This window comes from Mammaliicoccus sp. K-M42 (assembly GCF_022386375.1).
GTDB lineage: Bacteria > Bacillota > Bacilli > Staphylococcales > Staphylococcaceae > Mammaliicoccus > Mammaliicoccus fleurettii.
The window spans coordinates 230,687-271,120 of record NZ_JAJNIS010000002.1; the positions used below are offsets into that span (position 1 = coordinate 230,687).

The 40,434-nt window shown below is 31.4% G+C and carries 39 protein-coding genes (1 of these 39 running past the window's edge); 3 read left to right on the plus strand and 36 right to left on the minus strand.

Annotated elements, in window-relative coordinates:
- Positions 1-2,360, plus strand: partial view of a YfhO family protein gene (locus tag LQ668_RS02485; protein WP_239775890.1) — the 3' portion only. Its footprint begins 208 nt before the window's first position; only the last 2,360 of its 2,568 coding nucleotides appear in the window; its start codon lies off the left edge, out of view; it ends in the stop codon at positions 2,358-2,360.
- A 922-nt stretch (positions 2,361-3,282) separates the two neighbouring features.
- Here LQ668_RS02485 and rplS read toward each other — a convergent pair.
- The 22 genes from rplS to LQ668_RS02595 form a co-directional block, all read right to left on the minus strand.
- A complete protein-coding gene (gene rplS / locus LQ668_RS02490) occupies positions 3,283-3,633 on the minus strand; it encodes a 50S ribosomal protein L19 (protein ID WP_078356130.1) in 351 nt (116 codons plus the stop codon).
- Between the two features lie 128 nt (positions 3,634-3,761).
- Positions 3,762-4,484 carry a tRNA (guanosine(37)-N1)-methyltransferase TrmD gene (gene trmD / locus LQ668_RS02495; protein WP_115337541.1) on the minus strand — a complete coding sequence of 241 codons (723 nt, stop codon included), beginning with the start codon at positions 4,482-4,484 and terminating at the stop codon, positions 3,762-3,764.
- Positions 4,484-4,984, minus strand: coding sequence for a ribosome maturation factor RimM (gene rimM / locus LQ668_RS02500; protein WP_115337542.1), 501 nt, complete (start codon positions 4,982-4,984; stop codon positions 4,484-4,486). Before rimM ends, trmD begins: the two co-directional genes overlap by 1 nt.
- 62 nt (positions 4,985-5,046) lie before the next feature.
- Positions 5,047-5,274, minus strand: coding sequence for a KH domain-containing protein (locus tag LQ668_RS02505; RefSeq protein WP_016910740.1), 228 nt, complete (start codon positions 5,272-5,274; stop codon positions 5,047-5,049).
- A 13-nt stretch (positions 5,275-5,287) separates the two neighbouring features.
- Entirely contained in the window at positions 5,288-5,563 is a 276-nt protein-coding gene (gene rpsP, locus LQ668_RS02510; RefSeq protein WP_078356127.1) for a 30S ribosomal protein S16, read from the minus strand.
- A 170-nt stretch (positions 5,564-5,733) separates the two neighbouring features.
- A complete protein-coding gene (gene ffh / locus LQ668_RS02515; RefSeq protein ID WP_078356126.1) occupies positions 5,734-7,098 on the minus strand; it encodes a signal recognition particle protein in 1,365 nt (454 codons plus the stop codon).
- Positions 7,099-7,110: 12 nt separating this feature from the next.
- A complete protein-coding gene (locus tag LQ668_RS02520) occupies positions 7,111-7,446 on the minus strand; it encodes a putative DNA-binding protein (protein WP_078356125.1) in 336 nt (111 codons plus the stop codon).
- Positions 7,433-8,605: a signal recognition particle-docking protein FtsY gene (gene ftsY, locus LQ668_RS02525; protein WP_115337543.1), complete on the minus strand. Its 1,173-nt coding sequence runs from the start codon at positions 8,603-8,605 to the stop codon at positions 7,433-7,435. Before ftsY ends, LQ668_RS02520 begins: the two co-directional genes overlap by 14 nt.
- Positions 8,602-12,168: a chromosome segregation protein SMC gene (gene smc, locus LQ668_RS02530; RefSeq protein ID WP_208143942.1), complete on the minus strand. Its 3,567-nt coding sequence runs from the start codon at positions 12,166-12,168 to the stop codon at positions 8,602-8,604. Before smc ends, ftsY begins: the two co-directional genes overlap by 4 nt.
- 13 nt (positions 12,169-12,181) lie before the next feature.
- Positions 12,182-12,898 carry a ribonuclease III gene (rnc, locus tag LQ668_RS02535; RefSeq protein ID WP_078356122.1) on the minus strand — a complete coding sequence of 239 codons (717 nt, stop codon included), beginning with the start codon at positions 12,896-12,898 and terminating at the stop codon, positions 12,182-12,184.
- Positions 12,899-13,113: 215 nt separating this feature from the next.
- Positions 13,114-13,737: a CHAP domain-containing protein gene (locus LQ668_RS02540; RefSeq protein WP_208143943.1), complete on the minus strand. Its 624-nt coding sequence runs from the start codon at positions 13,735-13,737 to the stop codon at positions 13,114-13,116.
- Positions 13,738-14,336: 599 nt separating this feature from the next.
- Positions 14,337-14,570 carry an acyl carrier protein gene (locus tag LQ668_RS02545; protein WP_078356120.1) on the minus strand — a complete coding sequence of 78 codons (234 nt, stop codon included), beginning with the start codon at positions 14,568-14,570 and terminating at the stop codon, positions 14,337-14,339.
- A gap of 87 nt (positions 14,571-14,657) precedes the next feature.
- Complete coding sequence (gene fabG, locus LQ668_RS02550) at positions 14,658-15,395, minus strand: 3-oxoacyl-[acyl-carrier-protein] reductase (protein ID WP_239700376.1); 738 nt, start codon at positions 15,393-15,395, stop codon at positions 14,658-14,660.
- A complete protein-coding gene (gene fabD / locus LQ668_RS02555) occupies positions 15,395-16,315 on the minus strand; it encodes an ACP S-malonyltransferase (RefSeq protein ID WP_078356118.1) in 921 nt (306 codons plus the stop codon). The genes fabG and fabD overlap by 1 nt, the downstream gene beginning before the upstream one ends.
- Positions 16,308-17,294, minus strand: a complete 987-nt coding sequence (plsX, locus tag LQ668_RS02560; RefSeq protein WP_107509151.1) for a phosphate acyltransferase PlsX — start codon at positions 17,292-17,294, stop codon at positions 16,308-16,310. Before plsX ends, fabD begins: the two co-directional genes overlap by 8 nt.
- The gene (fapR, locus tag LQ668_RS02565) at positions 17,287-17,856 is read right to left on the minus strand and encodes a transcription factor FapR (protein ID WP_078356372.1); all 570 of its coding nucleotides are present in this window, start codon (positions 17,854-17,856) and stop codon (positions 17,287-17,289) included. Before fapR ends, plsX begins: the two co-directional genes overlap by 8 nt.
- Before the next feature lie 154 nt (positions 17,857-18,010).
- On the minus strand, positions 18,011-18,631 hold the full coding sequence (locus LQ668_RS02570) for a class A sortase (protein WP_078356116.1): 621 nt from the start codon (positions 18,629-18,631) through the stop codon (positions 18,011-18,013).
- A 58-nt stretch (positions 18,632-18,689) separates the two neighbouring features.
- Positions 18,690-20,729: an ATP-dependent DNA helicase RecG gene (gene recG / locus LQ668_RS02575; protein ID WP_078356115.1), complete on the minus strand. Its 2,040-nt coding sequence runs from the start codon at positions 20,727-20,729 to the stop codon at positions 18,690-18,692.
- Positions 20,730-20,891: 162 nt separating this feature from the next.
- Positions 20,892-21,761 carry an L-serine ammonia-lyase, iron-sulfur-dependent, subunit alpha gene (gene sdaAA, locus LQ668_RS02580; protein ID WP_078356114.1) on the minus strand — a complete coding sequence of 290 codons (870 nt, stop codon included), beginning with the start codon at positions 21,759-21,761 and terminating at the stop codon, positions 20,892-20,894.
- Positions 21,762-21,777: 16 nt separating this feature from the next.
- Positions 21,778-22,440: an L-serine ammonia-lyase, iron-sulfur-dependent subunit beta gene (gene sdaAB / locus LQ668_RS02585; protein ID WP_239775891.1), complete on the minus strand. Its 663-nt coding sequence runs from the start codon at positions 22,438-22,440 to the stop codon at positions 21,778-21,780.
- Between the two features lie 131 nt (positions 22,441-22,571).
- Complete coding sequence (gene fakA, locus LQ668_RS02590; protein WP_078356112.1) at positions 22,572-24,224, minus strand: fatty acid kinase catalytic subunit FakA; 1,653 nt, start codon at positions 24,222-24,224, stop codon at positions 22,572-22,574.
- 15 nt (positions 24,225-24,239) lie between these two features.
- Positions 24,240-24,614, minus strand: coding sequence for an Asp23/Gls24 family envelope stress response protein (locus LQ668_RS02595; RefSeq protein WP_016911554.1), 375 nt, complete (start codon positions 24,612-24,614; stop codon positions 24,240-24,242).
- Between the two features lie 311 nt (positions 24,615-24,925).
- On the opposite strand from LQ668_RS02595, the gene rpmB reads away from it, so the two are divergent.
- Positions 24,926-25,114, plus strand: a complete 189-nt coding sequence (gene rpmB / locus LQ668_RS02600) for a 50S ribosomal protein L28 (RefSeq protein WP_078356111.1) — start codon at positions 24,926-24,928, stop codon at positions 25,112-25,114.
- 54 nt (positions 25,115-25,168) lie between these two features.
- On the opposite strand, the gene LQ668_RS02605 is transcribed toward rpmB, so the two are convergent.
- The 14 genes from LQ668_RS02605 to LQ668_RS12455 all read right to left on the minus strand — a co-directional run bounded on the left by LQ668_RS02605 (position 25,169) and on the right by LQ668_RS12455 (position 39,087).
- Complete coding sequence (locus LQ668_RS02605) at positions 25,169-25,810, minus strand: thiamine diphosphokinase (protein ID WP_218702757.1); 642 nt, start codon at positions 25,808-25,810, stop codon at positions 25,169-25,171.
- A 2-nt stretch (positions 25,811-25,812) separates the two neighbouring features.
- Positions 25,813-26,460, minus strand: a complete 648-nt coding sequence (gene rpe / locus LQ668_RS02610) for a ribulose-phosphate 3-epimerase (RefSeq protein WP_078356109.1) — start codon at positions 26,458-26,460, stop codon at positions 25,813-25,815.
- Positions 26,460-27,335, minus strand: a complete 876-nt coding sequence (gene rsgA, locus LQ668_RS02615) for a ribosome small subunit-dependent GTPase A (RefSeq protein WP_078356108.1) — start codon at positions 27,333-27,335, stop codon at positions 26,460-26,462. Before rsgA ends, rpe begins: the two co-directional genes overlap by 1 nt.
- A 57-nt stretch (positions 27,336-27,392) precedes the next feature.
- Positions 27,393-28,778 (minus strand): sensor histidine kinase, encoded by a 1,386-nt coding sequence (locus LQ668_RS02620; RefSeq protein WP_218702756.1) that lies wholly within the window; start codon positions 28,776-28,778, stop codon positions 27,393-27,395.
- Positions 28,768-29,448 (minus strand): response regulator transcription factor, encoded by a 681-nt coding sequence (locus LQ668_RS02625; RefSeq protein ID WP_078356106.1) that lies wholly within the window; start codon positions 29,446-29,448, stop codon positions 28,768-28,770. Before LQ668_RS02625 ends, LQ668_RS02620 begins: the two co-directional genes overlap by 11 nt.
- A gap of 155 nt (positions 29,449-29,603) precedes the next feature.
- Positions 29,604-30,893, minus strand: a complete 1,290-nt coding sequence (locus LQ668_RS02630; RefSeq protein ID WP_078356105.1) for a cytochrome P450 — start codon at positions 30,891-30,893, stop codon at positions 29,604-29,606.
- A gap of 76 nt (positions 30,894-30,969) precedes the next feature.
- Positions 30,970-32,166: a hypothetical protein gene (locus LQ668_RS02635; protein ID WP_218702755.1), complete on the minus strand. Its 1,197-nt coding sequence runs from the start codon at positions 32,164-32,166 to the stop codon at positions 30,970-30,972.
- Positions 32,167-32,325: 159 nt separating this feature from the next.
- Positions 32,326-34,311, minus strand: coding sequence for a Stk1 family PASTA domain-containing Ser/Thr kinase (gene pknB, locus LQ668_RS02640; RefSeq protein ID WP_208143948.1), 1,986 nt, complete (start codon positions 34,309-34,311; stop codon positions 32,326-32,328).
- Positions 34,308-35,054 (minus strand): Stp1/IreP family PP2C-type Ser/Thr phosphatase, encoded by a 747-nt coding sequence (locus tag LQ668_RS02645; protein WP_107509144.1) that lies wholly within the window; start codon positions 35,052-35,054, stop codon positions 34,308-34,310. The genes pknB and LQ668_RS02645 overlap by 4 nt, the downstream gene beginning before the upstream one ends.
- Before the next feature lie 3 nt (positions 35,055-35,057).
- Positions 35,058-36,149, minus strand: coding sequence for a dual-specificity RNA methyltransferase RlmN (rlmN, locus tag LQ668_RS02650; RefSeq protein ID WP_078356101.1), 1,092 nt, complete (start codon positions 36,147-36,149; stop codon positions 35,058-35,060).
- A 1-nt stretch (position 36,150) separates the two neighbouring features.
- Positions 36,151-37,461, minus strand: coding sequence for a 16S rRNA (cytosine(967)-C(5))-methyltransferase RsmB (rsmB, locus tag LQ668_RS02655; RefSeq protein WP_078356100.1), 1,311 nt, complete (start codon positions 37,459-37,461; stop codon positions 36,151-36,153).
- The gene (fmt, locus tag LQ668_RS02660) at positions 37,458-38,390 is read right to left on the minus strand and encodes a methionyl-tRNA formyltransferase (RefSeq protein WP_218702753.1); all 933 of its coding nucleotides are present in this window, start codon (positions 38,388-38,390) and stop codon (positions 37,458-37,460) included. The genes rsmB and fmt overlap by 4 nt, the downstream gene beginning before the upstream one ends.
- On the minus strand, positions 38,383-38,871 hold the full coding sequence (gene def / locus LQ668_RS02665) for a peptide deformylase (RefSeq protein WP_078356098.1): 489 nt from the start codon (positions 38,869-38,871) through the stop codon (positions 38,383-38,385). The genes fmt and def overlap by 8 nt, the downstream gene beginning before the upstream one ends.
- A 99-nt stretch (positions 38,872-38,970) precedes the next feature.
- Positions 38,971-39,087, minus strand: a complete 117-nt coding sequence (locus tag LQ668_RS12455) for an LPXTG cell wall anchor domain-containing protein (protein WP_078356097.1) — start codon at positions 39,085-39,087, stop codon at positions 38,971-38,973.
- Between the two features lie 278 nt (positions 39,088-39,365).
- On the opposite strand from LQ668_RS12455, the gene LQ668_RS02670 reads away from it, so the two are divergent.
- A complete protein-coding gene (locus tag LQ668_RS02670) occupies positions 39,366-40,259 on the plus strand; it encodes a nuclease-related domain-containing protein (RefSeq protein WP_208143950.1) in 894 nt (297 codons plus the stop codon).
- Positions 40,260-40,434 lie beyond the last annotated feature (175 nt).

The window sequence follows — 40,434 nt, forward strand, 5'->3', positions numbered from 1 at the left end:
GTCTTGGTGGAGATTATTTTTCTAATTTAAGTTATTATTATTCAACTTCTCCTTTTGCTTGGATCAGTATTTGTTTTGTATTAATATATCAATTTTTTGCAAACTACGAACACTTAGTCTATATTGTTATTGCAAATCAAATAGCCATAGCAATCTTTAAATGTGCGTGTATCATAGTTGTAACTTATTTCTTATTTTTAAAGTACAACATACGTAAAATTTATGCCTTTATAGGTAGCATACTTTACGCTTGCTCAACAGTTTATTATTATTTTACATTCACTTGGTCGTTCTTTAGCGATGTTATGTTCTACCTACCACTCGCTTTATTAGGTATTGAACTACTCTTTAGACAAAAGAAAATTACGATACTTACACTTGCAGTAGCGGTAACGATTACGTCTAATTTTTACTTTACATATTATGAATTTATTATTTTAGCTTGTTATGCAATATATAGAATTATTTTTAAATATAAAGAAGACATTTTGACAGTTAAACAAAAATTATTGTATCTCATTTTATGTATTACGATTGGTTTTTTAATTGGCAATTTTGGTTTTGTACAAGGTGTTCTATCTTATATCAATAACGATAGAAGCTTGATTAACAATCATGTTGATGCAATTATTCCATTTAAAAAGCAATATAATATGCTATATGGTGGATTTTATATTACGATTTCATTCCTATCTATTACAGCTTTATTTTTAAAACCATTATATAAGAAATATTATTTTAAATTATTAGCGACATTCACCATTTTATCTTTAATTGGATCATTTTCACCTTATTTTGATTCGTTTTTCAACGGCTTTTCAATGCCTGAAAGAAGATGGGTTTATGCATTAGCTCTATCTACAGCTGGCCTTACTGCAATGCTTGTTCAACATATCCAAATGATCACAGTAAAACAATTTCTTTTAGCATCTGTACCACCTATTTTATTCATTACTATTTCAGCATTTTGGCAACAATCTTTTTATAGTTGGCTCATTTTCATACCAATAATGCTCGTTCTATTATTATTTAAAATAAAACATCCGTTTAAATATTTGAATATAGCTATTTGCTGTGTACTTATTGCATACCAATTTACGCTTATACAAAACTACCAAGATAAAGTTATTAAAAAGTATACACCAAATATTAAAACTGTCAGTAAATCAAATATATATTCACAACAAACATCCTCAAAAATTCAAAAACTAAAAGAAAATCAAATTGATGATTTAAGACGTATTGATATGTTAAGACCACTTTCTATCAATTCAGCAATGTATTATAATTTTAATGGGACTAAACTTTATAGTAGCATTTACGACGCAGAAATACTTAAATTTTATGAAAAAGATTTATTAGTCAGTATGCCAAGAAATAGTAATAGTTATTACGCTAGCTTTTCTGAAAGAACTAACTTAAACAGTTTATTTAATGTTGATTATACTATTAAAGCAAAAGATGATTTACATTATCCAGCACTTTCAAAAAGAATTGACTCCTTTAAAGACCAAGATGAGTATTTCCACATATATGAAAATACAGAAAAATTGCCTAGCGCAAGAGTTGTTAATAACATTTATAATGACACACATTTAGACAGTCCTTTAGAAAAAGAACATGCCATGTTAAACGGCATAATTACAAATGATAAAAAATCAAACAAACAAATTAAACCACCTAATGACTTACTTAAATCAGCAAACATTTCATACAATAACGCAAGTTATAATGGTAAACGTTTAACTGTAAATAAAAATGGTGGTGGCTTAACGATTGATTTACCAAAAAATACTGCTGAAAAATATAAAACATTATATTTAATGATGGACGCTAAAATAATAAAACCTAGAGATATGAACTATTATATTTCAACTAATGAAAATAAAATATTTAGATATAGATTAAACTATCGTTATATTAGACCACATCACACTACAACAGCAAATATAAAATCAACAAATACCGTTCATATAAAATTTAAAAAAGGAACATATCATTTCAATTTAAAAAACATACAAGGTGAAGATTATTCAACATTAAAAAATGCTACTAAAGATGCTCAATCTCAAAATATTAAATTTCATAACAAACACACACATTATGAAATAGATTTAAACAAAAATCCTTCAGGAAATCTCGTTATGCCAATTATTTATAATAAAGGATTAAAAGCATCAATTGATGGAAAACCAGTTAAAATAAATAAAGTGAACTATTTAATGTCTAACATCAAAGTCGATAAAAATGATAAAAAAGTAAAAATAACATATGAAACACCATTTTTCAAAACGAGTATTTGCGGAATGTTGATAGGACTGATATTGCTAGTATGGTTAAGAAAAAAGTATAAATTATAAAAGCATAGATGAATAATCGTTGGAAGAGGCTGAGACAAATTAATTGTCTCAGCCTTTCATTGTGCGGTGTTGATTTTGAGGATGTCTTCGATTAACTTTCGACTTAATCTACAACTTGGTCAATCTCTTAGATTAACTTCCGACTTAATCTACAACTTGATCGATTTCTTCGATTAACTACTGACTTAATCTACAACTTAGTCGATCTCTTCGATTAACTCCTGACTTAATCTACAACTTAGCCGAACTCTTCGCTTAACTTCCGATTTAATCTACAACTTGGTCAATCTCTTCGTTTAACTTCCGAATTAATCTACAACTTGGTCAATCTCTTCGATTAACTACTGACTTAATCTACAACTTGGTCGATCTCTTCGATTAACTACTGACTTAATCTACAACTTGGTCAATCTCTTCGATTAACTACTGACTTAATCTACAACTTGGCTGAACTCTTCTATTAACTACTGACTTAATCTACAACTTGGTCGATCTCTTAGATTAACTGCCTTATAAATTACATCTTATCCAATTTTTCAAAAAAAATTTATTTTTATCCCACTATCTTCATTGTATAAGGGACATAATTCTGAGAAATGTCCGTAAGAGGTGCTGTTAGGGACATAATTCTGAGTAATGTCCGTAAGATGTGTTGTTAGGGACATTATTCCGAGTAATGTCCGTAAGAAATAGTGTCTAATGATCACAATCCAGAATTCTGCCACTAAGAACAATCTAACGTGCACAATCCAGAAATCTGCCAGTTAGCACACACTTAGCACACGACCTATAATCAATGCCTTCAAGTTCCACAATCAATCCTATCTTCACAATCCCATTTTCTCTACACAAAAAAGAGCTTAGAATAATATATTCTAAGCTCTTTTCTTTAAGTACAAAGGTCAATGACCTAAGTCTTAATTTATCTAATTTCTTTAATACGAGCAGCTTTACCACGTAAGCTACGTAAGTAGTAAAGTTTCGCACGACGTACTTTACCGCGACGTTTAACTTCGATTTTCTCGATTTTTGGAGTGTGTACAGGGAATGTACGTTCAACACCAACACCGTAAGAAATTTTACGAACTGTAAACGTTTCAGAAATACCGCCACCACGACGTTTAATAACTACACCTTCGAATAGTTGGATACGTTCGCGACTTCCTTCAACGATACGTACGTGTACAGTTAAAGTGTCACCAGCACGGAATGTAGGAATGTCCGTACGTAATTGGTCTTTAGTTACTGCTTCGATTAACTTATGATTACTCATTATTTTCTCTCCTTCTGACTATGTTCTTGCCCAATGTATATAATTCAATTAAATGCTAGCAGCGGATCATAGTGATATTGTGCTCACACACTTATATTAATATATCACATCGGGTAATTTGATTCAATCTATTTTTTATTGCTATTTAAGAATTTTTGATCTTTTTCAGTTAAAGGATATTGCTCTAATAAATCTGGTCTTCTCTGTTGTGTTCTCAATAAGGATTGTTGATGTCTCCAATTTTCTACGTTTGCATGATTACCTGATAACAATACATCTGGAACCTTTAATCCTTCATAATCTGCCGGTCTTGTATACTGAGGATGCTCTAATAATCCAGATGAAAATGAATCATCTTCATGAGAAACTTGATTGCCAAGTACTCCTGGTATGAGCCTCACAATAGCATCTGTCATAGTCATACTTGCAAGCTCGCCACCAGTTAATACATAATCGCCAATTGAGATTTCATCCGTTACACAATGCTCTCTTATACGTTCATCATAACCTTCGTAATGACCACATATAAAGATGATATGCTCACTTTCTGATAATGACTCTGCTTTTTGTTGAGTAAATGGTTCACCTTGAGGACACATTAAAATAACACGTGTCTTTTCAGTTTTATCCAAAGCTTCTAGGGCATTAAATATAGGCTCTGGCTTAAGCACCATACCTTGGCCGCCTCCATAAGGATAGTCATCAACTTGTGAATGCTTATTATTTGCATAGTCTCTAAAATTAACAGTGTTAAACTGAACAATTTCTTTGTCTTGTGCTCTTTTCATTATGGAATGATTAAGCACACCTTCATACATTTCTGGAAATAAAGTTAAATAATCTATTTTCATTAATCTAACAAACCTTCTAATGGTTCGATTTTAATTGTTTTGCGATCAACATCAACTAATTTAACAACATCTTCAATATAAGGTATTAAATATTCTTTATCACCTTTAACGACCCATACATCGTTTGCACCAGTTTCCATAATATCAACGACTCTACCTAAAGCTTCGTCTTGAACAAACACAGTACATCCTATAATTTGATAATAATAGTATTCATTTTCTTCTAGTTCAATCGATTCATTTTCTTGATCTTGAAAAATTTTGCAACCTTTTAAATGTTCAATATCATTAATATTATGAATACCTTCAAATGTTAATAAATGAAAGTTCTTGTGTATTCTATGTGATGCAATTGTAAAAGGAATTTCTTCGTTTTTATTTTTCACTTTTATAAGTTGACCTTTTTTAAAACGTTCATCTGTAAAATCTGAATCGGTTAATATTTTAAGTTCACCTTTAATGCCATGTGTATTTACAATTTTACCTATTTCAACATTCATTGAGCCAAGCCTCCTCAACTGTTTCTTAATTAACAATAAAAAAGAGCACCGAATAGGCACTCTTAATTAACTTCTACAAACACTTTCTTGCCATACTCGTTCATTGAACCAGACACAATTGTACGAATGGCTTTAATCATTCTGCCCTTCTTACCAATAATTCTGCCAATGTCTTCTTCATGAACGTCTATATTGAACGTAATGCTAGAATCTTGTTCATCTTTAGATATATTGATGTTCTCCGGATAATCTACGAGCGGTACTATAATTGTTTGTATTAATTTTTCCAATATAATCTACGCTTTACTTAGAAAGTTTAGAATTATGGAATTTCTCCATGATACCTTGAGTTGATAAGATATCACGAACTGTATCAGTAGGTTTTGCTCCATCAGCTAACCATTTTAAAGCTAATTCTTCATTAACTTTGATTTCTGCTTCAGGTTTAGCAACTGGATTGTAAGTACCGATTGGTTCGATAATACGACCATCACGTGGAGAACGTGCATCTGCTACTACTATACGATAAAATGGGTTTCTTTTTGAACCCTTACGTGTTAAACGAATTTTAACTGCCATGTTTAAAAAACTCCTTACTCATTTATAATTTATCTTCTACAAGTAAATACTATAACAGGATATAAATAGTTTGTAAAGTGTTTTCTCTTTACCAATTTAAATTTTACTAAAAAAGAAGAACGATGATGATTATTAAAGTCGTTAATCATACACCGTTCATCGTAATCACATTAAAACGGTAAGTTCATACCTTGGAATGGATTACTAGCTCTTTTGCCCTTTTTACCTTTTTTATTACTACCTGTAAATTGTTTCATCATTTTTTTCATATCGCCAAATTGTTTTATTAATCTATTAACTTCTTGTAAAGATCGTCCAGAACCTTTTGCTATACGACGCTTTCTAGAGACGTTTAAGATTTCTGGATTATTTCTTTCTTCTAAAGTCATAGAACGAATAATTGCTTGTACATTATCAATTTGTTTAGGGTCCATGTTAGCATTCTTCATGCCTTTCATTTTGTTTGCCCCAGGAATCATATTCATTAGATCATCTATTGAACCTAATCCTTTTACTTGTTCCAATTGTTCTAAGAAATCATCAAAAGTAAATGAAGAAGTTCTCATTTTCTTTTCTAATTCTTTAGCTTTCGTTTCATCTACACCTTCTTGGGCTTTTTCAATTAAACTTAAGACATCACCCATACCTAAAATTCTAGATGCCATACGTTCTGGATGGAATAACTCAAGTCCATCAAGTTTCTCACTCATACCTATAAACTTAATTGGTTTATTCGTTACGGAACGAATTGAAAGCGCAGCACCACCACGTGTATCACCATCTAATTTCGTTAATGTTACTCCGGAAACGTCTAATGTTTTATCAAACGATTCAGCAACATTTACTGCGTCTTGACCTGTCATGGAGTCTACTACAAGCATAATTTCATCAGGTGTAGATACTTCTTTAACATCTACAAGTTCATTCATTAACGCTTCATCAATGTGCAAACGACCTGCTGTATCAATGATTACGAAATCTAAATGCTCTTCTCTTGCATATTTCAAAGCATTTTCTGTAATTTCTTTTGGACTAACTTGATCACCTTCTGTATAGACAGGTATATCAATTTGTTTACCAACAGTTTGTAATTGTTGAATAGCAGCTGGTCTATAAACATCACACGCTACAAGCAATGGCTTTTTGTTATATTGCTTTCTCATTAACAATGCTAACTTACCTGCAGTTGTCGTTTTACCAGCACCTTGTAAACCAACCATCATAACAACAGTTGGTGGTTTACTGCTCATATTAATTTTACTATTTTCTCCACCCATTAACGAAGTTAATTCATCTTGTACAATTTTGATAACTTGTTGACCTGGTGTTAAAGATTGCATTACATCTGCACCTAATGCGCGTTCAGATACTGTGTTAACAAAAGATTTAACAACTTTAAAGTTAACATCCGCTTCTAACAATGCTAATCGTACTTCACGCATCATTGCTTTAATGTCTTGTTCTGTAACTTTACCTTTACCTTTGATGCGTTGCATCGTGGCTTGAAGTCTTTCTGATAACCCTTCAAATGCCATAAATTTCTCCTCCTATTCAAGAATTTCTAAGCGTTCTATTGCTTGCTTAAGTTCTTGATTATCTCCTGACAATCTTTTTAATTCGTCTATAATTGTTTGTCGTTCTTTAAATTTGTTAAAGAGTTGTAATTTAGTTTCATACTCTTCTAGTAATTCATCTGTTCGCTTTATATTATCATATACAGCTTGTCGACTCACATGAAAAGTCTCTGCTATTTCACTTAAAGCATAATCTTGTAAATAATATAATTCTAAATAATTACGTTGTTTTTCTGTTAATAAACCTTGATAAAAATCAAATAAGTAATTCATTCTCATCGTTTTAACGAGGTCATTACTTTCCTTCATTATGATCAACTTCTTCAGTAGTATTTTCAATATCTTCATTTGAATCAATCATGTCAGCGAATAGTCCATATACATAACTTTCCGCATCAAACGGTTGTAAATCGTCTAATTTTTCACCTAATCCAACATATTTAACTGGGATTTGTAATTCATTACGTATTGCTAATACAATACCACCTTTTGCAGTACCGTCAAGTTTAGTTAATACGATACCTGTAACTTGAGTGACTTCTTTGAATGATTTTGCTTGAGACAATGCATTTTGTCCAGTTGTAGCATCTAAAGCTAGTAATACTTCATGCGGTGCACCAGGAATGTTACGATCAATAACTTTTCTAACTTTTTGTAACTCATTCATTAAGTTAGCTTTATTTTGTAATCTTCCTGCAGTATCACAAATAAGAATATCTGCACCTCTATTTTTTGCAGCATTTACAGCATCATACATAACAGCTGCAGGGTCAGAACCTTCTTTTTGACTTATTACTTCAACACCAACTCTTTCACCCCATACTTTCAATTGTTCAATTGCTCCAGCACGGAATGTGTCACCAGCTGCTAAGACTACTTTTTTACCTTCTTGTTTATAACGGTGTGCTAATTTACCGATAGTTGTTGTTTTTCCAACGCCATTAACACCAACCATTAATATAACATTTAATCGGTCATCTTCAATGTTCATACGATCAATTTCTTCATCATCTTGTACATATATATCCACAATCTTTTCAACGATAACTTCTCTTAATTCAGATGTTTCAGTTATGTTTTGACGTTTCGCTTCCATACGTAGTTCATCTACTAATTCCATAACCGTGTTGAAACCAACATCAGCTTGAATTAACATTTCTTCTAATGCTTCAAAGAAATCTTCGTCTACTTTTCTATAAACTGCTAATAAATCATTTAGTTTATTTTGGAAATTCTCTCTAGATTTTTCAAGTCCTTGTTTAAATTTCGCACCAAGTTGTTCAGATTCCCATTCCTCAAATTCATCCAATGACATAAGTCCGTCATCAAATTGTACCGCTTCAGGATTTTCTTTTTCATTGGATTCAGGTGGTAAGTCTTGAACTGGTTTTTCTTCTTGAGTCTCTAATTCTTTATTCGTTTCTTCTGAAGGAGAAAATTTACTTTTTAATCTTTTAAAAAAACTCATGATTGTAATGCCTCCAATTCTTCTTCTTTAATTGATTTTAAGTTAACACTCACAAGTTTAGAAATGCCTGCTTCTTGCATAGTCACACCATATAAACTATCAGCGTAAGACATGGTACCTTTTCTATGTGTTATCACGATAAATTGCGTTTCTGCTTTTAATTTATCCAAGTATTCAGCGTATCTGATTACATTTTGTTCATCAAGTGCTGCTTCTACTTCATCAAGTATAACAAATGGAGCTGTTCTCGACTTCAATATCGCAAATAGCAAACTGATAGCAGATAATGCTCGTTCTCCACCACTTAACAATGATAAATATTGTCTATTTTTACCAGGAGGTTGCACAACAATTTCAACTCCCGCATTTAGAATGTCTTTATCAGTAAGCTGCAATTCTGCTCTCCCACCATTAAATAGTGATTTAAACACATTGCCAAAATGATGATTAACTTCATCAAATGTTTCTTTAAATCTTGTTGATACTTCACTATCCATTTCTAAAATAACTTGTTCTAAAGTTTCTTTAGCTTCTAATAAATCAGTTCTTTGATCGCTTAAGAAAGTATATCTTTCATTCACTTCTTTAAATTGATCAATAGCATTTATGTTTACATGACCTAATTCATCTATAGACATCTTAGTTAATTTCACAGTTTTTCGAGCTTCTGAAATATCTTCTGGCATTTCATAAAGTGACTGTGCTTTTTCAAATGTAAGTTGATAGGTTTCATTCAGATGTGACAATTGATGTTCTATCATAATATCAATTTTAGAATGTTTACTTACCATATCTTGAAGTCCGGTTTCTAAACCAGAAATATTTTGATGTAATGTTTGAGTATCTTGTTCTATTTTCCCAATTTCTTCTTGAATCAATTTATACTTATCTTGTTGATCCATCATTTTAGTTTCAATTTCTTGTTTTAAGACAGTAAAATGCTGAATTTGACCTTCTACTTTTTCAAACTGTCCACTGCCTGTATATTCATCAGAATTAATTAATTCTAATTGATCATTTATTTTACTTAGTGTATGTTCTTGTTCATTTAAATCTTCTTTTAATCTTTTCTTATCTCGTTCTTTCAAACGGTTACGTTCTTTTTCGACTGCAAGGTTTGAACGTTTTTCATTCAATTCATTTTGGATAGTCTTTTCACTGTCTTTATTATTAGATAAAGAGGCATTGAGTTGATTAATATTTAAATCAATTTTTTCTAACTCATTTTTTATAGTAACAAGTTTATTTTTCTTTTCTTGTAATGTTTCTTGCCCTTTTACAAAATTATATCCATCATTTTTTTCAAACTCAAAAGTCTCATTTTCTTCTTTCAAACGTTTTTCTTTAGCTAAAACTGCATCTAGTTGTAATGTTACTTCGTGTTCACTTGCTCTAAGTTCTGTACCTCTTTCTTGAGTTGTTGAAAGAGATTCTTCTAATTGCTGAATGTCTGCTTTTAATGATTTTACTTTTGATTCAATTTGCGTAGTTTGTTGCATGAAGTTTTGATATTTATCTTCAGTCGTTTTCAGTTCATCTTTTTGAGATAGCAAACTTGCTTTCTTCTCTTTACCGCCACCTGTCATAGCGCCACCAGGTGTAATAACATCACCTTCAAGGGTAACAATTCTATGCTTAAATTGAATTGTTCTAGCGATTTGATTCGCAGTTTCTAAGTCTTTGGCAATGATTGTGCTACCAAGTAAGTGTTCTACAATATTGCGGTATTTCGGATCAAATTGAACACCTTCAGATGCTACTGTTATAAACCCATTATCTCCACTTATTTGATCGACAATATTTTGCGGTACAAAACGTTTTTTCACAACATTCATCGGTAAAAATGTTGCTCTGCCTAACTTTTTATCTTTTAAATATTTTATTGCAAGTCGAGCATCTTTTTCTTCTTGCACAATAATATGTTGAAGTGAAGCTCCTAATGCTATTTCTATTGCAGTAGTTAATTTTGATGGTGTATCGATTATTTCTGCTACTGCACCTTCTATACCTTTTAAAGATTTTTCTTTTAAAACATGTTTAACTCCAGAATAAAAACCAGAATACTCATCTTGCATACTTTTCAGAGTATTAATACGTGTCTTCATTTGTTCTGTATATCGATAAGCTTGATACAGTTTAGACTCAGCATCTTTATATTCTTGTTCTTTATTTTTCAATAGTGCGTGGTCTGATTTATATTTTTCAGTCGTTTCTTTAAGTTCATTTTCTACTTCATTCAATTTCTGAGTAAAAGAATCTTTTTCTTCCCAAACTTTTTGAAGTGAATCATATACTTCTTTTTGACGACCATCTAATCTAGATTGTTTTTCTTGATGTGTTGTTAATTTATCCTCTAAAAATCGAATATCATTATTTATATCTGATTGTTCAGTCATAAGTTGATAGTAACGATCTTTAAGCTGTTCAATTCTTTCTTCAAATGTACCTTCTTGATTTGAAAGCTGACTTTCTAGTTGATTTATTACTTGAACCATCTCTTGATATTTACTTTTAAAAGTGGATAATTCATCATCAATTTCTTTGATTTGTTCAGAAATTTTATTAATTCTCGTTTGTGAAGCATGCTTTTCTTCTTCTAGTCTTTCATTAGTTGCATCACTATTTTTTTGGCGCTCTTTTAATACTTCGAGTTGACCTGTAAATCGTTCTAATGACTCTGTAGCTTCTACTAATGACTTATTAGATTCTTGAATTTGATAAGAAATGTTGTCTCTTGCTTTTTTCTTTTCATTTAATTCAAACGTCATTGCATCTAGTTCATTTGTTTTTTGATCTTTTTGATTTTGAAAATGCTCAATATCTTGTTCTAATTGTTTAAAATCTTTATTTAAACTTTCAATATCGTATACAGTCACTGTAATATCGCTTTTTTTCATTTCTTCTTTCAAAGCAATATATTCTTCAGCAATTGCTGCTTCTTCTCTTAAAGGCTCAACTCGCGCTTCTAAGTCAAATACAATATCTTCGACTCGATTTAAGTTTTGTTCAGTTTCATCTAATTTATGAGTAGCTTCTTTCTTACGTTTCTTATATTTTAAGACTCCGGCAGCTTCCTCTATTAAATATCTTCTATCAGTTGGTTTAGCATTTAACACTTCATCAACTTTACCTTGTGATATTATACTGAATGCTTCTTTACCTAAACCTGAATCTAAAAATAAATCTATAACAGATTTCAAACGTGTACGTTCCTTATTTAAATAATATTCACTATCGCCATTTCTATATAGTCTACGTTCAACAGTGATTGTATCTTCATCTATATTTAATTTTCTAGAATGATTATCTAGTGTTAATTTAACTTCTGCATATTGACATTTCTTACGTTCCTTAGACCCATTGAATATAACATCTTCCATCTTAGAACCACGTAAACTTTTGGCAGATTGTTCGCCTAGAACCCATTTTATAGCGTCCGTAATGTTACTTTTCCCACTACCATTCGGTCCAACAATAGCTGTTACACCATTATCAAAATCTACATGTGTATGTTCAGCAAAAGATTTAAACCCATATGCATCTATTGATTTTAAATAAACCATAAACTACCCCTTATTAACCATTATTCAGCGCTTTTTTAGCTGCATTTTGCTCTGATTCTTTTTTCGTTCTACCTTGTCCAGTTTCTAAAGGATTACCATTTAACAATACTTCTGAAGTAAATAACTTATGATGAGCTGGACCACTTTCATCTAACAAATTATAAGTAATCGTACCTTTATTGCGACGATGCATAAACTCTTGTAATTCAGTTTTGTAGTCTCTGTTAGCCGTATAACTGTCATCTATAACATGTGGATATACAACTTTATTTAAAAATACTTCTACAGTATCAAGACCTTTATCCAAATATAATGCACCAATAAACGATTCAAAAGCATCAGCTATAAGAGAAGGTCTTTCACGTCCACCCGTTTTCTCTTCACCTTTACCTAATAAAAGTAATTCATTCATATTCAAACTCATTGCAAATGTTACAAGTGATGGTTCACATACAATTGATGCGCGCAGTTTAGTGAGCTTACCCTCTGGAAGTAATGGGAATTTCTTATACAAAAACTGTGACACCGTCAATTCTAACACCGCATCTCCTAAAAATTCTAATCGCTCATTATGACTTAGTTTATCAAGTTTAAAATCATTAATAAAACTAGAATGAGAGAACGCTTGAACATATATATCATAATTTCCAAATTCGATATCGACTTCATTCATGAACTCATCGAATCTGGCTTTAAACTGGGTTATGATTTGTGATTTATTTTTAAACATGCCTTTCCTCCTTAACATTATGTTTCCTATCTATTTTACGTTATATTTCATAAAAAAAAAAGAATATTATCATAAAGAACAATAACAGTTCATAATCTATATACATATTACAAATAAAGGAAAGAATATAAACATATATCTAATAGAATGCATAAAAAAACTGCCAACAAAATATAAACTTTGTCGACAGTTTGAATTAATTAACTTACATTTAATTAGTTTGGTCTGATAAACCACATTTCACTTTCGTAATCGTGTGTAATTCGCTGAGCAACCTCAGTCTTATCAGTTCCACCACCATACCAATTTTGATCTAGACTTTGGAATTGCATTAAGTTTCCATCAGCATTACCATTTAATACAATTGCTGTATGACCTGCTCCAGAACCAAAATCTCCATTAAATACTACAATATCTCCAGGTTTTGCAACAAATGAAGGTGAATTCTTATAAACTGTAGCTTCACCACTAAAATTATTAGCAGTAGGAATATCTTTTGCATAATCACCGTGTAAACCATGACCATATAAATAATTCCAATAGTAGTTTACAAGATCAAAGCATTGCCACCCATAATAGCCATCAAAATCCCAGCCCTTACCTTCTAATGAATAAATATAATTCATGGCAGCCGTTGAAGATTTCGCAACTTCTTTTTGGACCTTACTCGATTTTTTATCATAATCTCTATGTTCAATTTCTACGTTCTGTATCTTAGGTGTTTTGTCTTTAGATGTATCACTACCGCCGCCATCTTTAGCGTCAGCATTCATATTCATATTCAGTGCAGTCAAACTCGTAAATGCGATCGCTAACAATAATTTAGACTTAATTTTCATACATCCCCTTTAACATTATGTATTAAATATTCCTATTTGGAATATTAAAACATTTTAACATATATAAAGTATACTGGATATATTATAAATATTAAGTCTTGTTTACAAAATGTAAAAACTGAAATATTTATTTTTTATAAAATCTTACGATTTTGTTCGAGCATGCTTGCCTAGGGGTATGGCTCGAGCCTGTAGTCTCTCACACATACTATTCCCTCAGGCGTCAGCACTTCACAAAATCGTTGCAAATATTCATTTTTATATAGTAAATAAGTACAGGAATTCTATGATATTCATTTCCTAGACTCTTTTATCATTTTTTATATTGTTATATTTGAGTCCATTCTCAATGTCTACTTTTTGATTAAGTTTCTCAGTCTTTCTTTTCTATTTTTTAACGTTTACAGTGATATGCTTATTTTTTATAAATCTTACGATTTTGTTCGTGCATGCTTGCCAGAGGGTATGGCTCGAGCCTGTAGTCTCTCACGCATACTATTCCCTCAGGCGTCAGCACTTTACAAAATCGTTGCAAATATTCATTTTTAAACAAAAAAGAGCTTAAGACATTTATGCCCTAAGCTCTTTTTTAATTAGAATTATTTTTCTAATGATTCAATATATTTAACAGCGTCACCAACTGTGTTGATTTTTTCTGCTTCCTCATCAGGGATTTCCATATCAAATTCATCTTCTAATTCCATTACTAATTCAGCGATATCTAAAGAATCAGCACCTAAATCATCTTTAAATGAAGCTTCAGGTGTTACTTTTTCAGCGTCTACGCCTAAACGATCTACAATAATTTCTTTAACTTTATCGAAACTTGCCATTCCATTCACCTCCTTTAAATAATTGTCTATTCTATATAATAAGAAATACAATTTCTCTTACTACCATGTATTACTATATAATAAATCCTATTGCATGTACATTCCGCCATTAACATGAATTGTTTGACCTGTTATATAACTTGCTTTATCGCTTGCAAGGAAAGCAACAGTATTCGCAATATCACTATCTTCACCAAATCTTGCTAATGGTATTTGTGACTTCATTTGTTCTTTTAAATCATCTGATAGTTGATTTGTCATATCTGAAACGATAAAACCTGGAGCTACAGCGTTACAAGTTATACCTCTTGATGCTAATTCTCTTGCGAAGGTTCTTGTCATACCTTCTACACCTGATTTAGTAGCAACATAGTTTACTTGACCAGGATTACCTAAAGCACCAACGACACTTGAAAGGTTGATAATACGGCCTGACTTTTGTTTTAACATAGGTCTTGTAACTGCTTGAACACAGTTAAATACGCCTTTTAAATTTGTGTTAATTACGTCATCCCATTCATCTTGTTTCATTCTCATCAATAAATTATCTTTTGTAATACCTGCATTATTTACTAATACATCAATTGTTCCAAATTGATTCGTAGTTTCTTTAATCATAGCTTTTACTTCATCAATTTCACTAACGTTAGCTTGTATAGCAAATGCATCTACACCGAATTCTTTTATTTCAGAAACAACTTGTTCAGCTTTTTCTTTGTTTCCTGCATAGTTTACGACTACGTTATAGCCTTCTTTACCAAGTTCTAGTGCGATTTTTCTACCAATACCTCTAGAAGCACCCGTTACGATTGCTGTTTTTGTCATTATTCATTCCATCCTTTAATATCATCAATAGTTTGAATTGATGTTATTTTAACATCTCGGCTAATTTTTTTGACTAAACCAGATAAAACTTTATTCGGACCTACTTCAATAAAATGATCTACACCTTGATCAATTAAATATTCGATAGATTGACTGAATTCTACTGGTGAAAATAATTGTTTCACCATGTTTTCTTTTATTACTTTATGGTCTGTTTCAGGTTTTGCATAAACATTTTGAACGATTGGATGTTTCGCATCTTTCCATTCAAATTGGTCAATATAATTTTCAAAATCTTCAGCAATTGTTTTCATCATTGAAGAGTGAAATGGCCCTGAAACTTTCAATGGCATAACACGCTTTGCTCCATGTGATTTACCTTCTGAGACTAATTTATCTATTAATTCTGAATGTCCAGATACGACAATTTGACCAGGGCAATTAATATTTGCAGGTTCAATTAATTTATCTTCTGTAGATAATTGCTCACATATAGCTCTTACTTCATCAATATTTAGTCCTAAGACTGCAGCCATAGAACCTACGCCTTGTGGAAAAGCTTCAGACATTAATGTACCACGTTTATGTACAATTTGAACTGCATCTTCAAATTTTAATACACCTTCTGATACTAATGCTGAATATTCCCCTAAACTATGTCCTAAAGCAAAGTCATAATTTAAATTTTCCAACGCGTTCATTAGTGCTGAACTATGTGTTAATAAAGCTGGTTGAGTATATTCTGTTAAACCTAAAATTTCTTCTGGATCTTTAAACATTATTTCAAGCAAATCAAAAGATAATGATTCATTTGCTCTATCTAAAATGGATGTTGAATTAATTTCTTTTTGATATAAATCCTCGGCCATCCCTACTTTTTGAGAGCCTTGACCTGGAAACATAATGGCAACTTTACTCATTTATTTCACCTACTGCTTTCTTCATTTTATCTACTATTTTAGTATCTGCAGCTAGTTTAGCTTGTTTAATCGCATTATAAAAAGCTCGTTCGTTTGATGATCCATGTGCTTTTACGACGATACCATTCAGTCCTAATAGAACGGAACCACCATATTCGGCATAGTCCATTTTATCATTAATTTTTTTAAAATCTTTTTTCAAGGTAAGTGCAGCTAGTTTATTTTTAGTTGATGCAGTCATTGCCTCTTTTAACATTTTAAATATACCAGTTGCTGTACCTTCTATTGTTTTTAATACCAAATTCCCGTTATATCCATCTGACACAACAACATCACATGCATCTAAAAGTAAAGATTTTGACTCAACATTACCAATAAAATTATCAAATTTTTCTTCTTTTAATAATTGATATGTTTTTTTAGTTACAGCATTACCTTTAGATTCTTCAGTACCTATATTTAGTAAGGCAAGTGAAGGATTATCGATTTTTCTAACTTGTTTTGCATATATCTCACCCATTTTTGCATATTGAACTAGGTGTTCAGGTTTAGCATCTGAGTTTGCACCGATATCTAAAAATACAAATCCTTTTCCCGTTACTGTAGGAAATGTAGCTACTAACGCTGGTCTTTCTATACCTTTAATTCTACCTACAATAAATAATCCACTACTCATCAACGCACCCGTATTACCAGCTGATACACACGCTTCTGCTTTTCCTTCTTTAACAGCATTAGCCATCAAAACCATAGATGAATTTTTCTTTTTCTTTATAGATCTTACAGGTTCATCATCCATAGTTATCACTTCATCTGTATGTTGAAAAGTTATACGTTCATGTTGATAGTTATATTGTTTTTCATCTCCATACAATAAAATTTCTAAGTCTGGAAAGTCATGAATTGCTGTTTTTACCGATTCTATTACGATACCTGGTGCTTCGTCTCCGCCCATCATATCTATCGCAATTTTAACCATTATTTTCACCCTCGTTCGAATAATACATTTCAAATTGTCCTTGGAAAACGAGTTCCCCATGAACAGTACTTGTTACTTCAACTTTAGCTATATGTTTAGATTTACTAATAACAGTAGCTTTAGCGATTACTCTATCTTTTAAATTTACTGATTTTTTGAATTGAACATTACTCTTAGTAGTTAATGCTAATTCGTCATTGATTAAAGCTACACATAACGAATTTGCTTGAGCAAATAAATAGTGACCTCTCGCAATTTTATTACGTGTAAACACATGTTCTTCTTTAATATCTAAAATTGATATAGCGGATTTATCCAGCTCAATATCAATAATTTCCCCTATTACATCTTCAATGGGCAATGATTTAATTTCATCATGATTTTGTGTTGCTACGTCTTTAATACGTCGTCTTAATTCAGGAATTCCTAGCTCCATTCTATCCAGTCTAATAGTTTGGATGCTTACTTTAAAATATTCACTTAAAGTTTCGTCAGTTATGAAAGGTTCTGCTTTCAAACGATTTGTTAATTCCTTCTGGCGATCTGCTTTCGATAATTTCATTTCATCCATATCCATTCTATTATGTACTTATAGCTAAAATTAGCACCTGCTATCATGACCTACTTTATTTATACTAACACGGGTATAACAATATACTCAACAAATAATACAATAAAAAAGAGTGAAATTTAATTTTTCACTCTTTTAATATAAATTATGATGATTTTTCCTCTACAGCAGTATATATCATACGCTCTTCAAATAATAAAGTTTCAGGATTATAAGTATCACAAGTAATTAATGTTAATTGGTTAGGTTTACCTTTGTGTTCATTCAAAACTTCAACTTGACTAGGTTTAACATTTTTTATGTTATTGATTTTGTATTTTTTTGTACCTTTAACTGTAATGAGCTCAACGCTATCTCCGACTTTAGCTCTATCTAAATTATTAAATCTAATACCTGCCCCTTCGACACGATGACCAGCTATTGCAACATTTTGCTCATTAAGTTGTTCATTTTCATCAACTAATGACAGACCATTTTTCAAATTCTGTTCCGTTGCTGGACCTTTAAATATAGGCTCAGATATATCTGCAGATGGCACTTTTAAATAGCCAACCATATTATCATTAACTTTGAGTTTATTCGTTTCAGTCTTCGTAATCCACGATTCAATCGGATTCACTTTAACTTTATCATTTTGATTTTCATATGATTCAATCACTTTATCATTAACGCGTTCTGTAAAGTAAGTTCTAATATCATTCCAGAAAAATATTGAAATAGCTGTAATGATTAATAAAATTCCTATAATTTTTAAAACCCACCTCATGTATCTTACCTACTCTCAAATTATGGTAATTCAAATTTATACAATCCATCTATTGATGTCAATCAAAATTTTGTTCTTCCATAGATTCTTGAACAAGCATTCTTAACTTATCATATTGTGGTTTAAAAAATTCACCCGACTGAACTAATTCACTTGCTTCATCTCTAGCGACTTCCAACATTCTATAATCTTCAACAATATTTGCAACTCTAAAGTCTGGCAATCCACTTTGTTTTACACCAAAGAAATCACCCGGACCTCTCATTTCTAAGTCTCTTTCAGATAAGTAAAATCCATCAGTTGATTCAGTCATAATATGCATACGTTCTACTCCACTTTCAGTTTTTGGAGATGCAACTAAAGTACAATAACTTTGGTGATGACTACGACCTACTCTTCCTCGTAATTGATGTAGTGTAGATAAACCAAATCGATCCGCATCATAAATGACCATATATGTTGCATTAGGGACGTTTACACCTACTTCAACAACCGTTGTAGATACTAAAATTGCTATTTCATTATTGCTAAATTTATTCATAATTTCATCTTTATCGTCAGCATGCATTTTCCCATGAACAAGTCCTACTTTTTCAGAACCAAATCTTAACTGCAACTGTTCATATATTGCTACAACATTTTGAACATCAAGTGCTTCACTCTCTTCAATCAATGGACATATAACATACGCTTGACGTCCCTTTACGATTTCACTATTGAGTTTATTTAACACATTATCTATCTCATCATGTTTAGCCCATGATGTTATAATTTCTTTACGACCTTTAGGCATTTGTTTGATTGAAGTAACGTCCATTTCTCCAAATGCTGATATTGATAAAGTTCTAGGTATTGGTGTTGCAGTCATAAACAACACGTTTGTATCAGCACCTTTTTCTCTTAACTTTTTCCTTTGATTCACACCAAAGCGATGTTGTTCGTCAATAATAACTAAACCTATTTCATTAAATGATACATCATCTTGTATTAATGCATGTGTACCCACTAAAATATCAATTTCTCCAGCTTCTAACTGCTCTAAAAGTATTTTTCTTTTTTTACCTTTAACTGAACTTGTTAATAAGGCTACATTTAACTTTCCACCAAACAATTCATCTAAGCTAATTGCATGTTGTTCAGCAAGTATAGCTGTTGGAACCATTAAAGCACTTTGTTTACCAGCATTATACATAGCATATATTGCTATAGCTGCAACAACCGTCTTACCTGATCCTACATCACCTTGTAATAATCGATGCATTTTAATAGGGGCTTTTAAATCTCTAAAAATTTCATTCACGCTATTTTTTTGAGCATCTGTTAGTTCGAAAGGCAATGTTTCAATAAATGATTTCACTTCATTCACGTCATAATTGAGTCCTTCAATTTTATTAGATTCTTTCTCCAATTTACTTAACCACTTCATTTTGAGCTGAAATAGAAATAACTCATTAAATGAAAATGTACGACGAGCTAATTTTAAATGCTCAAACTGTACAGGTTTATGTAATATAGGTATGACATCTTTTAATGACATTAATTTATATTTTGTCATTAATTCTGGAGATAACCATTCGTCTATATCAACTAGACTTAATGCTTGCTCTATATATTTATTAAGTTGCTTTTGTTTAAGCCCCTCTTTCGATCTATATATAGGGGTTAATGCATTGCCACCATCTTCTTTTTCCGCCATAACTTTTTGACCTGTTATAACTTGTTTCTTTTGTTCCCATTTGCCCTTCACCGTTACCGTTTCACCCATTATGAGTCTTTTTTTCAAATATGGTTGATTAAAGAATGTTACTTTTACAGCTATATTATCTATCATCATATGGCATGTTAATTTTGATTTATTTCTACCAAAAAATGCAACAGTTGGACTAGAATATACTTCTCCTATAACTGTTACAACATCACCATCATTAGCTTCATTTAAATTGATGACTGATTCATCTTCATAACGAGTTGGTAAATACAGTACAAGGTCTTCTAAAGTATAAATATTTAATTCATTTAACAGCTGAAGACTTTTCGGTCCAACACCTTTAAGTTCTTGCAGTGTATGGTCTGTATATATCAGATGTTGCTTTCTCATTTTTATCACCTATATTAATTAATACTCTAATTATAGAACAAATATTTATGATTAACCAATCGAATTCATTTTACAAACAATTGTGTAGAACAATTAACCTTATATATAAACAAAAAAGAGACTGTGACAATAAAGTTTTGTCATAGCCTCTAAATATCCATTCTAGTTACCAAATATTTCTTGTTTTAATCTTTCACCTGTCGGCGTACCTGCCAAACCACCACGTCCTGTTTCACGTAGAGCTGATGGCATTGTTTGCCCAATTTTATACATAGCTTCTATTACTTCATCAGTAGGTATTCTTGATTTCACACCTGCTAATGCCATATCAGCTGAAATAACTGCATTTGATGCACCTGCTGCATTTCTTTTAACACAAGGAACTTCTACTAATCCTGCAACTGGGTCACAAACAAGTCCGAGCATATTTTTTAAACTAATTGCAAATGCTTCTGCAGATTGTTGAGGTGTACCTCCAGCCATTTCCACTGTTGCAGCTGCACTCATTGCAGCTGCAGAACCAACTTCTGCTTGACATCCACCTGCTGCGCCAGAAATAGATGCATTATTTGCAACGACAAAACCAAAAGCACCTGTTGTAAATAAGAAATGAATCATATCTTCTCTAGTTGGATTCAATCTTTTTTTAAGTGCAAACAACACACCAGGAGCGACGCCTGCCGAACCTGCTGTAGGTGTTGCACAAATTTTACCCATTGCTGCATTAACTTCATTTGTAGCTACTGCTTTGCTAACAGCATCAATCATTAAATCACCTGAAAGTGACTGACCACTTTCTAAATATTTTTGTAATAATACAGCATCCATGCCTGTTAATCCAGTTGTAGATGATACACCATTAATCCCACGTTCTATCGCTTTTTCCATTGTATCTAAATTGCGTTCCATATTTTGATATATTTCTTCTTTGGAGAGCTTCGAAACACGCATTTCCTGTTCAATCATGACTTCGTATATTTTTTTATTTTCTCGTTCACAAATTTCTATAAGTTCTTTCACACTTTGGAACATGATAACCCTCCTTCTATTATTCCCCCATTAATGACACTGTTTGTACACCATCGATATCTTTTATTTTCCCTAATACATCTTCTGGGATATCATCGTCTAGTTCACAAGTCATTAAAGCAAGTTCACCTTTTTCTTTACGGGCAACTTGCATACTTCCAACATTAATTTGATGATCACCAAATACATTTGTAACTTTTCCAATCGTACCAAACGTATCATTATGGAATACTAATAATGCTGGATAATTCCCACTGATCGCGATTTGGAAACCATTTATTGCAACGATTTCCACTTTACCGCCACCAATAGAAATACCTTCAACTGAAATTTCCATTTCTTTATTTCTCATACTTATTATTGCAGTATTAGGATGCGATCTTTCCTCGAACATTTCGATAAAGTTAACATCTATTCCTTGTTGTTCAGCTTCTTCTAAGCTCGTTTTAATTCTGTCGTCATCAGTATCATAACCTAAAACACCTCCAACAAGTGCAACATCTGTTCCATGACCTTTATATGTTTCCATAAAAGACCCGTACAAATATATATCTATATGATCTGGTTTCCCATCAAATAACCCTCTAGCTATCAAACCAATTCTAACTGCTCCTGCAGTATGTGATGAAGATGGTCCAACCATGACAGGACCTATAATGTCAAAGACACTTCTATATTTCATCAATAATCACTCGCTTCTCTTTTAATTTCACCTTATCATTATAACAATTTTAATACATTTTGTAAGCGTTTTAGAATATAAAAAACAACAATGCTTTTTGTTTAACATTGTTGTTTTTTTATTTAACAAAATTATTCTACTGAGAATAAGAATGAATAGATCGGTTGATCACCTTGATGTACTTCTACTTCAACGTCTTCATAGTTTTCTTCAATGTATGATTCTAATTGAGCAACTTCGTCATCAGAAGCATCTTCACCTTTTATAATTGTAAGGATTTCACTATCTTCATCAATCATTTCATCGATTAATTTCTTACTAACTGAAAGATGATCAGCATCACTTACTTTAATACTGCTTTCATGTATTCCCATGTATTCGCCTTTTTTAATAGTTATACCATCAATATTTGTATCTCTAACAGCATAAGTTACAGATCCAGATTTAACAAAACTCATCGCTTCTTCCATTTGAGCTTTGTTTTCTTCAATTGATTGTTCTAAATTAAGGTTTAACATCGCTGAAAGTCCTTGAGAAACTGTTTTTGAAGTCACAACAGCTACTGGAATATCAACTAAATGTCCTACTTGCTCAGCTGCCATTATAATATTTTTATTATTTGGTAATATGATTGCATTTTTACAACCAGATTGTTTAACAACTTTTACGATATCTTCTGTTGAAGGATTCATTGTTTGGCCACCACTTATTACATGTGTAGCACCAAGTGATTTGAATAACTTAGTTATACCTTCGCCCATAGAAATCGTAATAATAGCTGTGTCTACAGCTTCTTGTTGCTGTTCTTGCTTAATTTTCTTATCTGCACTTTTTCTAAGTACTTCTCTATGTTGTTCACGCATATTTTCGATTTTAATTTTGATAAGTTCTCCGTACTGGCTGCCATATGTAAGCACTTCTCCCGGAGTTTCTGAATGCACATGAATTTTAACGATTTCATCATCTGAAATCACTAATAAAGAATCACCAAATTGACTCATATCTTCTCTAAATTGGTCTTCATTGAAAGGTTTTTTATCTTTTCCAAAGCGAACCATAATTTCAGTACAATAACCAAATACGATGTCTTCTGTATTCATAACACCACCAAAATCGTGGTCATCATTTATAAATTCATCAGTATTAACTTTTTCTTTATTAGGTTCAATTTTTTCACCTTTTAAAGTTGCTAAGAAGCCTTCGTATACAAACATCAAGCCTTGTCCACCACTATCAACTACACCGACTTCTTTAAGTACAGGCAATTGATTGGGTGTATTTTCTAACGCTTTTTGTCCTTGTTCAATTACAGCTTCCATAATTGTAATGATATCATCTGTCGTTTCTGAAGAATTCATAGCTGCTTCACCTGCAACTCTCGCTACAGTTAAAATAGTTCCTTCTACTGGCTTCATAACAGCCTTATAAGCAGTGTTAACACCAGACTGGAAAGCTTTAGCAAATTGTTTAGCGTCAATTTCACTTTCATTCTCAATTGATTTTGAGAATCCTCTAAATAATTGAGATAAGATAACACCTGAGTTACCTCTTGCTCCCATTAATAAACCTTTTGAAAATACTTTACCCACTTCACCGATATGTGCGCTATCTTGAGATTTCACCTCAGCAGCACCAGATGACATAGATAAATTCATATTTGTACCTGTATCTCCATCTGGAACTGGAAATACGTTTAAAGAATCTACAAAGTCTGCATTGTTTGATAAACTGTCTGATCCTTGAACGATCATGTCAGCAAACAATTTGCCGTCAATCTTTTTCATACTCTAATTGCCTCCCTATGCTTCCTCATCATCATTAATAACTCTAACACCTTGGATATATATGTTTACTGCGTTGACTTTTAAATTTAATGATTGTTCTAAAGTATATTTAACAGCAGATTGGACATTGTTTGCTATTTCTGAGATTTTCGTACCATAACTCACAATTATATACATATCTACATCAAGTACACCTTCATTTTGAGATACAATAACACCTTTGGCATAATTGTCACGTCCTAGAATTTCAGCAATTCCATCTCTTACTTGGTGTTTACTTGCCATTCCTACGATACCATAACATTCTACTGCAGCTCCGCCAGCAAGTGTTGCGATAACATCATTTGAAATATCGATACTTCCATACTCATTTGTAATTTCTAAAGTCATGATTACGTCCCTCCTACACATCTAAGTTATAAATAACTATCTTTACTTTTATATGTTCTGTTTAATTATACTTAATAACATACTCAAATCGCAAGAATTCATAATTTTATTCACGTTATTTTATACAACGTTTTCACAAGATATCATTATAACAAATAAATCGAACTTTAAAACACTTTTTCCGAAATTTGTTATTATTTTTTCTGTTTTTTGTAAAAAATCCGTTGAATAAATTATACCTGCGTGTTATATTATTAAAGTGTGTAAACGTAAATAAATGTGTATTTATATTTCATTAAAGGAGGATATTTATGGCTAAAGAATGTTTCGTAACAGGTCGTAAAGCTAGAACGGGTAATAATCGTTCTCACGCATTAAATGCTAACAAACGTCGTTGGAACGCTAACTTACAAAAAGTTAGAATTTTAGTTGACGGTAAACCTAAACGTGTATGGGTTTCTGCTCGTGCTCTTAAATCAGGTAAAGTTACACGCGTTTAATGAATATAAGTCACATATAGTAAAGAGAACCTTTGTGTGGAAGGTTCTCTTTTTTTATTTATCTTTACTTTGAATCACTAATATATTTCCAAGCTCAACTGTTACTTTAGGCTGTTCAAACCCTTCTTTAAACTCATTACTAATAGTCAAAGTCGAACCTTGTTCTAAAGTTGTATATGGTAATTCATATTTAAATTGTTCTAATTTCACACGAATATTTGATGTTAAAGGTACAAAAGAGATATACTTCATACCCTCATTTTGTGAAATTCTATGATTCCCCGGTTTCAAAACATTAATTATATTTTGATGATCAATTAGAGATATTTTAATATCATCTGCTAAAAATTCTGGTTTAGTTAATATTTGAATTGCACCCATAAAGTGATCTAAGCGACCACCAGTTGCTCCATATATCTTAATTTCAGAGTAACCTAATTCGACTGCAAGATTAACTGCTAATGCTAAATCTGTATCATCTTTTTCCTTTTTTACTGGGTCAATTTCAATTTGTTCTTTTATTTGATTTAACTCTTTCTCTGTGACTGAGTCAAAATCACCAACTGCTGCTATAGGTTTTATTTGATGATTTAATAATTCTAAAGTACCTCTATCTACACCTATCCAGTCAGATTGTTGTTCTAGAAAAACACTTTCATCTACATTACGTAAACTACATAATAAATTCACTTTCAAAATTATTCACCCTTTAATTTACGAACTGGTTCTTTATAGTCTTCATGTTTGAAATAATAAGATCCTGCAACTAAAATATCTGCTCCTTGATCTTTACATAATTTTCCTGTTTGATCGTTTATGCCACCATCTACTTCTATTTCATAGTTTAAATTATTATCTTTTCTATATTGATTTAACCAAGTTATTTTATCTAATGTACTTTCAATAAATCCTTGTCCACCAAAACCAGGGTTTACCGTCATGATAAGTACGAAGTCTACATCAACTAGTATTTGAGATAATAGTACTACAGGTGTACCAGGGTTAATAACAACACCTGCTAATTTATTATGTGACTTAATTTGTTGAATTGCTCTATGAATATGGTTTGTTGCTTCATAATGTACAGATACCATATCACTTCCTGCTTCACAAAATAAATCGATCATTTGTTCTGGATTTTCAATCATTAAATGTGTATCAATTGTCATATCTGTTACTTTTCTCAATGATTCTAAGATTGGTAATCCAATAGAAATATTTGGTACGAATTGACCGTCCATTACATCAAAATGAAGTATCTCTGCTCCAGATTCTTTAACGCTCGTTACTTCTTCTTTCAATATTGCAAAATCACATGCTAAAAGTGAAGGTGCTATTTTAACCATTAATATCTTACCTTTCTATTTTGAATTTCTTCAAACAATGTTAAATAGTGCTTATATCTTAATTTATAAAATTCTTTTTCTTCGATAAGTTCTTTTACTGCACACTTTGGTTCGTTAATATGTGTACAATTTCTAAATTTACATTCTGACTTGATCGCTTCAAATTCTGGAAACAGGTCAGCCAACTCTTCTTTTTCTATATGAGAGAAATCTAAAGCACTAAAGCCAGGTGTATCCGCTAAGTAACCATCTTCCATTTCATACAATTCTACATGTCTTGTCGTATGTTTACCTCTATTAAGTGCTTTTGATATTTTATTTGTTTCCAAGTTTAAATCTTTAAATAGACGATTCATAATTGTTGATTTACCGACACCTGATTGTCCACTTAATACAATTATACCTTTGATTAACGGTTTAATAGATTGTGTTAAATCATCGTCTTCACCAACAAATAGTGTTTCATAGCCGACTTCTTCATAATTTTTTAATATTTCTTCTATTTTACTAATTTCAACTTTATTTGCTAAATCTTTTTTAGTGACGCATATTATAGGGGTAATATGATATGAATGTACCACTACTAAAAATCTATCTAACAATTGTTGACTAAATTCAGGTTCAATCGCACTAATCACTACAATGACTCTGTCTATATTAGAAACAGGTGGTCTTAATAAAATATTTTCTCTTGTATGGATATGATGAATATAACCACCAGTCTTATTTTCAACTTGAAAATCTACTATATCTCCTACTACTGGAGACATTTTCTTCTTTCGAAATAAACCTCTAGCTTTTGTAATATATACGCCATCACTAGTTTGAACTGAATAATCGCCACTAATTGATTTTATTATACGACCAGTTTTCAATATAACACCTGCCTCACTTTATTTTTATTATACCAAATGAGGATAACTTTATAGTCATCACACATTATTTTTGAACAAAATTGTAACTTTAGTACCTTTATCAACTTCACTATTAAAGAAAATATGAGCATCATGATGTTCAACAATTGAATCAACAATCGATAAACCTAGACCATTACTATCAACATGCACATTATGTGATTGATCACCTTTATAAAATCTATCTTTAATCTGACTTAATTGTTCTTGTGACATTCCATAACCTTCATCAATGATTGCTACAGTTATAAAGCCATCTTGTTGAAATACTTTAATTTGAATCATGCTATATTCTGGAGAATATTTAATCGCATTATTTAAAATATTATAAAATGCTTGGTATAACAATTTATTATTACCTTGAATTACTATTTCTTTCATATCAAAAATTATAGATACTTCTTTCTCGTCTAATAAATAATTTAAATTTCTGACGACTTCTTTCATTACTTTATTTAATTCAACAGTCTCATTAAATGAAAGGTGTTCGCTATTATCTAATTCAGATAATAATAATAGTTGTTTCGTCAAATTACTTAAGCGATATGCTCTACCGTATATATCCTCTATGATTTGTACTCTTTTACTTTCAACTTCTTCGTATTCTAGTTCTCTTAACAAACTTAGAATAGATTGTAATGGGGATTTTATTTCGTGAGATACGTTTTGTACAAAAGATTGGCGCATTGTTTCAAGTTGTTTTAACTCGTCTCTCATTTCAATAAATCTATATTGTAGAATTCCGATTTCATCGTCTCTTGTTACTTTAATTTGCACATCAAAATCACCTTTACCTAATGACTCTGTCGTCTTCATTAATCTTCTGATTGGCGTAGCAAGTGAGTGACTTGAAAACATCACTAACACTAATGAAATAATGACCAATAGCACAAGTAAAATCGCTAAAAATATTCTAAATTCACCTAGCATTAAGCCGACACTTGGTCTTAAAAACAGAGCATATTCCGCTCCTTGATGCTCTAATTTCACACCAACAGTATTTCGTGTTTCATTGTCAAAGAACCCTGTTATAAAAATATTAAATGGGCGTTCTTTTATTCCATGATACGTGTTACTACTCAATACTTGTTTAACAGCTTTCTCATTTAAATTATATTTTCTAAAATGATCACCATAATATGTTGCTTCCATCTTATCATCGTATAAAATAGCTTGATAATGCAGTTCACTTAAATGTTGTAAATATGCATTCAAATCCAATTCATTATCTTTATCAATATACTTTTGAACTTGTTTTAAAGTTTTTGTAACTTTATAGTCATTCTTTTCTTTTAAATCTATGTGATAGTATATATTTGTCAGAATAAACCCTAAAATTGAACTGACTGCCATAACTACGATTGTATAAATTGTAATGCGCTGTGCTAATGATTTAAACTTCATCTTCAAGCACCGCCTTGTAACCAACGCCTCTCACTGTTTTTATCAAGACATCGCTCTCCAACTTTTCTAGTCTTTTTCTTAATCGCTTTATATGGACATCAAGTGTTCGTTCATCACCTTCAAAATCTATGCCCCATACGACCTCAATAATTTTATCTCTTTGCAATACTTTATCTTTATTTCTCATTAAATAATCCAAAAGTGCAAATTCTTTTTTAGGTAGCAGCATTGATTTCTGGTTAATTGTTATTTCCATATCAACAGAATTCACAAGCGTGTTTCCTATTTTTAATTCACTTGAAGAATTAATTTTAAACCTTCTTAAAACAGCCTTAATTCTAAAGAGAAGCTCTTTCATTTCAAATGGCTTAGTGACATAATCATCTGTTCCGGCTAAGAAAGCATTTTCTTTATCACTCAGTTCATCTCTAGCAGTTAACATGATAACTGGAATATCAAAACTTTCTTTAAGCGTTTGGCATAATTCAAAACCATTCATACCTGGCATCATAATATCTACAACAGCTAAGTCTATATATTTATGTTCAACAACTTCCAATGCTTCTTCTCCGCTGAGGCTAGTTACAACATTTATATTTTCACGTTCTATTTCTCTTTTCAAATCATTTAATATAAATCGATCATCATCGACTACTAAACAAGTTACCATGTTATCACCTCTTTCCTATAATGATACCAAATATGTTGTGTATTTATTACAAAAAACTCAAATATATAACGCTTCACTTAAAAAAAGACTACCAACAAATTATATTTTTTGTTGGTAGCCAATTACATTTAACTATTTGAAATAGCGTAAAGTTATTAAACAGATTCTACGTTACGGTTAACTAACGCATTTACATTTTCAATAATTGTTCCACTTACAACTCGACCAGGTAATTTGTTTAATTTCACAGATAAATCTTGGTCTTGTTTCATATCATATGAAATATTTCTTGCGAAGTATTTCATTGATTCTTCCATAATGATGATTGTCATCCATTCACCAGCACAACGGTGATTTGTATTATAATCTCCGCCACCTTGTGGAATTAAATCAAACGGACTACCATCCCAATCACTGAAACGGTTAGGATAGAATCTTTCAGGATTTTCCCATAAACCTTCTTTATGCAATGTTCCGTAAATATCCATTATTAAGAAAGTATCTTTTTCAATAGTATATCCATCAAATTCAATATCAACTGCCGCTTTACCAGGTAAGAATGGCACGAAAGGATAGAATCTTCTTACTTCTTGCACAAATTTATAAGCATAGTCATCTTCGTTATTGAAGACTTTTTCAGCTTCTCCTGGATAGTCATGTAACGCTTTAACACCAAAGCTAACGAAACGGTTAATCGCTACTAGAGGACGTACTACGTTCATTAAATCAATAGCACATAATCTAGAATCCATTAAGTTACCTTCGAAATCTTCCCAATGACTAAATTCATGTAAAGCTGTACCTTGTGGAGGCGTTAATTTGCCTTCACGTACCGCAATAATTTGATTTTCAAGGAAAGTTTCAACTCTAGCTCTAGCTTGTTTAGCTTCTTTATAACCTTTAAATGCTGTACCGATATTTTTAAATGAATCTATCATTGTATCCATATCTTTCGCGCAGCTTTCAATTTCTTCTGGAGAAGCAATGATACCAGCCCATCTAAATCCTACTTTAGTTAATAAGACTATAGATTCTTTATAAACATTTACTTCATCCATTCTTTCCATACGTTCAGTATTCATAAACCAAGTACTACGTGTAAGTTCTCTTAAGTAGTCTAAGTTCTCTTCAGTCATTAAAGACATAAATAGAGCTTTACGGTCTATATGTTTTTTACCACCAGTAGTATGTATAGCACCTTTACCGAATAAAGTATTTACAACACGTTTAGGTAATGTTCCTTGTCTTTCAATTAACTCATTGTTATAAAAAAGCTCTGCAGCTTCTTTACCGCTAATTACTACTGTTCTTCTTCCGCCTAAAGCTCTTAATTCGAAAATATTAGAATCAAATTTTTCAAGTCTACTAGGCACATAATTATATCCTTCTTTTAAAACTTTAAATGTACTATCAAGCCCTCGATCTTTTGGTATTTGCTTACCCATAAAATCATTGCCCCCTAAAAATTATTGTAAATTTCATATACTTACATATTATTTCATTTTCTTGGAAAATAATCAATCAACTACTATTATCAATTGAAAATTTTATATCTTTATCTACAATTGCGTGTCTTTTTGACCATTCGATTAATATTTCCGGGTATATAACTTCATCTTTTATTTCATTGTTCACATTCTCGACAGGAAACGTTAATACAAATCTTTGGTCTATAACTTCATCTACTAAATTAAAAAATTTCAAATTACCTTTAGTTGGTCGTCCTACAAGATTAACAATTCCCGAATTTGATACTTTATAAACTAACCATTCAGCTGCATTTTCAGTATCTTTATCAATTAAAATCGTTATTTTTTCAAAACGACTTAAACCAATAAAGTCGATTTTATTGTCATCAAAATATTCCCAGTTACCTGAAGGTTGATCCATTAAATTTTGATAAAATGCTTGTTCATTCATTTCTTCGCATTGTTTAAAAATTCGTTCTATTTTTTGTTTATATAACGATTTATGTCGTTCACGGTCAATCACTATATGTGTGTCACTAGTTAATATTGTTTCTTGATTGCCAATTTCATAAAAATATGGAATAAGAAATTCTGCAATACTTAATTTATCAAAAGTTGCTTTCCTAAAATCAAATATTATATCCTTTGATGACTGTTTAATTTTGGATAATTGATATAAAGCTTCCACAGTTTGTTCAAACGTAATATTACCAACAAACTCTGCAATAGGTGTATTTTCTTTAATATACACATTGATCGAAGCCTCATCATTTAATTGATACTTTTTCAATTCAAAATGATAATACTGATTGCTTCTCTTTACATCCACTTCACTTTGAAACGTCAAAATATGTTCCCATTCTTCACGATGATAAGGTTCATCGCCTAACAAACGTTTATATCGCTTCCTACAAAATTCTATAGGATCTCCAGATAATGTTACAATTTCATCGCCTAATACAAAGCGAATATCATTTATAACTTCTGTTACTACAAGCGAATCTTTAGTTGCTCTAACTTTAATGCCAACTTGTTTTTCAGGTTCTTTTAAAGATTTTATATTCGTATTAAATAGACCAATATCAAAGAAATAATTATTCATTACTTCTATAAATACTTGGTCCGTTAATTGTGGTGAAGTAACGATATTTTTATATTCGTCATAGATATTATACTTCTCATCAATATTTTGAATAGCATGTTCAACCTGTTTGTGCATATATTCATACAAAGATACATATGGAAGCATATTTTCACCTCGGATTCATTTTCTAAATTTTACTAATAACCGCTTATTAAATCAATTAAAAATATAAAAAATTATAAAAAAAGCTACTTCCACAACTAACATGTCTAAAAAGGATGATATCAAGACATTGGCAAGTTATGAAAATAGCTATATTATTAATTAAAAATCATCGTAATCGATTGTATTGCTTTCTATTTCTTTACCGTCTACTTCTACACGATATTCAGCTGATTCACCTTTAGGAATCGTGAAATCAATACTTTTCGTTGTATCTTTCTTAATAGTAAATGAATCAGATACTTCTTTTATATCATTAGTTTTATCTTTTACAAAAATTTCTACTTTTTGACCTTTATTCTTATCTGATCCTGTAAAAGGTATATAAACAGATTGAGTATAAGTCTTGTCTCTAAGACTGTCTTTATCATCAGATTTGTCATCTTGCTTATCATCAGATTTGTCTTTGTTAGAGTCTTTGCCTTTTGACACATCAAGATATATCGTGGATTCAACAGGTAGTTGACCATTTTTAAATGACTGCTTAACTACAGTATCTTTTGATTCTTCACTGTCAACCTCATTAGTTTCAACTTTAAATCCTAATGATTCTAGTTCAGAAGTTGCTGTCGCAACCTCTTCACCAGTATAGTCTTTAACATATTCTTGTTGTACACCTATTGATTTTGTTAATATAATCATCGTGTCTTTAGGCACTACTTTACTACCTGGTTCAACATTTTGGTTAATAATTGTACCATTTTCAGCTTTGTCATATTCTTCTTTTATTCGAACAGATTCAAAGCCTTGCTTCTCTAATTGCTTTTTAGTATTATCAGCTGATTTACCGACGTAATCCTCTATTGTAAATGTCTTAACACCTTTTGAAATAACTAAATCAACTTTAGACATTTCTTTTACTTTCGTACCTACTTTAGGTGTAACTTTCATAACTTCGCCTTCTTTGAAGTTATTACTATAGTCTTCAGTGATTTTTCCTTTACGCAATCCTTTTTCATTTAATAAAGCAGTTGCCTCACCTCTAGATTTGCCTAGTAAGTTTGGTACGTCTTCATATTTAGGTGCCGTTAAAGCAAATCCTATTGCTCCAACTAGCATACATAATAAAAGAATTGGTACAAAGACAATTAACCATTTATTTCTTTTATGTTTAGGTTTTTCATTTTCTTGATTTACACTGTTTGAAGTACTGTGACCTGTATCTGCAACTGGAACTGTCTTGGTTTGGTCTCCATTGTCATCAGTTTTTACGACAGGTATTGTCTTTGTTTCAGAACTCGATTCGTATCTTGGTGTTTCATCTTTACGCTCTTCATCTAAAGCCGTTAATAAATCATTATACATTTCATTAGTATCACGATACCTTAAAGCTTTTTCTTTTTGTGTTGCTTTCATTATAACGTTTTCTAAACTTTGAGGTACTGATGGTCGTTCATTTCGAACAAAAGGCAGTTCTTCTTGAATATGTTTAATTGCAACACTTACAGGTGTTTCTCCATTAAATGGCGGATGTCCTGTTAACAATTCAAATAATACGATACCAATTGAATATATATCAGATGATTCATCAGTAGATTGACCTTTAGCTTGTTCAGGAGATAAATATTGAACTGATCCCATTACATGATTCGTTTCAGTCAATGCAGTTTCACTTAAAGCTCTAGCTATACCGAAATCTAATATTTTTAAAGTACCCTTTTTAGTCATTAAAATATTTTGTGGTTTTATATCTCTATGAATAATTCGATGATGATGTGCATGTGCAATGCCTTTTAATATTTGAAGCGTCATTTCTACCGCTTCTTCTGCAGATAACTTACCTTCTTTACATAAATACTCCTTTAATGTAGGACCATCTATATATTCCATAACTAAGTAATAACAATTATCATCTTCTTCAACGTCCAACACATTCACAATATTATTATGACTCAAAATAGTTGTGTTCTGAACTTCTCTTTCAAAACGTTCAACTGCTTTTTCTTTTTCATATGGCGGTATGTTGATGACTTTAACCGCTACATCACGGTTTAAGATGTTATCTTTTGCTAAATAAACATTACTCATGCCACCGCCACCTAGATATTTCACAAATTCATAGCGACCGGCGATTATGCGACCTATCATATTTTCCCACCTTCAAATGGGTATAATACTAAAGAAATATTATCTTTACCTTCAGCTTCAATGGTTTCTTCTATAAGTGTTTCACCTATATCTTCCGTTGAACCTTTATGAGTCATAATAATTTGTTGTACATCATCTTCACGTAAATAATCAGTTAAACCATCAGAATTTAATAAAAGATAGTCATAATATTTAGTGTTATAGTAAAAAACATCTGGCTTAACTCGTTTATCTGTACCCATTACTTTCGTTATTATATTTCTTTGAGGATGTGTAAAAGCCTCTTCTTTAGATATTTCTCCAATCGTAACAAGATGATTAACAAATGTATGATCATTTGTTAATTGCATCATTTCACGACTGTTAATCAGGTAAGCACGTGAATCACCTATATTAGCAACAACGATATCTTTTTCATATACAATTATACAAACACAAGTTGTACCCATGCCTCTAAATTCTTCGTTGTTCATAGACTCGTTATATAATTGTCTATTAATATCTGCAAGATTGGATTTCAACCAATCTTCAGCATGGTCATATTCAATATAATTTTCTTCTTCGAATCTATCCTTTAGTGAATCATTCACAAATTGACTTGCAACTTCACCTGCAGCATGTCCACCCATTCCATCACAAATCACTAATAGGACTTGCCCAGTTTGGTTCGTGTAGATACCACCTGCATCTTCATTTTGTTCTCGAAATTGACCGACATCTGTAAAAAAACGTGCTTCCATGATTTCTTACCTCGTTTCTTCTTTTCGCTCTTTTGCTCTTAGTTGACCACATGCAGCATCGATATCTGCACCTTGATTACGTCTAATTGTAGCATTTATGCCATTTCTTTTTAATTCTTTTTCAAATTTAAAGATATCTTCTTTTGAAGTCTTAACATAATCACGTTCAGGTACATGATTTACTGGAATTAAGTTAACATGACAATTTAAATTTTTGATTAATTTTGCTAAAGCTTTTGCATGATGTACTTGGTCATTTACGCCACCAAATAAGCCATATTCAAAAGTGATTCTTCTGTTTGTTTTACTAACATAATATTCTATAGCTTCCATTAATTTATCTAAATCATAAGCTCTGTTTATTGGCATTAATCTTGAACGTGTTTCATTATCTGCAGCGTGTAAACTTACCGCAAAATTAATTTGAAGAGATTCATCTGCGAAATCATAAATTTTAGGAATGATACCTGATGTAGATACTGTAATATGACGTGCACCGATATTCAAGCCTTTATCATGATTAATAATTTTTAAGAAGCCCATCATTTCATCATAATTTTCAAATGGTTCACCAATTCCCATAATTACAACTTGGCTTACACGTTCATCTGATTCATCTAAAGCTTTTTGAACTGTTAATACTTGAGCCACAATTTCTCCTGCTTCAAGATTACGTTTTAACCCACCTATAGAAGATGCACAGAATGTACAACCTATTCTACAGCCTACTTGTGTTGTTACACATACTGAGTTTCCGTATTCATGTCTCATTAAAACTGTTTCAATAGTATATCCATCTTGTAATTCAAATAGGAATTTAATTGTACCGTCTTTACTTTCTTGTTTAACAGCTACTTCTAACGTTGTAATTTCAAATGATTGAACTAATTTTTCTCTTAATTCTATTGATAAATTAGTCATTTCACTAAAAGCATCTACTCTTTTAACGTATAACCAATCAAAGATTTGTTTAGCTCTAAACTTCGGTTCTGATTGATCAATCAACCAATCTTCTAATTCTCCTAACTGTAAAGAGTATATTGAAGGTCTTTCGAAGTTTGGCATAAATTTATTGCGCTTTTTCTGTATCGCTGGCATATTATCTTTCCTTTCTCTTAATTTTAGTAATAAAGAATCCGTCTGAATTATAATCTTGCGGTAATAACTGTAATGTTTTTGTTTCTTGATTGGTTCTTGGATCATTAAATAGAGCAAACTCAAACTCTGGATTTGCTTTTAAAAATGAATAAACAACATTTTCATTTTCCATTTGTTCAATCGTACAAGTTGAGTATACAAGCTCTCCACCAGGTGCTAGAGATTTACTTGCATTTTCCAATATTTCTAATTGTAAATGCCATAATGATTCTACATCTTTAGCAGTTTTATCATATTTAATTTCTGGCTTTCTTCTCATAACACCGAATCCACTACAAGGAGCATCAACTAGTACATAATCATATGTCTTATCAAATGGTTTAGTTGCATCATGAACATCTGTTGTAACATTTTCTAATCTTAATTTTTTGACATTAAAATCAATTAAATCTATTTTATGGGGATGAATATCATATGCATCAACTTGGCCAGTTTGGTTCATCATTTCTGCAATATGACAAGTCTTTCCGCCAGGTGCACTACATGTATCTAATACAGTACTGTTTTCTTTTGGATTTAAAATTTCTGCTACGAACATTGAACTCTTATCTTGAACAGATAACAACCCATCTTTAAATAATCGATCATTGACGATTGGTTCACCTTTAATGTGTAAACATCTTTCGATATCTTTATCTATTTCGACAGTATAACCATTACTTTGTAATCTTTCAACTGCATCTTCAACCGATATTCTTGTCGTATTGACTCTGACAGTAGTGTTTGGAGGCGTTAAACTTAATAAACACATTTCTCTTGTCTTCTCATAACCAAAATGTGTAATCCAATGTTTAGTTAACCAAAGTGGTACGCTTCCTTCAATAGATAATCGTTTATCATCATGTTTAATTTCATCTAAAGTTCTTAGCGGAGATGACATAAAGTTTCTAAGAATTGCATTAATAGCTTTACTATTATGCAAATCACCTCGTACTTTTGCAATATTAACTGCCTCGTTAATTATTGCATGGTCAGGTACTTTATCCAAATACACAAACTGATATGCGCTCATTGTTAATAAACGTTTCATCCAACCTTTTAACTTGGTTTGAATAAATGGCTCTATTAAGTATTCTAAAGTAAGCTTTCTTTGTAGTGTTCCGTATACTAGTTCAGTTAGTAGTCCTACATCTTTTTTAGAAATTGCTTCATTTTTTATTGCTTCATTAAGTTGTAGATTACTGTATGCTTCTCCAGTTAATACATCGTCTAGAATCGTTAATGCAACATATCTTACATTGTTTTTCATCATATTAGTTTAGTCCCATCAATTTTTGATTGTAATCCGCTCAAGTAATCACGTGTTTTAACGCGTTTTTTACCCGCTAATTGTATTTCTGTTAAAGCCACACCATTGTCAGATCCAGTTGCAACAATTATAGAGTCTTTTGTCGTTTCTGCAATTTCACCAGGTTCACCTTTAACATTTTCAACAATTTCACTTCTCCAAAGTTTTAAATTCTTATCGTTCATCGTCGTGTAAGCAACTGGCCATGGAGATAGTCCTCTTATATGATTGTGAATTGATTGAGCATCTTGTGACCAATCAATTCTTTCATCTTCTCTTGAAATATTAGAAGCAAAGCTTACTAAAGATTCATCTTGAGGTGTACTTTCGTTCGTTCCATTAAAAATAGTAGGTAAAGTTCGTTTCAATAACTCTGTACCAAGTACTGCTAGTTGATCATGAACATCCCCTACTGTATCGTTCTCTTTAATGATTATCTTATCTTGACTAATGATATTACCTGCATCTAGCTTTTCAGCCATATACATAATTGTGACACCCGTTTTCTTTTCACCATTCATCACTGCATAATGTATTGGTGCTCCACCTCTATATTTAGGCAATAGAGAAGCATGTACATTAACTGCTTTATATTTCGGTGCATCAAGTAATGATTTTGGTAACAATTGCCCGAAAGCAGCAGTCACAATTAAATCAGGCTTTAAATTTATAATTTCTTCTAATTCAGAAGAATGATTTAATTTTTCAGGTTGATAAACAGGAATATTATGTTTGATTGCTACTTCTTTTACTGGAGGTGGCGTTAGTACTTTCTTACGACCTACAGGACGATCTGGCTGAGTAACAACAGCAATGACTTCATTATCTTCAATAAGCATTTCTAAAATACCTGTAGAAAAATCTGGCGTACCCATGAATACGATTTTACTCATCCTTATACATCTCCTCTAGTTCTTCTTCACTAACTTCTCTCGTCATTTTATCAGTAAACAACTCACCATATAAATGATCGACCTCATGTAAAATAATTCTAGCAACATCATCGTATGCCGTTAATTCAACACTATTTCCATTCAAGTCATTACTATTAACAACAATCATTTTACTTCTATTAACTTCCCCAAAAACACCCGGAACACTCAAGCAACCTTCTACATCTGCTTCAGTTTCTTCAGATTGAGAAACAATTGTTGGATTGATAAGCTGCAAAATACCCTCTTGCTCCATATCAACAATCGCAACTTTAAGATCAACACCAATTTGAGGAGCAGCAATACCTACCCCATCATTTTCATACATTGTGTCCTCTAAGTTAGAAATCAATTCTTTTAAAGATTCATCGAAAGTAACAACATCTTTAACTTCTCTATTTAATATTGGATTTGGTACCGTAACAAGTGGTTTTACAGCCATCTCTATCGCTCCTTTTTAAAAACTCATCGTATAATTATAACGTAAATCAACATAAAAAGCGACAGAGAATATTTATCCTCCATCGCTAATTACATTTGTTTAATTTTGAGTTCTCTTTAAAAAAGTTGTCACACAAACTAAAGATAAAATCACAAGTGAGAATAATGCAAATTGGATTATACCATTTTCACTTTCACCTGTATTAGGTAAAACCATCTAATGGTCTTGAATGATGACCGACGAACAAGTCATTCGTTCTACGTTTAGAAACATAAAATAGAAGATAGTATTAATTGCTTATACATACGAACACTTCACACCTTTGAATTTGGATTTTAATCCCTAAACATATTTTTATGTCTCAAGGTGATTTCTATGTATACCTATTATTTATTAAAAATGGAATTTTATTGTAGATGTTAATTATATAATATTATACAATCTAATTATAAGTAAATCTACTTTTTTTATAACAATATAGAAAGGATAGTCATATGAAAGCTAACGATTATATTAAATACGTAACTGCACTGGAAGGAAGAACTTTATTAAGTAAAGAGGAAAGAAATTTTTTAATTACTTATCATAATGGAGAGGAGGGTGAGAAATATTTTACTGCTATGTTAAATTCTCTCAATAATATTTATTATATTCACTCATTCGAATTTGGTTCTACTAATCATGTTCAAATAGATTTTCTAGTTGCTACTAGTAATAAGTTTGTTGTTTTTGAAGTTAAACATTATAAAGACGAATGGTACTTTGAACATGATACTTTGAAAAATAATTATGGAATTATAACCAAATCTCCTATAATCCAAGTCCGTAATATAAAGCATGAGCTTCAAAAATTACTTCATAGATGTGGAATATTTTTAGATATTGAATCTTACATCGTATTTACTAATCCTCATTTAATCCCTTTAGGAACATGGCCAAAAAATCAAAATATAATACTTCCACATGAATTAGATAAAATCTCAAAAATACTATCACCACAACTTCCAAATGATAACCATCAAATATTGAATTTACTTCTAGAAAATGAATCGAAACACTCCACTTATTATCAAAAAGACATTACGACAAAATATGATTTAAAGTATGCCGGTATAAAATGCCCCAACTGTAGAAAAATGCATACTATAAAAATATTAGATAACAAAACACTTTATTGTTGCTCATATTGTAAGTCGGAAATTAAATGTGAAGATATAGTATTCTTTAATTTAAAAGAGCTTTATATTATAAAGAGAGACAGTTTTACTTTTGAAGAAGCTATAGCATGGTGTTATCCAGTGAAAAAGTATACTATTGAACGCGTTTGTAAGAAATACTTTTTATCATTAACACGGAGAAACAGAAAATTCTTTTTAGATAGTAAATAGATATATCTTTATCAGCAGTTTCTTCTCAAATTGCTTTTAACACCACTCTTATCAGCAGTTTCTTCTCAATTTGCTTCTAACGCCGAATATGTCCATATAATTGTGTAATAAAATAAGAGCCATATATAGCTCACTTTAGTACAATGTAATCGACTAAGAAAAATTGTAGAGGTGA

Bases quoted from the DNA above. Each gene is read 5' to 3' on its own strand.
- def (WP_078356098.1), bottom strand. From the start codon at position 38,871: ATGGCTGTAAAACCACTTGTTACGGTACCAAATCCAATATTAAATAGA.
- LQ668_RS02630 (WP_078356105.1), bottom strand. From the start codon at position 30,893: ATGGGTAAGCAAATACCAAAAGATCGAGGGCTTGATAGTACATTTAAA.
- LQ668_RS02635 (WP_218702755.1), bottom strand. From the start codon at position 32,166: ATGCTTCCATATGTATCTTTGTATGAATATATGCACAAACAGGTTGAA.
- LQ668_RS02540 (WP_208143943.1), bottom strand. From the start codon at position 13,737: ATGAAAATTAAGTCTAAATTATTGTTAGCGATCGCATTTACGAGTTTG.
- LQ668_RS02625 (WP_078356106.1), bottom strand. From the start codon at position 29,448: ATGGTAACTTGTTTAGTAGTCGATGATGATCGATTTATATTAAATGAT.
- sdaAB (WP_239775891.1), bottom strand. From the start codon at position 22,440: ATGAAATATAGAAGTGTCTTTGACATTATAGGTCCTGTCATGGTTGGA.
- LQ668_RS12455 (WP_078356097.1), bottom strand. From the start codon at position 39,087: ATGGTTTTACCTAATACAGGTGAAAGTGAAAATGGTATAATCCAATTT.
- rplS (WP_078356130.1), bottom strand. From the start codon at position 3,633: ATGAGTAATCATAAGTTAATCGAAGCAGTAACTAAAGACCAATTACGT.
- pknB (WP_208143948.1), bottom strand. From the start codon at position 34,311: ATGATAGGTCGCATAATCGCCGGTCGCTATGAATTTGTGAAATATCTA.
- LQ668_RS02620 (WP_218702756.1), bottom strand. From the start codon at position 28,778: ATGAAGTTTAAATCATTAGCACAGCGCATTACAATTTATACAATCGTA.
- fabG (WP_239700376.1), bottom strand. From the start codon at position 15,395: ATGACAAAAACAGCAATCGTAACGGGTGCTTCTAGAGGTATTGGTAGA.
- rpsP (WP_078356127.1), bottom strand. From the start codon at position 5,563: ATGGCAGTTAAAATTCGTTTAACACGTAAGGGTTCAAAAAGAAACCCA.
- smc (WP_208143942.1), bottom strand. From the start codon at position 12,168: ATGGTTTATTTAAAATCAATAGATGCATATGGGTTTAAATCTTTTGCT.
- rimM (WP_115337542.1), bottom strand. From the start codon at position 4,984: ATGAATGTTGAAATAGGTAAAATTGTAAATACACATGGCATTAAAGGT.
- fakA (WP_078356112.1), bottom strand. From the start codon at position 24,224: ATGAAAAAGATTGACGGCAAATTGTTTGCTGACATGATCGTTCAAGGA.
- recG (WP_078356115.1), bottom strand. From the start codon at position 20,729: ATGAGAAAGCAACATCTGATATATACAGACCATACACTGCAAGAACTT.
- fabD (WP_078356118.1), bottom strand. From the start codon at position 16,315: ATGAGTAAAGTTGCCATTATGTTTCCAGGTCAAGGCTCTCAAAAAGTA.
- ftsY (WP_115337543.1), bottom strand. From the start codon at position 8,605: ATGAGTTTTTTTAAAAGATTAAAAAGTAAATTTTCTCCTTCAGAAGAA.
- LQ668_RS02570 (WP_078356116.1), bottom strand. From the start codon at position 18,631: ATGAGGTGGGTTTTAAAAATTATAGGAATTTTATTAATCATTACAGCT.
- rlmN (WP_078356101.1), bottom strand. From the start codon at position 36,149: ATGCCAGCGATACAGAAAAAGCGCAATAAATTTATGCCAAACTTCGAA.
- LQ668_RS02670 (WP_208143950.1), top strand. From the start codon at position 39,366: ATGAAAGCTAACGATTATATTAAATACGTAACTGCACTGGAAGGAAGA.
- LQ668_RS02595 (WP_016911554.1), bottom strand. From the start codon at position 24,614: ATGACTTTAGAAATTACAAATGAGTATGGAAGTATCGATATTTCAAAT.
- fmt (WP_218702753.1), bottom strand. From the start codon at position 38,390: ATGAGTAAAATCGTATTCATGGGTACGCCAGATTTTTCTACAGGTATT.
- trmD (WP_115337541.1), bottom strand. From the start codon at position 4,484: ATGAAAATAGATTATTTAACTTTATTTCCAGAAATGTATGAAGGTGTG.
- plsX (WP_107509151.1), bottom strand. From the start codon at position 17,294: ATGGTTAAAATTGCGATAGATATGATGGGCGGAGACGAAGCACCAGGT.
- sdaAA (WP_078356114.1), bottom strand. From the start codon at position 21,761: ATGTTCCAAAGTGTGAAAGAACTTATAGAAATTTGTGAACGAGAAAAT.
- rnc (WP_078356122.1), bottom strand. From the start codon at position 12,898: ATGTTTAAAAATAAATCACAAATCATAACCCAGTTTAAAGCCAGATTC.
- LQ668_RS02520 (WP_078356125.1), bottom strand. From the start codon at position 7,446: ATGAAGGAAAGTAATGACCTCGTTAAAACGATGAGAATGAATTACTTA.
- LQ668_RS02545 (WP_078356120.1), bottom strand. From the start codon at position 14,570: ATGGCAAGTTTCGATAAAGTTAAAGAAATTATTGTAGATCGTTTAGGC.
- ffh (WP_078356126.1), bottom strand. From the start codon at position 7,098: ATGGCATTTGAAGGGTTATCAGAAAGACTTCAAGCCACGATGCAACGC.
- rpmB (WP_078356111.1), top strand. From the start codon at position 24,926: ATGGCTAAAGAATGTTTCGTAACAGGTCGTAAAGCTAGAACGGGTAAT.
- fapR (WP_078356372.1), bottom strand. From the start codon at position 17,856: ATGAAATTATCGAAAGCAGATCGCCAGAAGGAATTAACAAATCGTTTG.
- rsmB (WP_078356100.1), bottom strand. From the start codon at position 37,461: ATGATGAAAAACAATGTAAGATATGTTGCATTAACGATTCTAGACGAT.
- rpe (WP_078356109.1), bottom strand. From the start codon at position 26,460: ATGGTTAAAATAGCACCTTCACTTTTAGCATGTGATTTTGCAATATTG.